At 59.7% G+C, this 57,671-nt stretch carries 51 protein-coding genes (1 of these 51 running past the window's edge); 31 read left to right on the forward strand and 20 right to left on the reverse strand.

Going from position 1 to position 57,671, the window contains the following annotated elements; translation table 11 throughout:
* Window positions 1-116 precede the first annotated feature (116 nt).
* Window positions 117-563, reverse strand: coding sequence for a homoprotocatechuate degradation operon regulator HpaR (gene hpaR, locus Q4577_RS02890; RefSeq protein ID WP_303468818.1), 447 nt, complete (start codon window positions 561-563; stop codon window positions 117-119).
* Window positions 564-669: 106 nt separating this feature from the next.
* Here hpaR and Q4577_RS02895 point away from each other — a divergent pair, with 106 nt between their 5' ends.
* The 10 genes from Q4577_RS02895 to Q4577_RS02940 all read left to right on the forward strand — a co-directional run bounded on the left by Q4577_RS02895 (window position 670) and on the right by Q4577_RS02940 (window position 11,953).
* The gene (locus Q4577_RS02895; protein ID WP_303468817.1) at window positions 670-1,059 is read left to right on the forward strand and encodes a 5-carboxymethyl-2-hydroxymuconate Delta-isomerase; all 390 of its coding nucleotides are present in this window, start codon (window positions 670-672) and stop codon (window positions 1,057-1,059) included.
* The gene (hpaE, locus tag Q4577_RS02900; protein WP_303468816.1) at window positions 1,056-2,579 is read left to right on the forward strand and encodes a 5-carboxymethyl-2-hydroxymuconate semialdehyde dehydrogenase; all 1,524 of its coding nucleotides are present in this window, start codon (window positions 1,056-1,058) and stop codon (window positions 2,577-2,579) included. Before Q4577_RS02895 ends, hpaE begins: the two co-directional genes overlap by 4 nt.
* Window positions 2,580-2,718: 139 nt before the next feature.
* A complete protein-coding gene (gene hpaD / locus Q4577_RS02905; protein ID WP_303468815.1) occupies window positions 2,719-3,702 on the forward strand; it encodes a 3,4-dihydroxyphenylacetate 2,3-dioxygenase in 984 nt (327 codons plus the stop codon).
* Window positions 3,703-3,826: 124 nt separating this feature from the next.
* Window positions 3,827-4,684, forward strand: a complete 858-nt coding sequence (locus tag Q4577_RS02910) for a fumarylacetoacetate hydrolase family protein (RefSeq protein ID WP_303468814.1) — start codon at window positions 3,827-3,829, stop codon at window positions 4,682-4,684.
* Window positions 4,681-5,481: a 2-oxo-hept-4-ene-1,7-dioate hydratase gene (gene hpaH, locus Q4577_RS02915; RefSeq protein WP_303468813.1), complete on the forward strand. Its 801-nt coding sequence runs from the start codon at window positions 4,681-4,683 to the stop codon at window positions 5,479-5,481. The genes Q4577_RS02910 and hpaH overlap by 4 nt, the downstream gene beginning before the upstream one ends.
* A 139-nt stretch (window positions 5,482-5,620) precedes the next feature.
* Window positions 5,621-7,246 carry a thiamine pyrophosphate-dependent enzyme gene (locus Q4577_RS02920; protein WP_303468812.1) on the forward strand — a complete coding sequence of 542 codons (1,626 nt, stop codon included), beginning with the start codon at window positions 5,621-5,623 and terminating at the stop codon, window positions 7,244-7,246.
* Between the two features lie 319 nt (window positions 7,247-7,565).
* On the forward strand, window positions 7,566-8,660 hold the full coding sequence (locus Q4577_RS02925) for an ABC transporter ATP-binding protein (RefSeq protein WP_244688953.1): 1,095 nt from the start codon (window positions 7,566-7,568) through the stop codon (window positions 8,658-8,660).
* A 57-nt stretch (window positions 8,661-8,717) separates the two neighbouring features.
* Window positions 8,718-9,761, forward strand: a complete 1,044-nt coding sequence (locus Q4577_RS02930; RefSeq protein ID WP_244688952.1) for an ABC transporter substrate-binding protein — start codon at window positions 8,718-8,720, stop codon at window positions 9,759-9,761.
* A gap of 98 nt (window positions 9,762-9,859) precedes the next feature.
* Window positions 9,860-11,101, forward strand: a complete 1,242-nt coding sequence (locus Q4577_RS02935) for an ABC transporter permease (protein WP_303468811.1) — start codon at window positions 9,860-9,862, stop codon at window positions 11,099-11,101.
* Between the two features lie 3 nt (window positions 11,102-11,104).
* Entirely contained in the window at window positions 11,105-11,953 is an 849-nt protein-coding gene (locus Q4577_RS02940; RefSeq protein WP_303468810.1) for an ABC transporter permease, read from the forward strand.
* 54 nt (window positions 11,954-12,007) lie between these two features.
* On the opposite strand, the gene nagA is transcribed toward Q4577_RS02940, so the two are convergent.
* The 6 genes from nagA to Q4577_RS02970 form a co-directional block, all read right to left on the reverse strand.
* Window positions 12,008-13,159 carry an N-acetylglucosamine-6-phosphate deacetylase gene (nagA, locus tag Q4577_RS02945; protein ID WP_303468809.1) on the reverse strand — a complete coding sequence of 384 codons (1,152 nt, stop codon included), beginning with the start codon at window positions 13,157-13,159 and terminating at the stop codon, window positions 12,008-12,010.
* 373 nt (window positions 13,160-13,532) lie between these two features.
* Window positions 13,533-14,555 (reverse strand): ABC transporter ATP-binding protein, encoded by a 1,023-nt coding sequence (locus Q4577_RS02950; RefSeq protein WP_303468808.1) that lies wholly within the window; start codon window positions 14,553-14,555, stop codon window positions 13,533-13,535.
* Window positions 14,552-15,634: an ABC transporter ATP-binding protein gene (locus Q4577_RS02955; protein WP_303468806.1), complete on the reverse strand. Its 1,083-nt coding sequence runs from the start codon at window positions 15,632-15,634 to the stop codon at window positions 14,552-14,554. The genes Q4577_RS02950 and Q4577_RS02955 overlap by 4 nt, the downstream gene beginning before the upstream one ends.
* A gap of 38 nt (window positions 15,635-15,672) precedes the next feature.
* The gene (locus Q4577_RS02960; RefSeq protein WP_244688947.1) at window positions 15,673-16,818 is read right to left on the reverse strand and encodes an ABC transporter permease; all 1,146 of its coding nucleotides are present in this window, start codon (window positions 16,816-16,818) and stop codon (window positions 15,673-15,675) included.
* Window positions 16,811-17,812, reverse strand: coding sequence for an ABC transporter permease (locus Q4577_RS02965; protein WP_303468805.1), 1,002 nt, complete (start codon window positions 17,810-17,812; stop codon window positions 16,811-16,813). Before Q4577_RS02965 ends, Q4577_RS02960 begins: the two co-directional genes overlap by 8 nt.
* A gap of 87 nt (window positions 17,813-17,899) precedes the next feature.
* Window positions 17,900-19,912: an ABC transporter substrate-binding protein gene (locus Q4577_RS02970; protein WP_303468803.1), complete on the reverse strand. Its 2,013-nt coding sequence runs from the start codon at window positions 19,910-19,912 to the stop codon at window positions 17,900-17,902.
* 283 nt (window positions 19,913-20,195) lie between these two features.
* Here Q4577_RS02970 and Q4577_RS02975 point away from each other — a divergent pair, with 283 nt between their 5' ends.
* From Q4577_RS02975 to Q4577_RS02985, 3 genes are all read left to right on the forward strand, one after another.
* Window positions 20,196-21,404, forward strand: a complete 1,209-nt coding sequence (locus Q4577_RS02975; RefSeq protein ID WP_303468802.1) for a mandelate racemase/muconate lactonizing enzyme family protein — start codon at window positions 20,196-20,198, stop codon at window positions 21,402-21,404.
* Between the two features lie 65 nt (window positions 21,405-21,469).
* Complete coding sequence (locus Q4577_RS02980) at window positions 21,470-22,129, forward strand: GntR family transcriptional regulator (protein WP_244689711.1); 660 nt, start codon at window positions 21,470-21,472, stop codon at window positions 22,127-22,129.
* Between the two features lie 36 nt (window positions 22,130-22,165).
* Window positions 22,166-23,134: a D-2-hydroxyacid dehydrogenase gene (locus Q4577_RS02985; protein WP_303468800.1), complete on the forward strand. Its 969-nt coding sequence runs from the start codon at window positions 22,166-22,168 to the stop codon at window positions 23,132-23,134.
* A 176-nt stretch (window positions 23,135-23,310) separates the two neighbouring features.
* On the opposite strand, the gene Q4577_RS02990 is transcribed toward Q4577_RS02985, so the two are convergent.
* The 3 genes from Q4577_RS02990 to Q4577_RS03000 form a co-directional block, all read right to left on the reverse strand.
* Window positions 23,311-23,964 (reverse strand): GntR family transcriptional regulator, encoded by a 654-nt coding sequence (locus tag Q4577_RS02990; RefSeq protein ID WP_244689707.1) that lies wholly within the window; start codon window positions 23,962-23,964, stop codon window positions 23,311-23,313.
* 107 nt (window positions 23,965-24,071) lie between these two features.
* Window positions 24,072-25,457: a sensor histidine kinase gene (locus Q4577_RS02995; RefSeq protein ID WP_303468799.1), complete on the reverse strand. Its 1,386-nt coding sequence runs from the start codon at window positions 25,455-25,457 to the stop codon at window positions 24,072-24,074.
* Entirely contained in the window at window positions 25,454-26,128 is a 675-nt protein-coding gene (locus Q4577_RS03000) for a response regulator transcription factor (protein ID WP_303468798.1), read from the reverse strand. Before Q4577_RS03000 ends, Q4577_RS02995 begins: the two co-directional genes overlap by 4 nt.
* Window positions 26,129-26,268: 140 nt before the next feature.
* Between Q4577_RS03000 and Q4577_RS03005 the strand changes: the two genes are divergently transcribed.
* From Q4577_RS03005 to Q4577_RS03025, 5 genes are all read left to right on the forward strand, one after another.
* Entirely contained in the window at window positions 26,269-27,378 is a 1,110-nt protein-coding gene (locus Q4577_RS03005; RefSeq protein ID WP_303468797.1) for a tricarboxylate transporter, read from the forward strand.
* A gap of 82 nt (window positions 27,379-27,460) precedes the next feature.
* Window positions 27,461-29,488 carry a tripartite tricarboxylate transporter permease gene (locus Q4577_RS03010; RefSeq protein WP_303468795.1) on the forward strand — a complete coding sequence of 676 codons (2,028 nt, stop codon included), beginning with the start codon at window positions 27,461-27,463 and terminating at the stop codon, window positions 29,486-29,488.
* 12 nt (window positions 29,489-29,500) lie between these two features.
* On the forward strand, window positions 29,501-30,592 hold the full coding sequence (locus Q4577_RS03015; protein WP_303468794.1) for a 4-oxalomesaconate tautomerase: 1,092 nt from the start codon (window positions 29,501-29,503) through the stop codon (window positions 30,590-30,592).
* A 64-nt stretch (window positions 30,593-30,656) separates the two neighbouring features.
* Entirely contained in the window at window positions 30,657-30,896 is a 240-nt protein-coding gene (locus Q4577_RS03020) for a hypothetical protein (RefSeq protein ID WP_303468793.1), read from the forward strand.
* A complete protein-coding gene (locus tag Q4577_RS03025; protein WP_303468792.1) occupies window positions 30,893-31,873 on the forward strand; it encodes a D-2-hydroxyacid dehydrogenase family protein in 981 nt (326 codons plus the stop codon). The genes Q4577_RS03020 and Q4577_RS03025 overlap by 4 nt, the downstream gene beginning before the upstream one ends.
* A gap of 64 nt (window positions 31,874-31,937) precedes the next feature.
* Here the strand turns inward: Q4577_RS03025 and Q4577_RS03030 are convergent, their stop codons facing one another.
* Window positions 31,938-32,615, reverse strand: coding sequence for a GntR family transcriptional regulator (locus tag Q4577_RS03030; protein WP_303468791.1), 678 nt, complete (start codon window positions 32,613-32,615; stop codon window positions 31,938-31,940).
* Window positions 32,616-32,726: 111 nt separating this feature from the next.
* Here Q4577_RS03030 and Q4577_RS03035 point away from each other — a divergent pair, with 111 nt between their 5' ends.
* From Q4577_RS03035 to Q4577_RS03080, 10 genes are all read left to right on the forward strand, one after another.
* Entirely contained in the window at window positions 32,727-34,064 is a 1,338-nt protein-coding gene (locus Q4577_RS03035; RefSeq protein WP_303468790.1) for an FAD-dependent oxidoreductase, read from the forward strand.
* 25 nt (window positions 34,065-34,089) lie between these two features.
* Window positions 34,090-34,842: an enoyl-CoA hydratase/isomerase family protein gene (locus Q4577_RS03040; protein ID WP_244689686.1), complete on the forward strand. Its 753-nt coding sequence runs from the start codon at window positions 34,090-34,092 to the stop codon at window positions 34,840-34,842.
* Window positions 34,839-36,440 carry an acyl CoA:acetate/3-ketoacid CoA transferase gene (locus Q4577_RS03045; RefSeq protein ID WP_303468789.1) on the forward strand — a complete coding sequence of 534 codons (1,602 nt, stop codon included), beginning with the start codon at window positions 34,839-34,841 and terminating at the stop codon, window positions 36,438-36,440. Before Q4577_RS03040 ends, Q4577_RS03045 begins: the two co-directional genes overlap by 4 nt.
* Entirely contained in the window at window positions 36,437-37,528 is a 1,092-nt protein-coding gene (locus Q4577_RS03050) for a dihydrodipicolinate synthase family protein (protein ID WP_303468788.1), read from the forward strand. Before Q4577_RS03045 ends, Q4577_RS03050 begins: the two co-directional genes overlap by 4 nt.
* Before the next feature lie 18 nt (window positions 37,529-37,546).
* A complete protein-coding gene (locus tag Q4577_RS03055) occupies window positions 37,547-38,593 on the forward strand; it encodes an NAD(P)-dependent oxidoreductase (RefSeq protein ID WP_303468787.1) in 1,047 nt (348 codons plus the stop codon).
* Window positions 38,594-38,596: 3 nt separating this feature from the next.
* Window positions 38,597-39,352: an ABC transporter permease gene (locus Q4577_RS03060; RefSeq protein WP_244689678.1), complete on the forward strand. Its 756-nt coding sequence runs from the start codon at window positions 38,597-38,599 to the stop codon at window positions 39,350-39,352.
* Window positions 39,349-40,113 carry an ABC transporter ATP-binding protein gene (locus Q4577_RS03065; protein WP_303468786.1) on the forward strand — a complete coding sequence of 255 codons (765 nt, stop codon included), beginning with the start codon at window positions 39,349-39,351 and terminating at the stop codon, window positions 40,111-40,113. The genes Q4577_RS03060 and Q4577_RS03065 overlap by 4 nt, the downstream gene beginning before the upstream one ends.
* A gap of 32 nt (window positions 40,114-40,145) precedes the next feature.
* On the forward strand, window positions 40,146-41,126 hold the full coding sequence (locus tag Q4577_RS03070) for an ABC transporter substrate-binding protein (protein WP_303468785.1): 981 nt from the start codon (window positions 40,146-40,148) through the stop codon (window positions 41,124-41,126).
* A 50-nt stretch (window positions 41,127-41,176) separates the two neighbouring features.
* The gene (locus Q4577_RS03075; protein ID WP_303468784.1) at window positions 41,177-42,592 is read left to right on the forward strand and encodes a mandelate racemase; all 1,416 of its coding nucleotides are present in this window, start codon (window positions 41,177-41,179) and stop codon (window positions 42,590-42,592) included.
* Window positions 42,593-42,794: 202 nt separating this feature from the next.
* Window positions 42,795-44,801, forward strand: coding sequence for a TonB-dependent receptor plug domain-containing protein (locus Q4577_RS03080; RefSeq protein WP_303468783.1), 2,007 nt, complete (start codon window positions 42,795-42,797; stop codon window positions 44,799-44,801).
* Between the two features lie 100 nt (window positions 44,802-44,901).
* On the opposite strand, the gene proC is transcribed toward Q4577_RS03080, so the two are convergent.
* The 9 genes from proC to Q4577_RS03125 are packed head-to-tail and all read right to left on the reverse strand — an operon-like array spanning window position 44,902 to window position 53,548.
* On the reverse strand, window positions 44,902-45,690 hold the full coding sequence (proC, locus tag Q4577_RS03085) for a pyrroline-5-carboxylate reductase (RefSeq protein WP_303468822.1): 789 nt from the start codon (window positions 45,688-45,690) through the stop codon (window positions 44,902-44,904).
* 20 nt (window positions 45,691-45,710) lie between these two features.
* Window positions 45,711-46,637, reverse strand: a complete 927-nt coding sequence (locus Q4577_RS03090) for an aminotransferase class IV (protein WP_303468782.1) — start codon at window positions 46,635-46,637, stop codon at window positions 45,711-45,713.
* 23 nt (window positions 46,638-46,660) lie between these two features.
* Window positions 46,661-47,587, reverse strand: coding sequence for an ornithine cyclodeaminase family protein (locus Q4577_RS03095; RefSeq protein ID WP_303468781.1), 927 nt, complete (start codon window positions 47,585-47,587; stop codon window positions 46,661-46,663).
* On the reverse strand, window positions 47,584-48,321 hold the full coding sequence (locus tag Q4577_RS03100; protein ID WP_303468780.1) for an amino acid ABC transporter ATP-binding protein: 738 nt from the start codon (window positions 48,319-48,321) through the stop codon (window positions 47,584-47,586). The genes Q4577_RS03095 and Q4577_RS03100 overlap by 4 nt, the downstream gene beginning before the upstream one ends.
* Window positions 48,314-49,393, reverse strand: coding sequence for an amino acid ABC transporter permease (locus Q4577_RS03105; RefSeq protein ID WP_303468778.1), 1,080 nt, complete (start codon window positions 49,391-49,393; stop codon window positions 48,314-48,316). The genes Q4577_RS03100 and Q4577_RS03105 overlap by 8 nt, the downstream gene beginning before the upstream one ends.
* Window position 49,394: 1 nt before the next feature.
* Window positions 49,395-50,531, reverse strand: coding sequence for an ABC transporter permease subunit (locus Q4577_RS03110; RefSeq protein WP_303468777.1), 1,137 nt, complete (start codon window positions 50,529-50,531; stop codon window positions 49,395-49,397).
* A gap of 57 nt (window positions 50,532-50,588) precedes the next feature.
* Window positions 50,589-51,623 carry a transporter substrate-binding domain-containing protein gene (locus Q4577_RS03115; protein ID WP_303468776.1) on the reverse strand — a complete coding sequence of 345 codons (1,035 nt, stop codon included), beginning with the start codon at window positions 51,621-51,623 and terminating at the stop codon, window positions 50,589-50,591.
* A 28-nt stretch (window positions 51,624-51,651) separates the two neighbouring features.
* Window positions 51,652-52,809, reverse strand: coding sequence for a mandelate racemase/muconate lactonizing enzyme family protein (locus Q4577_RS03120; RefSeq protein ID WP_303468774.1), 1,158 nt, complete (start codon window positions 52,807-52,809; stop codon window positions 51,652-51,654).
* A gap of 1 nt (window position 52,810) precedes the next feature.
* Window positions 52,811-53,548 carry a GntR family transcriptional regulator gene (locus Q4577_RS03125; RefSeq protein ID WP_303468773.1) on the reverse strand — a complete coding sequence of 246 codons (738 nt, stop codon included), beginning with the start codon at window positions 53,546-53,548 and terminating at the stop codon, window positions 52,811-52,813.
* Window positions 53,549-53,713: 165 nt separating this feature from the next.
* Between Q4577_RS03125 and Q4577_RS03130 the strand changes: the two genes are divergently transcribed.
* From Q4577_RS03130 to Q4577_RS03140, 3 genes are all read left to right on the forward strand, one after another.
* Window positions 53,714-55,390 carry an aconitase X gene (locus Q4577_RS03130; RefSeq protein WP_303468772.1) on the forward strand — a complete coding sequence of 559 codons (1,677 nt, stop codon included), beginning with the start codon at window positions 53,714-53,716 and terminating at the stop codon, window positions 55,388-55,390.
* 249 nt (window positions 55,391-55,639) lie between these two features.
* Window positions 55,640-57,163: an ABC transporter substrate-binding protein gene (locus Q4577_RS03135; protein WP_303468771.1), complete on the forward strand. Its 1,524-nt coding sequence runs from the start codon at window positions 55,640-55,642 to the stop codon at window positions 57,161-57,163.
* A 56-nt stretch (window positions 57,164-57,219) separates the two neighbouring features.
* Window positions 57,220-57,671 carry the 5' portion of an ABC transporter permease gene (locus Q4577_RS03140; protein WP_303468770.1) on the forward strand. 466 nt of this gene lie beyond the right edge of the window, so 452 of the gene's 918 nt are visible here — the first part of the coding sequence; it begins with the start codon at window positions 57,220-57,222; its stop codon lies off the right edge, out of view.

The following is a 57,671-nucleotide window of genomic DNA, read 5'->3' on the forward strand; positions in this document are numbered from 1 at the left end:
GTCAGGCTTTGCTTCCAGGCCCCACGGTGACACTTCTGCTTTGCAAACCCGGTGACATTTCAACTTGGTTGCAACAGGGTGCTGTTGCGCGCACCTTTGAAGTGCGATTTCGGGGCTCAGGTATCGCCGTTGGAATTGGCCGGGTCGAGCATCGCCAGAAGATCCAGCAACGTCTCATAGTTTTCCGGCCCAAGCCGGGATTTGAAGCCGACCACAATCCGGGCCGCTTCTTCGGAATGGTCGTCGATGATTTTCTTGCCGACCTCGGTGATTGCAACGATTTGTTTGCGGCGATCCACGGCGTCCCGCGTTTGGGTGACCAGCCCGCCCTTGTTCAACGTGGTCACAATGCGCGTCAGGCTGGGAAACAAAAGACTGGCCCGATCAGCAAGTGTTTTGGAATCCAGCGGCCCACATTCCGTCAGCACCCGCAGCACCCGCCATTGCTGTTCCGTGATGGATGTTTCGCTCAGCATTTCACGGATCGGCGACATCACACCCTCGCGGGCGCGCACCAGTGCGATGGGCAAAGATCTGGACGTTGAAGGCAGTTTGGTGGCCATGGCACGCTCGCGTCTTGTCGAAATCGTCTTTCCCTATGCCGAAAGATGCTTGACAGGCATAGCTGTATTTACTTAACTTCGCAATGATTAATAAGTTAAGGAAATCATGCCCCACTTTCATATCGAATATTCAGCCAACCTGGACGGCGCGGTCGACATGGCCGCATTGTGCGAAGCGATCCGGGCATGTGCGGCCGATACTGCCACCTTTCCAACGGCGGGCATACGCGTGCGTGCCACCCGCGTTGATCATGTGGCAATGGCCGATGGAAATCCGAACCATGGTTTCATCGACATGTCCATTCGGCTGCGAGAGGGGCGATCCGAGGCGGTCAAGGAGGATGCGGTCAATCGCATCTTTGCCTGCCTCAAGGATTTCTTGGCCCCGGCGATGGCGACCCGTTCCATCGCGCTCTCGGCCGAGATCAGAGACATCAACGCCGCGCTTTCGCCGAAATTCGGAAATGTCCGTGATCACCTGGAGGACACGCCATGAGCGTATTTGACGACAATCTTGCCAAGCTGGATGGATATCTGGCGCGGTTTCGCGACACGGGCATCCTTAATCGGGTGGGCGGACAGGACGTGGCGGGCAGCGGTGGCACATTCATAAACACCTCGCCTGTTGATACGTCGCTGATTTGCGATGTGGCCCATGGCACCGCCGCAGACATCGACGCGGCGGCGAATGCTGCGCATGATGCCTTTGCCGCGTGGCGCGACATGCCGGCGCTGGAGCGCAAGAAAATCCTGATCCGCATCGCCGAAGGGATCGAGGCCCGGGCCGAAGAAATCGCGCTGTGCGAATGCTGGGATACCGGGCAGGCCTATAAATTCATGTCCAAGGCGGCGCTGCGTGGGGCCGAGAACTTTCGCTATTTCGCCGATCAGGTGGTGCAGGCGCGCGATGGTCAGCACCTGAAATCCCCTACCCTGATGAACATCACGACGCGGGTGCCGATTGGACCGGTCGGGGTGATCACGCCCTGGAACACGCCCTTCATGCTGTCGACGTGGAAAATCGCGCCGGCGCTGGCGGCAGGTTGCACCGTGGTGCACAAACCGGCCGAGGCGTCGCCGCTGACCGCGCGGCTGTTGGTTGAAATTGCCGAAGAAGCGGGCCTGCCGCCCGGCGTGCTCAACACCGTCAACGGCTTTGGCGAAGATGCGGGCAAGGCGCTCTGCGAACATCCAAAGATCAAGGCCATCGCCTTTGTCGGGGAAAGCCGCACCGGCAGTCTGATCACCAAACAGGGCGCTGATACGCTGAAGCGCAATCATCTGGAACTGGGCGGCAAGAACCCGGTCATCGTCTTTGACGATGCTGATCTGGACCGTGCGCTGGATGCGGCGATTTTCATGATCTATTCGATCAATGGCGAGCGCTGCACCTCGTCCTCGCGCCTGTTGGTGCAGGACACGATCCGCCAGGAATTCGAGGCCAGGCTGATCGAACGGGTCAACAACATCAGGGTTGGTCACCCGCTGGACCCGACGACCGAAGTTGGCCCGCTTGTCACCGAGGAACACTTCAACAAGGTCACCAGCTATTTCGACATCGCCAAACAGGACGGCGCCACGATTGCCGCCGGTGGTGAGGCCGTTGATGGCAAGGGCTATTTCGTGCGCCCGACCCTGTTCACCGGCGCGCATAACGGCATGCGCATCGCACAAGAGGAAATTTTTGGCCCGGTGCTGACCTCGATCCCCTTCTCGACCGAAGAAGAGGCGTTGCAGATCGCCAATGATATTCCTTACGGCCTGACCGGCTATGTCTGGACCAATGATCTGACCCGCGCGCTGCGCTTTACCGACAGGCTCGAGGCTGGAATGATCTGGGTGAATTCGGAAAATGTCCGCCACCTTCCCACGCCATTTGGCGGGGTCAAGGCCAGCGGCATCGGGCGCGACGGCGGCAATTGGTCGTTTGATTTCTATATGGAACAGAAGCACATCGGTTTCGCCCTTGGACACCACAAGATCACGAAACTCGGCGCTCAAGCAGCGAAGCGATAGCGCAAATAGATACGCCGCGCTCAAGTAGCAAAGCGGTAGCGCAAATAGTCACGCCGCGCTCAAGTCGCAAAGCGGTAGCGCAAATAGTCACGCCGCGCTCAAGTAGCGAAGCGGTAGCGCAATTCATGGGAGCAACCTGATGCCTGTACCTGCACCGAACCTCTACCCTGATTTCAATACCATCCGGCTTAGCCATGTGTGCCTGAACGTCCGGGATCTTGCGGCGTCAAAGAGGTTTTACACCGAAATCCTTGGCCTGCAGCTGACGGATGAAAGCGACAGCCACATCTATCTGCGGGCGATGGAGGAGCGGGGGCATCATTGCATCATCCTGCAAAAATCCGATCAGCCCGGCACGGTCGAAGTCATGGGGTTCAAGACCTTTGACGACGCCGATCTGGATCGGGCCGAGGCCTATTTTGCCGCCAAGGGCCGCCCCACCGAATGGGTCGAGCGCCCCTATCAGGGGCGCACCCTGTTGACGTCGGACAACATGGGCATTCCGCTGGAATTCTATCACAAAATGGACCGGTTGGCGCCGATCCATCAGAAATATGCGCTATATCGCGGGGTAAAACCGCTGCGGATCGACCACTTCAACTGCTTCAGCCATGATGTTGATGCCTCGGTTGCGTTTTATTCCGACTTTGGCTTCCGGGTGACCGAATATACCGAGGATGAAGACAGCAAGAAGCTTTGGGCGGCATGGATGCATCGCAAGGGCGGCGTGCATGATATGGCCTTTACCAATGGCACCGGCCCGCGCATGCATCATGTGGCGTTCTGGGTTCCGACGCCGCTGAACATCATTGACCTGCTCGATCTGATGGCGACCAGCGGCTATGTTGATAATATCGAACGCGGGCCGGGGCGGCACGGTATTTCCAACGCGTTTTTCCTCTATATCCTTGACCCCGATGGCCACCGGATCGAAATCTATTGCTCGGATTATCAAACGGTTGATCCCGATCTGGAACCGATCAAATGGGATCTTCAGGATCCCCAACGCCAGACGCTCTGGGGGGCGCCCGCGCCAGAATCCTGGTTCAAACATGGTTCGAAATTCGTTGGCGTTGCGACCCGCGAGTCCGACATCGAAGCCAGCCCGATCATCGCACCATGAGGGGGCTGGACGTGCAGACCCCGTCGCGGTTGCGACCGGCGGTGCCTGCTGATCTGGCGCGCGAAGATAGTCCCGAGATCAAATTTATCTGCATGGGCGGGATCACCCCCGTCGAGGAGGCCGAATGACCCGCTTTGCAACCTACAGCGCCGGGGGTAAAACCCATTATGGTGCGGTGACGGACACCGGGATGATCGCCCTTGATGATACCTGTCCGCAGTGGCCGACCCTGTTTGATGCTGTTCAGGTCGGCGCGCTTGACCAACTGGCGCAGGCAGCGGACGGCAAGCCCGTCACCCACAAAGATTTCCAATATGAAATGGTCCTGCCCAACGCCCGCCGCATCCTCTGTGTCGGGGTGAATTTTCCCGATCGGAATGCGGAATACAAAGACGGATCGGAGCAGCCGAAATACATGTCGCTGTTTCCACGCTTTGCCAGCGGGTTCACCGGCCACGACCGGCCCCTGATCCGCCCACCGGAAAGCCCGCAGCTGGACTACGAAGGCGAGGTCGCGGTTGTCATCGGCAAAGGCGGCCGCCGCATCGCACAGGCCGATGCCTATGACCATATCGCCGCGCTGACGCTGTGCAACGAAGGCACCATTCGCGATTGGGTCCGGCATGCCAAATTCAACGTCACGCAGGGCAAGAATTGGGACAATTCCGGGTCTATGGGGCCTTGGCTGGTGCCTTTTACCGATGCCGCACAACTGGAGGATGCGCGTATCATCACGCGGGTCAACGGCGCGGTCCGGCAGGATGATGTCCTTGCCCGGATGATGCATCCAATCCGGCGCGAGATCGAATATATCTCGACTTTCATGACCTTGCAGCCCGGCGATATCATCGTCACAGGCACCCCCACCGGATCCGGTGCGCGGCTCGATCCGCCACAGTTTCTTGTCCCCGGTGACATTGTCGAGGTCGAGGTCAACGGCATCGGCACCCTGCGCAACACGGTTCAGGACGAAACACCATGACGCCCGAAGATCACACAGCGGCGGCGGCGGATCTGCTGGCGGCGGAAACGACAGGTCAGCAGATCGGTTTGCTGAGCCTGCGCCATCCCGAAATGAACATGGATGATGCCTATGCGGTGCAAAATGCCATCCATCAGGCCAAGACCGATGCCGGGCGTCGGGTGATCGGCTGGAAGATCGGGTTGACGTCCAAGGCCATGCAATATGCGCTGAACATCGACATTCCCGACAGCGGTATTTTGTTCGATGACATGCCCTTTGATCACGGGGCGGTTGTGCCCGCGGGGCGGTTCATCCAACCCCGGATCGAGGCCGAGATCGCCTTTGTGATGAAATCCGCGATTGGCGGTGCGGATGTGACCCGCGCGGATGTTCTGGCGGCAACCGATTACGTGGCGCCCTCGATTGAAATCCTCGACACCCGCATTCTGCGCGCCGATCCCGACACCGGCCAGACGCGCGTTGTGTTCGACACCATCGCCGACAATGCCGCCAATGCCGGGGTGGTTCTGGGGCCGCAGCGCCATGCGCCGGACGCCTTTGATCTGCGTTGGGTCGGGGCAATCACATCGCGCAACCATGTGGTCGAGGAAACAGGTCTGGGCGCGGGGGTGTTGAACGATCCGGTCGCAAGCGTGATCTGGTTGGCCCGTCGTATGGCGCAATACGGCCAGAGCATTGAACCCGGCCAGATCATCCTGTCCGGCAGTTTCATTCGCCCCATCGAATGCCCCCCCGGCACCGAGATCACCGCAGATTTCGGGCCTTTTGGCGATGTTGCCATCGCTTTTGCCTAGGGGCGTCCCATGCCCCCGAGTGCCGGGGCGGTGTCACATGATCCGGGCGCTGCGTCGGGTTTTGCAATGCGGGTCGGCACCAATATACTGATGCGATTGTGCCCGTGATCGCCAAACAATTCACGAAAGAGAACCAGATATGGCCAAGCTGACAACCGGTGAAGTGATCGCCAAATCCTTGACCGCAAATGGTGTCGATACGGTGTTCGGCATCCCCGGAGCGCATATGTATGATTTCAATGATGCGTTGGCACGACAGGACGGGATACGGTTCATCCATACTCGCCACGAACAGGGCGCGGGATATATGGCCTATGGCTATGCCCGTTCGTCGGGCAAGCCGGGGGTCTATACTGTGGTGCCGGGTCCGGGGCTGCTGAATTCTGGCGCGGCGCTGTGTACCGCATATGGGGCCAATTCGCCGGTCATGTGCATCACCGGCAACATCATGTCGCATCTGATCGGACAAGGGCGCGGGCAATTGCATGAACTTCCCGATCATCTTGGCACGCTGAAGGGGCTGACAAAATGGGCGGATCGGATAAACCACCCAACCGAGGCCGGGGCCACCATGGATGCCGGATTTCAGCGCATGTCATCCGGGCGGCCCGGTCCCGTCGGCATTGAAACGCCCTGGGATGTGTTTGGCATGGCCGCCGAGGTACCTGAGCCCGTCGCCAGCACCGCCGTTGCGGCCCCGACGCCCGACCCGGATGCCATCGCGGCCGCCGCCGACATGATTGCCAAGGCGAAAAACCCGATGATCATGGTTGGAAGTGGCGCCTGGGACGCGAGCGCAGAGGTGCGCGCATTGGCGCGCCTGTTGCAGGCCCCGGTCACCGCCCACCGTCAGGGCAAGGGTGTGATGTCCGAGGATGATGATCTCGCGTTGCTGCCGCCCGCCGCATGGAAATTCTGGCCGAAATGCGATCTTTTGATCGGCATCGGGTCGCGGTTGGAATTGCAGCACTTCCGCTGGCGCTGGTTCCCGGAAGGGTTGAAAACCCTTCGGATCGACATTGATCCCACTGAATTCGTGCGGCTCAAACCGGATCACGGCGTTGTTGCCGATGCGGGTGAGGCCACGCGCGCCCTGATCGACGCCCTGGGGGATCGCATTGACGGCCGGGCCAGTCGCAGCGCCGAATATCGCGCGCTGACGGTGGCCGCCGACGCGGATCTTGCCACGGTGCAACCGCAGCAGGGCTATCTCAAGGTTATTCGGGACGCCCTGCCCCGCGATGGTTTCTTTGTCGAAGAAGTCAGCCAGGTCGGCTTTACCGCGCGCATGTGTTTTCCGGTGTATGAACCGCGCCAATATGTGACCTGTGGCTATCAGGACAATCTGGGGTTCGGGTTCAATACCGCCCTGGGGGTCAAGGTCGCGAACCCGGACAAGGCGGTGATTTCGATCTCGGGCGATGGCGGGTTCATGTTCGGAGTGCAGGAACTGGCCACCGCCGCCCAGCATGGGATCAATGTGGTGGCGGTGGTGTTCAACAACGCGGCCTATGGCAATGTGCGCCGGGATCAGCAAACCGTGTATGACAATCGCCTGCTGGGCGCGGATCTGGAGAACCCGGATTTCGTGGCATTGGCGCAAAGCTTTGGCGTGCGCGGGATTCGGGCCACGGACCCTGCCGAGCTGAAACAGGCGTTGACCGAAGCGCTAAGCGCCGAGGCGCCGGTTGTGATCGAAGTGCCGGTTCCGCGCGGCGGTGACGCGTCCCCCTGGCCCTTTATTCATCCGGCGGCGCCAGAGTAACGGCACAACACATCCATTGGACAGAAAACGGCCCTGATCCCGACTGCAGGGCCGTTTTGCCCGTTTGTCTATTTAATCATCAAGATGGATTAAATCTTGGCGCAGGGTTCCTTTTCGACCGGCCGCGGCCGCAGCCAGCAAAACCCGGCCTTGAAACCCCCGCCGATTGCCGGCGTTCCGTTGCGGCGTGGGGTGTGCCGGATGCGCGCGGTGATCGCTTTTTGATCGCTGCCATCTCGGATGTCACAACATTCGCAACAGGTGATTGTCAAATGTCATTACACCTGATTAAGTCGCGTAAGAGGGTGGTGACGTAATGATGAAAGATCTGAATATCGATACCTTTCTGAAGTTTGACGACGTCAAGAAAAGCTACGACCAGAAGAATCTGGTGGTCAAAGGCTTTAACATGGACGTCCAAGAGGGCGAGTTCATAACGCTGCTCGGGCCATCGGGGTCGGGCAAGACAACGGTCCTGATGATGCTGGCCGGATTTGAAAGCGTCACATCGGGCGATATCGCCATCGCCGGAAAATCCATCAACCGCACGGCCCCCTATCGCCGCAATATCGGCATGGTCTTTCAGAACTATGCGCTGTTTCCCCATATGACGGTGGCGGAAAATCTGGCCTATCCATTGGCCGTGCGCAAAATGCCAAAGGACAAGATCAAGGCACAGGTGGCGGAATATCTGAACCTGGTGGAATTGTCGGCCTTCGGGGATCGTCGCCCCGGCCAGCTTTCGGGGGGTCAGCGCCAGCGTGTCGCCCTGGCCCGCGCGATGATCTTTGAACCGACCCTGATTTTGATGGATGAACCGCTGGGCGCGCTCGACAAGAATCTGCGCGAACAGATGCAGTATGAAATCACCCGCCTGCACAAGCAGATGGGGTTCACCGTGATCTATGTGACCCATGATCAGGCCGAGGCGCTGTCTATGTCGAGCCGGATCGCCGTGTTCAACGACGGTGTGGTCCAGCAATGCGCGCCCCCGGCCGAGCTTTATGAACGTCCGGCCAATGCGTTTGTTGCCGACTTTATCGGCGAAAACAATTTTGTCCCCGGCCGGGTCGAAAGCATCGACGGCGCAACCGCGAAAATCGTCACCGACGGCGGCACCATCGTTGCCCAGGCAACAGCGGATCTGACCGTCGGCGGTGCCTGTCGCGTGTCTGTGCGCCCGGAAAAGCTTTTCTTTCCGCCATCGACCCATGCGCATGACAACGCCCTGACCGTTCGGTTCGAAACCCGGATCTATGTCGGTGATTTCATTCGTTATTATTTCAAGCTGCCTGATGGCACCGACATCATTGTCAAAATCTTGAACGACCTTTCTGCGCCGGAATTTACCGATGGCGCGGAGGCCCAGCTGCTTTGGTTGGCATCCGATTGCATCGCTTTCCAGGCGGGCTAGGCGACACAGGGCAAAACCGGGGTCCTGATAAATACCCGGACTGACAAGGAGAAACCGATGAAGAAACATCTGACGTTACTTGCGACTGTCGCGCTGCTCGCCAGCCCCGCAGTGGCGCAAGATCTCACCGTGACGTCCTTTGGCGGTGCCTATGGTGCGGCCCAGAAGGAACACATGATCGACCCCTTCGTAGCCGAGACCGGCGTCAATATCCTGTTCGAGGATTACGGCGGCGGCGTTGCGGAAATGAAGGCCCAGGTCGAGGCCGGCAATATCCAGTGGGATGTCGTGGATATCGAGGTGATTGACCTCGAACGCGCCTGTGCCGAAGGCTATCTTGAGGTGCTGGACCAAAGCGTTCTGCCCGATGGTGACGATGGCACCGCCGCTGCGGATGACTTCATCCCCGATGCTTTGGCCAATGAATGTGGCGTCGGCAATATCGTGTGGTCGGTTGTCTTTGCGGTGAACACCGAAAACGGCCCCGGTCCCGAATCGATTGCGGATTTCTTTGACACCGAGGCCTTCCCCGGCAAACGTGGTCTGCGCAAGCGTCCGCAGGTCAACATGGAATGGGCTCTGATCGCGGATGGCGTTGCCCCCGAAGATGTCTATGCCACCCTGTCCACCGACGAAGGTCAGGCCCGCGCATTTGCCAAGCTCGACACCATCAAGGACGATATCGTCTGGTATGACAGCTGGTCTCAGGCCCCCGTTCTGTTGAATGACGGTGGCGCGCAGATGGTGCAATCGGCCAATGGCCGGATCTTTGCCGCAATCAAGGACGACGGCGCACCGTTCAGCATCGTCTGGGACAGCCATGTCTATGACCTTGATGTCTGGGCCATCATGAAAGGGTCGCCGAACCTGGAAACCGCGATGGAATTCGTGAAATCCGCGACCCGCACCGTGCCGCTTTCGGGGATGCAGGACGTGGCCTATGGCCCGACCCGTAAATCCGCTCAGGCGCTGCTGCCGGAAAGCGTGAAACAGGATCTGCCCACCGCCCACCTCGACGAGGGTCTGAAGGCGGATGGTATCTTCTGGGCTGACTATGGCGAAAGCCTTGGCGAGAAGTTCAACGAATGGCTGCTGCAATAAGCCGCTGATCGTCGATCATCCAATCCTGTCCCTCGCGCCGTGTCGTGGCGCGGGGGATATCCCCCCAGATCATGCCAACCCTTAACCATGAATGGCCCATGACCGCAGCAACGCCAAATCTTGATCGTGCCGATGCCCGCAACGCAGCGCGCGAGGCGCGCAAGCGCAAGCTTCAGGCATTCCTGTTTGTCGTGCCGCTCTTGGTCTTTATCATCTTCGCCTTTGTGGCGCCGATCACGACGATGCTCTATCGCAGCATCCACAACCCCACGGTGGCCAATCTGGTGCCCGAAACGCTGGCGGCTCTGGCGGAATGGTCCGGCGATGACATGCCCGACGATGCCGTCCTGATCCAGTTCGCCGCAGACATGAAGCGGATGGCGAATGATCGCACATCCGGCAAGCTGGCCGATGAAATCAACCGCGCCCTGCCCGGCATGTCGAGCGTGGTAAAATCCACCGCACGCGCCCTGCGCCGGGTCGATGACGCCGAGATTGCCAGCAATGGCGCGACCCTGCTGAAAGACGCAAATGACCGCTGGGCCGATCCCGCCACATGGCGCGCGCTCAAGGCCGCGGGCAAGCCTTATACAGACAGCTATTACCTGACCTCTGTCGATCTTGAACGCGACGCGGATCGCAGCATCGTGCAGCGCGACACCCAGATCTACGTCAAGCTTTACACCAAAACCCTGCGCATGGCGTTGATCATCACGCTTCTGACCGTCCTGCTTGGCTATCCGCTGGCGTTCTATATGGCGCATGCCTCTGACAAGATGGCGAATTTCCTGATGGTCTTTGTCCTGCTGCCGTTCTGGACCTCGCTTCTGGTGCGGACAACGGCCTGGATCGCGCTGTTGCAAACCAATGGTGTGGTCAATTCGACGCTCATGGCGCTTGGCCTTGCCGATGAACCGCTGGAAATGCTGTATACCCAGTTTTCAACCGTCATCGCGATGACCCATATCCTGCTGCCGTTCATGGTGCTGCCGCTTTATTCGGTGATGCGTGGCATCGACCAAAGTTATATGCGCGCCGCCCTGTCGATGGGCAGCAAACCCTTGGGCGCGTGGTACAAGATCTATCTCCCGATGAGCCTGCCTGGCCTGTCCGCCGGGGCGCTTTTGGTGTTCATCATTTCGGTGGGCTATTACATCACGCCTGCGCTGGTTGGCGGCACCGACGGGCAGATGATTTCCAACATCATCGCCTTCCACATGCAAACCTCCAACAACTGGGAACTGGCCGCTGCGCTGGGTTCGCTTTTGCTGGTGATCATTTTGCTGCTGTACTGGCTGTTCGACCGGTTTGTCGGCGCAAGCAACATCAAGTTGGGATAAGGCATGAAACGCTTCCCCGAATATTTCACCTTTTGGCATATCGCGGGCCACTACGGGTTGCGGGTGTTCGCCTTTTTGGTGCTCTTGTTCCTGATGCTGCCGATCCTGGTGATCATGCCGCTTTCGTTCAACGCCGAGCCGTTTTTTACCTTTACCGAGGGCATGTTGGCGCTGGATGCCGAGGCCTATTCCATCCGTTGGTATCAGGAAATCCTTGACGATCAGAAATGGCTGCTGGCCATTCGCAACAGTTTTGTCGTTGGCTTTGCCGCCGCGACCATCGCCACGGTGCTTGGCACGGTGGCCGCTGTTGGCCTGTCGTCGCCCTGGATGCCCTATAAACGGATCATCACGGCGCTGTTGCTGTCGCCGATGATTGTGCCGCTGATCATCATCGCGGCGGGGATGTTTTTCTTTTACACCCAGTTCAATCTGGTCGGCACCTATGGCGGGTTGATCATTGCCCATGCCGCGCTGGGGGTGCCCTTTGTGATCATTACCGTGACCGCCACGCTCAGCGGCTTTGACCGGTCGTTGTTTGTCGCGGGGCTCAGCCTGGGGGCCTCTCCGGTCAAGGTGTTCTGGGACGTGGTCATTCCGCTGATCCGGCCGGGCGTGATTTCCGGTGGGCTTTTCGCCTTTGTCACCTCGTTTGACGAGGTGGTGCTGGTGCTGTTTCTGGCCGGCCCGGAACAACGCACCATTCCGCGCCAAATGTTTTCCGGGCTGCGCGAACAGATCAATCCAACCATCCTTGCGGTTGCGACCCTGCTTGTCGTGCTCTCGGCGGCGCTGCTGTTCACATTGGAAGCGCTGCGCAGACGTTCCGCAGCGATGAGCGGATCTGCCTGAAGCACAAGGGTGGTCCGCGTCGGGTCAATCCGGCCCCGGGCGCGCGGGCCAGTCTTAGTCCGCGCTGCCGCCGTATAGCACCGATTGGACATTCAAATCCTGATCCAGAAGCGTGAAACCGGCACGTTTTCCGATCTCGATCGTGCCGATCTCATGGTCCAGCCCAATCGCCCGCGCCGGGGTTTGCGTCGCCATCTGGATCGCCGTGCTCAGATCGCAGGCTGTCAGCCGTATCAGGGTGCGCACCGCGTCGATCATCGAAATATCCGCCCCGGCCAGCACGCCGGCGTCACTCATCAATCGGCCATCCTTGCGATGGATGCGGCGGCCCAACAGGTCAAATTCGGTCATCTGCGTGCCAAGCGGCATCATCGCGTCGCTGACCAGAAACAGCCGCTCTGGTCCGGCCATTGCAAGCGCGCTGCGCAGGTTTGCAGGATGCACATGGATGCCATCGGCAATTACGCCGGCAAACAAGGCCGGACAGTCGAACACCGCCCCGACAAGACCGGGTTCCCGGTTTGCCATTTGGCTCATCGCGTTGAACAGATGCGTCGCGCCACGCAGGCCAGATTTCTGGGCTTGGACGATTGTGTCGTATCGCGCCTCGCTATGTCCGGCAAACAGCCGCACGCCGCTGGCGGTCAATCGCTGCAAACGCGCCATTTCCGTTTCTTCCGGGGCAAGTGTCAGCAGGATTCGGACAGAGGCCTCGGTGATCAGCCGCTCGTCCGCGTCGTCGATCTTGCGAATGGCGGCGGGCGGATGAATGCCGGGGCGCGCAGGCGACAGAAACGGGCCTTCAAGGTGCAGACCAATGACGCCGATACAATGCGGGCTGGCCGCTTCGACCGCCGCGATCGCCCGCTGATAGCTGCGCCCCGCGTCGGTGATGAAGGTCGGAAGGAACCAGGCCGTGCCGCCGATCTGCGCCGCTTTGGCCATACAGTCCAGGGTGTCGCGCGTCGGGTCGTCATTGAACTGTCGCCCGCCTGCCCCGTTCAGTTGCAGATCGACCAGCCCCGGCACAAGAATGTCCGTCGCGATCCCGCTGGCCTCGTTTCCTCCGGCCACCTGCGGGGCTTTTGCTGCTGGCAGCACATCAAGGATCTCCGCCCCGCGAAACACCACGGCATGGTCGGGCAATGGCGCGCCGCCATCCCCCACATATAATTTCCGCGCCTTGATAACCTGAAGCCTATCCAAAACGTACCCCGTTGATGACTATGGCCAAGGTCAGGGCCCGGCTGTGCAAGCCAAGGTCGGCACCGGGAGTGTGCCCCCGGAAATGCGCGTTTTTGCCAATGCCCAACACGTGCCGATCCATACCTTCCCGCGCCGCGATGCCGTGGTTGTATCACAGCGCTGTTGCTTCGGGTTCGAAGCAACGTTTTATGGAATATGCGTCGTGTTGGGCGCGATGTTCAAGTGAGCAAAAGCCGGATCTGGCGTGGCATGGCGATTGGGTTCCGACGAAGGGACATGGTGGCCATGCCCCGTTCGGAAACCTTTATCCCGGATTTTCCCAATCTGTTGTTTTTCATACGTTTCTCCAGACATTCAATCCTGTGTGCAGGGGTCAGGTGACCGCGCCAACCAACGAAAGCTCTTGCGCGCGGTGACAGGCGACGTGATGACCGGGATTGATTTCCTGCCATTGCGGCGGGGTTTTGGTGCAGATGTCCTGCGCATGGGCGCAGCGATCCGCAAAGGGGCATCCGGCGCTGGTTCTGGTGGGATCGGGGGGATCCCCGCGCAAGGAGATGCGCGGCGATCTGGTGTCCGGGTCGGGGTTCGGGATCGCCGAAAGCAGCGCCTCGGTATAGGGATGTTTGGGCGCAGAGAACAATTCGTCGGTTGTGCCCAGTTCGACCAGCTGGCCCAGATACATGACCGCCACCCGATGCGAAATGTAGCGCACAACAGACAGGTCATGCGACACAAACAGATAGGCGATGCCGTATTCCTTTTGCAGATCCGACAGAAGGTTCAGGATCTGTGCCTTGACCGAAACATCCAGCGCCGAAACCGCCTCGTCACAGACCATGAGCCGGGGATTTGTGGCCAGGGCCCGCGCGATGCAGATCCTTTGCCGCTGTCCGCCACTAAAGGCATGTGGGTAACGGTTCAGGTAGCCGGTGTTCAGCCCGACAATGGTCATCAGTTCCGCCACCCGCGCCTTCATCTGTGACCGGCTCATCTCGCCTGCGACGCGCAGCGGTTCGGACACCAGTTCGAAAATCGTCATGCGCGGGTCAAGCGATCCATAGGGATCCTGAAACACCATCTGAAGTTCGGGGCGAATGGCGCGCAGGCTCTTGGCGTCCAGGGTGCGCAAATCCAGTTTGCCCCTGGAACTGGCGAATTGGATGCTGCCGCCACTGGGTTCAATCGCCCGCAACACACAGCGCCCCAGCGTGGTCTTTCCGCAGCCGCTTTCCCCGACAAGCCCCAGCGTTTCGCCAAAGCCGAGTTCGAATGAAACGCCGCGCAGCGCCTTGACCGGATTTCCCGCAGGTTTCAGGAAACCGCCCTTTACGCCAAAGGATTTCTCAAGATCATGAACTTCCAGAACCGCGTCCTGGGGGCCTGCATCCTTCATGTTCGTCCTCCCGAAAACAATGAACGCCGCGCGCGGGGGGCCGGGGCCTGCGGCAATGGGGGTTCTTTGGTGTCGCTGTTGTGGAAACACCGCACCATGTGGCCGTCTTCCACCGGGGTCATGGCGGGCACGCTTGTGTCGCATTTTCCGTCGATGGCCACCGGGCAGCGGCTGCGAAATCCGCATTGCCACGGCAGGCCGATTGGCACCGGAACGTTGCCCGGAATGGCCTGAAGCCGCTCTTGCCGCGCGCCTGACAGTTTTGGAAAGCTGTCGATCAGACCCTTGGTATAGGGATGGCAGGGATTTTTCAGCACCTGGCGCGTTGTGCCTGTTTCGACGATACGGCCCAGATACATCACCGCGATCCGTTGGGTGACTTCGGCGACAACCCCCAGATCATGGGTGATATAGAGGATCGACATCCCCATTTCTTCGCGCAGACCTTCCAGCAGTTCGAGGATCTGTGACTGCACCGTGACGTCCAGCGCGGTTGTCGGCTCATCCGCGATCAGCAGATCAGGATCACAGGCCAGCCCCATCGCGATCATCACCCTTTGTCGCATCCCGCCAGAGAGGTTGAACGGGTATTCTCGGAACCTTTGCTGCGGGTTGGTGATCTGCATCCGCTCAAGATAGTGCAGCGCGATGTCGCGCGCTTCGGCCTTGTCGCGGGTGCGGTGCAGCATGACCGCTTCGACGATCTGATCGCCGATCCGATGCACCGGTGACAGGCTGGTCATCGGCTCTTGAAAGATCATGGCAATCCGGCCGCCGCGGATCTTGCGGATCAGCCCGCCCCGCGTGTTGATCCGGGCCAGATCCACCCCACCGTCAGACCCCTGTTCGGCACCGCCCGGCGCGTTCAACATGATCGAACCGTTCACGATATTGCCGGGGTTGGGCACAATCCGCATGATCGCCTGGGCGGTGACGCTTTTGCCCGACCCGCTTTCCCCGACAATTCCAAACGACTCTCCTGCGTTGAGCGAAAGATTGACCCCGTTGACGGCATTCAGGGTCGCACGCCCAAGGTCGAATTCGACGCGAAGGTCCTTGATGCTCAAAAGTTCCTGCATTGGTCTTCCCGTTTTAGTGGCGTTTGCATCCATGACGATCACCGATAGGGGTCAACGGCATCGCGCAGACCGTCACCGACAAAGTTGAAGCAGATGACCGTCAGCACGACAAAGGCACCGGGGATCAAAAGCCAGGGGCTTTGCGACAGGGCATTCGGGCTTTGTGCCGCTTGCAAGAGCACGCCCCAGCTGACCGCCGGTGGTTTGATACCGATCTGAAGAAAGCTCAGCGCCGTTTCGGCAATGATCATCGCCGGCACGCCCAGCGTGATGCTGACAATCAGATAGCTGGCAAAGGAGGGCAGGATATGACGCCGGATGATCTGCATCGTCGGCACCCCCATCAGGCGCGCCGCCATGACGAAATCAGCCTCGCGGATTTCAAGCGTCTTGCCGCGCACCACCCTTGCCAGATTGGCCCAGCCGACAACCGACAGCACAATGGTGATCCCGAAAAACACCTGGGTGCTCGACCATTCCTGGGGCATTGCGGCGGCCAACGCCATCCAGAGCGGAATGCTGGGAATGCTCAGCACGAATTCGATCAACCGTTGAATGGCAATGTCGATGGTGCCGCCGAAATAGCCCGACAACCCGCCCATGAAACTGCCGATCAGGAAGCTCAGCATCACACCGGCAATGCCGATGAACAGGGAAATCTGCGACGCGGCAATGGTGCGCGAAAAAAGACATCGGCCAAATTCATCGGTGCCAAAGGGAAACCAGACCCCCGGCGCCTCGACCCCAACCAGATGCCGGCCCAGCGTCAGCGCCCCCCAGAGGTTTTCATTCTCGCGCTGGGGAAAGAACCGGATCGGGTGGCGCACGGCCTCGTCCCGGACATAGGTTTTTTCCCATGTCTCATCGTCGATTTCCTGGCGCACGCCATAGACAAAGGGCCGCAGCGAGAAATTACCCGCAGCATCGACAAAGTGAATGCCCTGCGGCGGCATCAGGATGTAATCGGTGTGGGTTTCGTTATGGGTGTTGACCGAAAAGAAACCGGGAAACAGCGCCAGCGTGTAAAGCACCGCCAAGATGGTCAGCCCCGCCATGGCAAGCCTGTGTTTCTTGAACTTGAACCTGATCAGGCTCCATTGCGAGGCGGCGAAATAATCGTCTGCCGCCTTGGTCGAAGTGTCGTTGGACGCAGTGTCGTCGTTGAGGGTCAGGTTGTCAGCCACGGATTTCCGACCTTTCTAGCTTGATCCTTGGGTCAACAAGGACGAGCAGCAAATCTGCGATTGTGCTGCCGATGATCACGAGGAATGAGAGGAACATCAGGATGGTCGCCGACAGGAAGGTGTCCTGGCTGATCAACGCGCGCAGCAGCATCGGCCCCGCAGTCGGCAGTCCCAGCACGACGGCGGTCACGGTGGCGGCCGAAATCGTCGCGGGCAGCACCATCGCCATTTCACTGATGATCGGGTTCAATGCCAGCCGCACAGGATATTTGAACAGCAACTTGCGTTCACCCACGCCCTTGGCGCGTGCGGTCACAACGTATTGTTTGCGCAACTCGTCCAACAGCGATGCCCGCATCACCCGGACCACGCCGGCGGCCATATAGGTGCTGACAATCAGGATCTGCGTCGGCAAGTGCCAAAGCATGTCGACAAACTTGGCCAGGCTCCAGGGCGCCAGCAGGAATTCGTCGGAATTCAGGCCCGTCAGGTCGATGCCGAACCATGTCGTCGCGATATAAAGCGTCACCAGCGCCAGCAGGAAACTTGGCGTCGCCAGCCCCAGCAGGCTCAGGAAGGTGACGGTGTGATCGCCGACCGAATATTGATGCGTGGCCGAATAGACCGCGATCGGAATGGCGATGGCATAGGTCACCAGAACGATCAGGACGGCAATAAAGGCATCCAGGATCAAAGGTTCCACAACCAGATCGCTGACCGGGCGGTTCCATTCAAAGGAATAGCCGAAATCACCCACCAAAAAGCCAGAGATCCAGCGGAAATATCGAAGATAGCTCGGCAGATCGAGACCGTATTGCTGTCGCAACGCCTCCAGCTGCTCGACAGATACCTTTGAACCGGATTGTTCCAGCGCGGCCACCACCGACGTCAGATAGTCGCCAGGCGGCAGTTCGATGACCAGGAAAGAAACGATCGAAATCAGCCACAGCAGGATCAGGGCGTATATCAATCGTTTGAGGATGTATTTTGCCATTTTGGGGCCTCATGCTTGCGGATCGGGGCCGCATAGGTCCACGGAGGGGGATGGCCGCCCCGGATGTGGGGCGGCCAAGTTTGACGGCTATTGGCTGGCTTCGGTGTCGAACCAGAACTGCTCTGGGAGGAACTGAGTCCATTGGTGGAACACCGAGTCCCAAACATCGCCGTCTTTGGGGCCGTTGCGTGCCTGCTTGGAAATCAGCAGGGGTTGCGGCGGCAGACCAACGGTGCCGATGGCATACATGCCTTCCAGCTGGGCGGTGAACACAGCTTTGGCGGCCTCGTCGAATGCGGGATCATCCGGCGTCACCTGAAGGAATTTCTGGAAATCCTCTGCGGCTGTCTGCACCTCCAGCGGCGGTTCCGTGCCGGTTTCACCATTGCTGTCGAGCCAGGCCGCCCATTCCAGCGCGCCATAGCCATAATGCGGGGCATATTGGCTCATGTTTGCGGCGGCGCCCGACCACATGCCCGCCAGGTGAACCGAATAGGCCCATGCGGGGACATCCAACTGGCCGGCATTGCGTTGCTGTTGGAACAAACCGAATTCCACCAGTTTGGCACGGGTCCGCACGCCAACGGCATTCCAATCTTCGGTCACAAGCTCGACGATCTTGGCCCAGGCCGGTTCTGGCGGCGCTTGCACCATCTGCACGGTAAAGGGTTCGCCATCGGGGCCAAGCCGGTAACCGTCGCTGTCGCGTTCGGTCAGACCCATTTCATCCAACAGCTTGTTGGCCAGATCGCGGTCGAATTGGGCGTAATGTTCCCCCATCCAATCCTCGTAATAGGGATCTTGTGGCACCGGCGCGGCCTGACGCGCTGTGGCGCGACCGAAATACACCAGTTTGTTGATCCGCTCGCGGTCAATCGCAACCGACATCGCCTGACGGAACCGCAGATCGCCAAACACTTCGCGCTTGATCGGTTCTGGATGGTTCACGTTGAACGAAAAGACGAATTCGTTGCCGCGGTAATAGGTCACCAACTTGGTTTCATATCCGCCGACGTCTTCGTTTTTCTTGTAGGTGGTGTAATTGGCCAGCGATCCCCAGCCATAATGGGTGTAGCGCCCGGCGATTCCGCCCAGATCCTGCGCTTCGAGATTGGTCACCAACAGACGCTTCAGATCATCGACATAAGGCAGTTGGTTGCCCTCGGAATCCACCTTGAAGAAATAGGGATTGCGGGTGAATGTCTTGTTGCCGGCGCTGTCAACCGAAGAGAAGACATGGGTGCCGATTGTCGGCTGACCGGGCACCAGATCGCCGTCAAAATACCAATAGTTGCCATAGACCAGCATCTGGTTTTGCAGGTTCGTCACCCAGCTTTCAAAACCCGCCTCTTCGGCCAGCTTGTCAGCGTCGGGATTGATGGCGATGTCGAACTGGCCGATGTAATGTTTCGGCACCAGCCCCGACAAAACCGCCGCATTGGCCAGTTTCATCACAAAGGACGGGTTCGGAGCGGCAAATTCCCACTGGAAGGTGTAATTGTCGACCCGGTTGAATTTGACCAATTCACCGCCCGCAAACCAGCGCCGGTCGGGCGACGGCGTGACATCGGGATTGGTCAGGATGCGTTGATAGAAATATTCGACATCATCAACCGTCAGCGGCGTGCCGTCCGACCATTTCATGCCTTCGCGCAGTGTGATCGTCAGAACCTTGCCATCGTCGCTGAGCGAAAAGGATTCCGCCACATTGGGCACAACAGTCCGTAGATCGGTGTCGAACTTGAACAGCGTTTCAAGCCGCATCAACAGCGTGTCCCACCCGCGTGAGTTCGGCACCGTCGCAGGCGACACCATCGCGCCGCCGTATTTCCCGATCGAATCGGCCGGTACGATCACCGCCGGATTCTTGGGCAGACGTTCGGCCAGCGGTGGCAATTTGCCCGCCGCAACCATTTCGGCAAGCTCGGGCGCCTCGCTATAACCCGTCACCGACATGCCGGTGCTTTCAGAGAAAAACTCGGGCGTGGCATATTGCTCTGCCATGCCGCTTTCTGTCTGGGCGATGGCCGCATTTGATAGCAAAGCCGCCATGACAAATCCCGTGGCCAGCGATCCGCGGGCCAATGACTTAATCTTCATGTCGAAAAACTCCTCTCCTGTTTCTCGCGCCTATTTTGCAATCCGGGCTGATTGGCCGGACCACAATATTGACGCGACCAAGCCCTCCTCCCGGGCTTATTCGGCGTCCTGTTCGGACGTATCGGCACATGATTTGTCGTCTTGTGCGCTAGCTTTGTAACACAGTTTTTTCCAAATCGTCGACTATTTTCTTAGATCGTCGATTATTTTTGTGATAGCGTCGACGAAGAAAGCGAAATTGTCGTCGCGATACGACAGGACACAGAACAAGGAAAAGCTGTATATGACTTTGAATTCTCGGGAAAAAACATCCGCCGGCGCCACCAGTTCGGCCTCTGGTCACAAGATACGCTCTGTTCTGCCCCGGATTGCGCCCAGTGGCCGGCGCCCGCAATTGCTGGTGCGGGTCGAAACCGAGAACGGTCTTGTCGGTTGGGGGGAATGCGGGCTTGCGGGCCGGGAAAAGGCGGTGATGGGCGCCATCGAACATTTCACGTCCTTGTTGGTTGGGCGCAATGCGATGGATATCGGTGCGATTTGGCAAAGACTATATCGCAGCCAGTATTATGAAGGTGGCCGGGTTCTACAGGCGGCGATATCCGGGCTCGACATTGCGCTGCATGATCTCAAGGGCAAGGCCCTGAATGTGCCGGTTCATCAGCTTTTGGGCGGACGGCAACGCGACCGCATTCCGGTTTTTGCGTCGATTCCGTCCATGCATTTTGACACTGCGCGCGAAACGGCCAATGCCTTTTATCGTGATGGATGGCGCTGCATCCGGCTGTTTCCCGATTTCAGCAATCTGGAATATTTCGAGCCCCGCGAAGAAATCGCAAGAACCGCAGAGCTGTGCCGCAACGTGCGCGCCGACCTTGGCGAAGATGTGGTGTTGGGAATTGACTGGCACCATCGGCTGAGCGTGGCCGAAGCGGCGTCATTCTGTCATAAACTGCCCACTGGAACGCTGGATTTTCTGGAAGAGCCGATCCGCGACGAATCGCCGGGGGCCTATGAAGCCCTGCGACAGATGACCGACATCCCCTTTGCCATTGGGGAAGAGTTTTCCAGCAAATGGCAGTTCCAGCCCTATATTGAACGCGACATTCATCAGTTCAATCGCGTTGATGTCTGCAATGTCGGCGGCCTGACCGAAGCGATGAAAATCGCCGCGATGAGCGAGAGCCATTATATCGACATCATGCCGCATAATCCCATGGGGCCAATCTGTGCCGCGGCGACAATTCATTTCTGCGCCGCGATTTCCAATATGGCCTGGATGGAATTTGCCCTGCTGCCGGACGGCTACAACCCGAGCGACAAACCACCATCCCCCTATTTGCGCGAACCGGTTTTGAACGGAACCAGCTTTGATGTGCCCGAAGGTTGCGGCCTGGGGATCGAGATCGACGAAAGCCTGTTGCTCGATGACATGCCCGAACTTTGGCAATGTCCGATGTTGCAGCGCGCGGACGGCAGCCTGACCAATTTCTGATTTCACCTCCATGACGTGATGGCAGCAGCCCCGCGCGCTTTGGACCCCACACAGGACGGAGACAAATGGCCTCTGACAATGATCCAAATGCCGGGGTTGCGACCCTTTACGACACGGTCCTTGACGAGATCGCCACAGGACAGCTTCTTGGGGGGCAGCGGTTGAAGGTTTCTGAACTTGCGGCGCGGTTCGGCATAAGCGCCAGCCCGGTTCGCGAAATGCTGCGCCAGATGCACGGCGAAGGTTTTGTTGAAATCAACCCGAACCGGGGCGCGACGGTCAAGGCCTCGGATCCCGGTCGGGTCCAGAACATATTCGAGGTTCTGCAACTGTTGGAGCCCTACGCAGTCAAATGGTTCGCCGAAGACGCCCCCGTCGATGCGATTGATCGGATGCAGGCGATTCAGGATCAGATAAAGGCGGCCCCGCCCGACGACGCGCTGGGGTTTACCCGGCTGGATACCCAATTTCATGCCATCGTCTTTGCCGATCACTATAATGATGTTGCGACCGAAACCTGGAAAAAGCTGCGGGTTGCCTTGTCCGTGCATTCCGCACCGCTTCGGATCAGCATGTCACGACGGCGCAACATCATCGAAGAACATGACATGTTGATCGCCGCTTTCCGCGACCGGAATGCGCCACGGGCCGAACAGGTGATTCAGCAGCATCTTCATGGGGCATATGTCCAAATGTCCCGACAAATCCGCGCGATTGACACCTGACGCGGCCAGAAACGCACTTACAAAGGAAATAATGCAATGCATTTGATAGTGGTTGAACCAATGCTGTCCGACGTCATGACCGACAAGGATCAGGAACGGCAATGGTGGGCACGGCTAGAGGCGGCGGCGCCGGATCTGACCGTCGAATATCTGACCAATCAGACAGATCTCTGTGAAAGGATCGCCTTTGCCGATGCTGTCGCCGGGTTCATTTCCGAACCCGCACTTGCGCGGGCGGGCGACCGGTTGCAATGGGTGCATTCCTTTGCCGCGGGACCGCAGAACCAGCTTTACCCGGCCTTCCTTGCCCGCAAGCTCAGGCTGACCTGTAGCAAGGGCAACGGAGCCGTGCCGCTGGCCGAACATGCGATGATGTCGATGCTGGTGCTTGCGCGCAATCTGCCGGCATATTTTCAAAGCCAACAAAACGCCAAATGGGCCCAGCATCTCAACCTTGAATTGGCGGGCAAGACCTGTGCCATTCTGGGTGCGGGCAATTCCGCCAAGGAGCTGGCCAAGCGCGCCCGGGCCTTCGGGATGCGGGTGCATGCGCTGAAACGGCGGCCGCAGGATCTGCCGGATTTTGATCGTGTCATTGGATCGGATGATTTGCGCGGGTTCCTTGAGGGGGCAGATTTTCTCGTCAACACCCTGCCGCTGACCCCCGTCACCGCCAACCTGATTGGCGCAGAGCAGCTGGGCTGGATGAAGCCGACGGCCTTCTATGTCTGTGTGTCGCGCGGCGGCATTGTCAATGATGAGGCGCTGATCGCCGCGCTTCGCCAGGGTCGGCTGGCCGGTGCCGCGCTGGACGCGCATTCACAGGAACCTTTGCCCGAAGACAGCCCCTTCTGGACCCTGCCCAACACCATCATTACGCCGCACGACGCCGCCCATTGCGTCGGCACGCATGAGCGTGGGGTGGAAATCCTGATTGAGAACGTGATGCGCTCGCACAACGGGCAGGACCTGGTGAATGTTGTCGATCTCAGCGCGGGGTACTAGGGGAAGCCCCCAATAATCTTACGTCTTTGGCGCCAAATCCACGAAATGAAACTGCCTGTCTCGCACCATGCGGGACCGGCTAGGCGGCGCATATTCGAACCCGCCCGCCAGAGGCGTTGATCGACCCGTTCGGCCATATGGATGCGCCACGGGCGCCAACCGCACGCTGTGTGGTGCTAAATCCCCAAAGCGCGGATTTGTTGTGACATTTGCACAAACGACCCGTCCACATGTTTGCGCACGATCATATCGGCACGTGCGGTATCATTGGCACGAAAGGCCGCAATAAGCGCATCGTGTTCTTCTTTGATGGTTTCAAACCGGGTGGGCGAAATCCGAAGTCGCGCCGCCTGAACATTCAATGATGTTCTGAGGTTGCGCCAGATCTCGGCCGCGGTCTGATTGTAATGCCCGCGGCAGAACACCTCGTGAAACTGCAAATCGAGTTTTCTGAAAGCCCGCTGTTCGAAATGCGAGGTTTGCTTGATCTTGGCTTGAATATCCTCCAGCTCGTCCAGCAATTCCATTGGCGCGTAATCTGCGAACCAGGTCACGAAATAGGGTTCCAGCATCTGCAAGACTTCAAAGATATTCTGAATCGATCCGGCATCTGTGGCTTTGACCATCGCGCCGCGATTGGGGTGGATCTCTACAAATCCTTCGCCCTGCATTCGGCGCAAGACTTCGCGCACCGGACTGGTGCTGACACCAAAACGCGCGGCCAATTCCGACACTTTCAGACGCTGCCCGCCGATAAGGCGACCCTCATAGATGTCATCGAGGATTGCATCATAAAGCGGGACTTCCGCAATGTCGGCGTCAGTTTTCATAATAGCCAAATTCTCTTTTGATCAAACTCTATTATAACGTCAGGTTCCGGCGGAAACCAGTGCAGCGGGTTTGCCGGGCAAATGGCGCCTTGGCGCAAGGACAGCGCCTATTCGTTGGGCAGCGCATCATTGGACAGCAATGGCAGGGTCACGACGATCAATGCCCCCTCTGGCGGGTCCATGATGTCCAGAAAACCTGCGTGATTTTTCATGACCCGCGCGGCAATCGGAAGCCCAAGCCCGCTTCCCGGTCCATCGTTCACCTGACTGAACCGGCTGATCGCCTCGACATGTTTGTCGGCTGGAATGCCAATGCCATCATCCTGAATGGACAAGATGGCCCCGCCCCGATTGGTTTTCAGGTCGAGCTTGATGTGCCGCATGTTGGCCCCGCCATGCACCACCGCGTTGCGCAAGAGGTTCAAAATCGCCTCTTGCAACATCACCGCATTGCCCGGAACGATCACCGCCCCGCGGGGCAAGGCGACCTGTACGTCGATGGGGTGATCCATGTTTTGCTGGCGAAACGTATGGACCACCTGATCGACCAGCGCCCCGAAATCCAATGGCACATGCGACGCGCCGTCATCGGATCCACCGGCACGCTCAAATGACAGCAGCTGATTGGTGAGATTGCTGGCCTCGCGCGCGGCCTGAACCAGCGCGCCACAGCGTTCCTTGACCGCCTCGGGGGTGCGCGCATTCTGAACCGCTTCGGCAAGCGCGATGACACCGGCCACCGGATTTCGCAATTGATGGGCGGCATTTGCAATGAATTCATCCTTGGAACTGATCCGACGGGACACGCGATCCAACAGGTCATTCAACGTATTCACAAGACCGCGCGCCTCGACCGGCACCGGGCGCATGATGGGGTCCAGCTCGCTTGGGCTTCGCAGCGCGATCGCCTGTTCAAGATCCAGAAGCGGGCGCAACCCCCGCGCGACACCGAACCAGACAACAAAGGCAACAGAGGCCACAAGCAGCACGATCACCGCAAACGACCGCGACACCACCTCGCGGACAAAATTGCTGCGCACATCGGCGTTTTGCCACACGGTAATGTTGAATACACCGGTGATGCCGCTGACGGTTGTGCCATCCTGAAACCGCAGAACGCGCACGTCCTCGCCCTGGTAGCGGGCGTTGTAATAAAACGGTTCGGTCGAGTCCTCTGGCGCCGATTTTGGCAGCACCGGCGGCGTGGAATAGCCGGTCACAAATACCCCGTCCGGGGCGTAGACATGATAAAACAACACCCCGCCGGAGGTGTCATTGATCAACCGCCGGGTCGCGGGGCTGAGCGCGTCACCATCCGACACGGCAATATCACGTGAAATCGCCAGCGCCGCCGACAAAAGCCCACGGTCAAAGATGCTTTCTGCACTTCTGGTGGTATTGCGAAACTGCCAGACGCCGGCCACCAGCGCGATCACCATCAGCGGCGTCAGGATGATCAGGATCAGCCGCCCCCGCAGCGAATAAGACGTCACCTGTCCCACTCGATCAGCAATTGATAGCCCAGACCGCGCTGGGCCTTGATCTGAATCCCAAAGGGGCTGAGCCTGCGGCGAAGCCGCGACACATAGACTTCGACCACCGTGTCCGCCACATCCGCCCCAACACCATAGGCATGGTCCAACACCGTGCCCTTTGGCACAAGACGGCCATTGGCCGCAAAAAGACATTCAAACACCGACATTTCCCGTCGCGGCAGGTCGATCTCTGTGTCGCCGTCAAAAAGCTGGCGGGTGACGGGGTCATATTTCAACCCGCCAACATCCTGTAGCTGCTGCTGCGGGATCGTGCGCCGCCGCAAAAGCGCCCGCACCCGTGCCTCCAATTCCGCCATTTCGAACGGTTTGATCAGGTAATCATCCGCGCCGGCATCCAGCCCGATCACCCGATGCTCGGTCTCTGCCCGTGCGGTCAAAAGGATCACCGGGCGCATGTCGCCGCGTTTTCGCATCTGTTTGAGCAGGGTCAAACCGTCGATGCCGGGCAGGTTGATGTCAAGAATGATCAGATCCGCACCATCCTGCACCAGATACCTTTCGGCCTCTGCCCCGTCGTCGATCCAATCCACGGCATGGCCCTCGTCCTCCAGACGATAGCTTATGCCCTTGGCGAGGCTGGCATTGTCTTCGACCAATGTGATGCGCATGGCAGATTGTTTCACTTGTGCAAGTTTCGCGCAAGGTTGGCAGGTCACAAGCAATTCATCAACCGGGGGCGGACACCCCCACGCGATTCGATTTTTTCGGTGATTTCAAAAATGAAGCGCCGAACTAAAGGGAGGAATATATGTCCATTTTCAAAACCACGCGTCGCGTGGCCGGCGGTCTTGTCGCCGCTGCCGCAGCAACATTCGCCGTTCAGACCCAGGCGGGCGGCCATGGCATCGACTTGACCGGGAAGACCGTTGAATGGATCATTCCGTTTTCGGAAACCGGCGGCTCTGCCAAATGGGCCAATTTCTATGCCCCGCTGCTGTCCGAAGCTCTGCCGGGGGAGCCGACCGTTGTCGTGAAATTCATGCCCGGCGCCGGTTCGACCAAGGGCGCGAACTATTTCCAGAGCCAGAAATTTGAGGATGGCACCACGATTTTCGGGTCCAGCGGGTCCACACAATTCCCGTTCCTGCTTGGCGATCCGCGTGTGCGCTTTGACTATGCCGATTGGAATGTGGTGCTTGCCTCTGGCACCGGCGGCGTTGCCTATCTGCCGCCGGAACTGGCGGCCAAGATGGACGGGTTGGATGCCAGCGGCCTTCAGGACGTTGATTTCATCTATGGCAATCAGGGCGCCACGCGTCTTGACCTTGTGCCGACGCTGGCCTGGGAAATGCTGGGTCTGAATGTCGAAAGCGTGATGGGCGTCAAGGGTCGGGGCGATGGCCGTTTGATGTTCGAACGCGGCGAAGCCAATATCGACTATCAAACCTCGTCGTCGTATCTGTCGGGCGTGACCCCATTGGTCGAGGCAGGAACAGCCGTACCCATGATGACATGGGGCGCTTTGGATGACGATGGCAACATCGTGCGCGACCCCACATTCCCCGACATCCCGACCTTCAAGGAACTGTGCGAAGCAACCGAGGGCTGCGCCACCTCTGGCGAGGCCTGGGACGCATGGAAAGCCTTCTTTATCGCGGGTTTCCCGGCGCAAAAGATGGTCTTCCTGCCAAACGGGGCGTCCGATGATGCGATTGCGACCTATACAGCCGCATTCGAAGCCGTAAAAGCCCGCCCTGATTTCGCCGAGATTTCCGAAGCGCGACTGGGCGTATACCCCCAGATGACCGGCGCGGCCGCGAATGCCGCATTGGCAAGCGCCACCAAGGTGTCGCCCGAAGCCAAGGCGTTCATCGTGAACTGGCTGCAAGAAAAGTACGGCGTTTCGCTGAACAACTGATCCTTGCTTTTTGAACGCCCTGCCCGTGCGGCGGGGCGTTTTCAAAAGCACGGACATTTCCAAAAAATTCGGGAGCGAGAGCATGGACGTCATCATGGAGGCGCTGCCAGCGTTGGGCAGCGCGTGGGGTCTTATATTACAGCCAATTGTCTTGGGGTATTTGATACTTGGCGTTGTCATGGGGCTGTGCATCGGGGTCTTTCCCGGCCTTGGCGGCATTGCCGGGCTGTCGCTGCTGTTGCCGTTCATGTTCGGAATGGACCCGATCCTTGGGCTGGCGCTGATGGTGGGCATGGTTGCCGTCGTGCCGACATCGGACACCTTTGCATCGGTTCTGATGGGCATTCCCGGATCGTCGGCCAGTCAGGCAACCGTTCTTGACGGCTTTCCCATGGCCAAACGTGGCCAGGCCGCGCGGGCATTGTCGGCGGCCTTTGCCTCGTCCCTGTTTGGCGGTTTGGTTGGGGCGGCTTTTCTCACGGTCTTTATCCTGATTGCGCGGCCCATCGTGTTGGAATTCCGCACGCCAGAGCTTTTGATGATCACCATCTTTGGCCTGTCGATGGTTGGCATCCTTGCCGGGCGTGTTGCGATCAAGGGCATTGTCGCGGCCGGTCTTGGCATGTTGGTCGGCACCATCGGCGAAGGCGCGTCTTCGGGTGATTTGCGCATGGCGTCTTATGATTACCCTTATATGACCGACGGGCTGAAGCTGGTGATTGTCGGTCTTGGCATCTTTGCCATCCCGGAAATCATATCGCTGCTGCGTCAGGACCGCGCAATTTCGCAAGAACCGCAGATCGGCGGCGGCTGGATTGACGGCGTGCGGGATTGGTTTGCCAATATCTGGCTGTCGGTGCGCTGTTCGATCATCGGGGTGATTGTCGGGGTGATCCCCGGTCTTGGCGGGTCGGTTGTGGATTGGATCGCCTATGGCCATGCGGTGCAGACCACCAAGGACAAATCGCAGTTCGGCAAAGGCGAAGTGCGCGGCGTGATCGGGCCGGAGTCGTCCAACAATGCCAAAGAGGGCGGCGGTCTGGTGCCGACATTGCTGTTTGGCATTCCCGGTTCGGGCTCGATGGCGATCTTTATCGGCGCGATTGCCCTGCTTGGATCAGGTCAGATCGAAGTCGGCCCGGCGATGCTGAAAAACAATCTCGACATCACCTATTCCATCGTCTGGTTGCTGGCATTGGCCAATGTGGTCGGCACGGTGATCTGTATCGCCGCCTCTGGTGGTATTGCCAAGCTGACAACCATCCGCTTTGCCCTGCTGGCGCCGTTCCTGTTCATGATCATCAGCTTTGCCGCCTTTCAATCAGGTCAGAACCTGATGGATCTGGTGGCGTTGTTGGGCATCGGGTTCCTGGGGCTTATGCTGCGCCGATTTGATTGGTCGCGCCCGGCATTCCTGATCGGTTTCGTGCTGTCGACGCCGGCGGAAACCTATGCCAACCAAGCGGTGCAAATCGCCCAGAGCCAGTTCCGCAAAAGCTTTGGTGAGGGGCTTGATTACATCTTCTCGCCCATCGTCATTGTCCTTGTGGTGATCACGGTCTTTTCCGTGGTGCTTGGCCTGCGGCAGGCCAAGACCATCCTGGCCGAAGGTGATGTGCAATCCGGCTCGAAACGCGCACCGATGGTCATGCTTTTGGCTGTCACGGCCTATATCGCCTATGCGTTTTATGATGCGGCCTCGATCCCCAGCTACAGCCGCGACCGGGTCTTTCCGATGTTTGTTGGCGGTGTGAGCCTTGTTGGCTGTGCCATCCTGATCATCCGCATGATGTTGAAACCGGAAAGCGACACGGTCTTTGCCGACCGCGAAGTGAACGGCGAAGAAGCCAGTGCGGCGCATGGGCTTTGGCCGACCCTGGCGTGGTTCGCGGGGTTGCTGATCCTGACCGCGCTCTTGGGGTTCATCCTTGCGCTTGGCCTGTTCCTGTTTGCCTTCATGCGGTATCGCGCCGGCGTCAGCACCACCTTTGCGGCGGTCTATACGGCGGCGGGCATTGCCTTCATGTGTGGCATGGCGTGGCTGTTGAACCGTGATTTCCCACCGGGGCTTTTGCAGGACTATGTCACCCTGCCATGGCCGCTGGGCTGAGGGGGGCATCACATGAAACAAACAGCAATCCCCTTTCTGTTCATGCGTGGCGGGACATCGCGCGGGCCTTATCTGAACCGCGCCGATCTGCCCGAAGATCTGGATCAACTTGCCAAGGTTCTGGTTGCGATGATCGGGTCGGGGCATCCGTTGAACATCAACGGCATTGGCGGCGGCGCAGCGGTCACGACCAAGGTCGCAATGCTGTCGCGCGCAAATGACAATTGGGCCGATGTCGATTATTTCTTTGCGCAGGTCGGCGTCGAAGACCAGCTTGTCGATTTCAAACCCACCTGCGGCAATATCATGTCGGGCGTTGGCCCTGCCGCCATTGAAATGGGTCTGGTCGCGGCGCAGGACGGCGAAACCATTGTGAACATTCACGCGGTCAATACCGGCGCCAAGGCCACCGCCGTGGTCCAGACCCCCGGCGGCATCGTCAGCTATGATGGCCCGGCCCGGATCGACGGCGTGCCGGGCACCTCTGCCCCGGTGGCCCTGCAATTCATGGAAACGGTTGGCGGCATTACAGGGGCGTTCCTGCCCACCGGCAATCTGATCGACACCTTTGATGGCGTCGATGTCACCTGCATGGATGTGGCAATGCCGATGGTGATCGCCACGGCCGAAAGCTTTGGCTTGACCGGCTATGAAAGTGCGGCCGAACTGGACGAAAATGCCGATTTTTATACGAGGATGGAGGCCATTCGCCGTCTGGCCGGGGCAAAAATGGGTATGGGCGATGTGTCCAAATCCGTGACCCCGAAATTCGGGTTGCTGGCCCCGGCCAATCAGGGCGGGACCATCGCGACACGGTATTTCATGCCGTGGAAATGCCATCCGACCATGGCGGTGACCGGCGCGCAATGCCTTGCCTCCTGTGTTCTGACCCCCGGCACCGTCGCTGATGGGCTGGCGGCCAGGCCAAACGAGTCCCCCGCCAGGATCACGCTGGAACATGCCTCGGGTCTGATTGATGTGCTGGTCGACTTTAGCGATAGCAACGACGGGTTTGCGATCAATTCCGCTGGTCTGGTGCGCACGGCCCGGAAAATTGCGGCGGGCGAAACCTTTGTCCCGGCTTCGGTCTGGGAAAGGAATTGACCTGTCGCGAATACGGTATACTATGGCATACATAAAGCGAAGATAGCACATCAGGGGGCGAAACATGTCGGAAGGCTATGAGGAATGTCTGATCATCGCGCGGTCGGAATTGGCAACAGCGCGTCGGCGCCTGAATGCCGAAATCGCGCTTTATCCGACGCCGATTTCGGGATGCGACGCACAGTTCAACCATCTCTTGGCCAAACGCGGGAACGTGCAACAGGCGTTGCAATCGCTGGACCGGGTGATCTTTGTGCCGACACCGCGTTCCCCGACATCACACAACATGGTTGAAAGCCGATGAAAGTTCACATTCTGGACGATTGGTTCGACACACTGAAAACGCTGCCCTGCTTCGACCGGCTGGCCGATCATGACGTGACCATCTGGACTGATCATCAACCCGACCCTGTGGCGCTGGCCAAGCGGGTGCAGGAGGCAGAGGCGCTGGTGCTGTTCCGCGAACGGACCAGAATTGGCGCCGATCTTCTGGGCCGTTTGCCAAAGCTGAAACTGATCTCGCAACGCAGTGTCTATCCGCATGTGGATGTTGACGCCTGCACGGCAAATGGCGTGCTGCTTTGTTCGAACATGCACAGTGGCACCCCGTCTTATGCGGCGGCGGAACATACGCTGGCCCTGATCCTGGCCAGCTATCGCCAGATCCCGCAACAATCCGCGTCGCTAAAGGCAGGCGAATGGCAATCCGGGGTTGGGCGGACCCTGCGGGGCCGGACGCTTGGGCTTTATGGGTATGGGCGGATTGGCCGTGCGGTGGCCGAATATGCCCGCGCACTGGGTATGAAGGTGCAATGGTGGGCGTCCGAGGCCGGTCGCGCCCGGGCGTTGGCCGATGGTGAAACCCTTGCCCCGTCGCGCAAGGCGTTCTTTGCCACATCCGACATTGTCAGCCTGCATTTGCGGCTGAAACCCGCAACCAAGGCCATCGTCACCGCAGAGGATCTGGCCGCGATGTCGCCGCGCGCCTTGCTGGTGAATACCTCGCGCTCTGGTCTGTTGGCCCCCGGCACGCTGGAGGCAGAGCTGTCAAAGGGGCGGATTCATGCGGCGGTGGATGTGTTTGATCAAGAGCCAATGACCGACAAGAACAACATCTTGCTGACCCATCCCAATGTGATCGCCACCCCCCATATCGGCTATGTCACCGAAGACGAATTTGACCTTCAGTTTGCCGACATCTTTGATCAGATCAATGCCTACGCCGATGGCCAGCCGATCCATATGATCAACCCGGGCGTCCGCGACCAGACGCAGGATTAATCGGGCCTGACCGGAGGCTCTGACATTGAAACCTGTGCCGTGTTCGGGCGCAGGTGGGCGACACTCATTTATTCAATCGGCCCAGAATGGCAAGCTTGGACACTTCTTCAAGCAAATCCAGCAAGGCCCGCGCCTCTTGCACCGCCATGTCGGGTTCGCCGTTTGAAATCGCCCGCAGCACCCGGGCGTGATGCACCGCCGCTTTTGAAAAGCGGTCGGTTTCGGTGATGAAGGAATACCAAAACCGGCGCGACAACCCGTGCACCATCTGGATATGGGCGGCCAGATACCGGTTGCCCGCCGCCGCTGCCTCGATCCGGTGGATGTCGCTGTTGATTTCCAGATAACGGCCCCGGTCCTTCTCGGCGATGGCCGCCTCCAGATCATCCGCCAGACGCAACATTTCCGCGCGCTGGGATTCATCGGCGCGTGTCGCGGCAAGGGACACCATCATCTCTTCCAGCGGTCGCCGCGTTTCCAGCAATTCCAGTTGCCGGTTCACGTCCACCGGCGTGACCATGATCCCGCGTCGCGGCAGCACATCGACAAAACCCTCAAATTTCAGACGCTGCAGCGCCTCGCGCACCGGCGTGCGCCCACAGCCGATCCGACGGGCCAGATCGTTTTCCGACAATAGCGCATAGGCTTCGATTTCGCCGGTGACGATCCGGCGTTGGATCTCGGAATACGCCTGCTCAGCGGTCGAAATCTCGGCCTTCGGGTTTTCAGTGCTGGCGTTCATGACGGCCCCTTCGGTTTCCCGCCATCATAAGTCTTGACTCGCTGATAAGCAAGAACTAGACATCTGATCAACAACTGATATGTCAGTACCGAATTCAGGGAGGAGACGGTTTTGACCCAACCAACAGATGTCCGCGATGTGGACAGGCTTGATACCGATCTGGTGATTGTGGGCGGCGGTGCCGCCGGCGTGGCCACCGCGCTCACCGCGGCGCGCAACGGATTGCGCGTGGTTGTCGTTGAGCGTCATGGCTTTTGCGGCGGTGGCGCGGTGGCGGGACATTCCGGCACGATCTGCGGCCTGTACGAGGCGTCAGAAACGCACCCCAACGGCCCGGTGCAATCGGTCTTTGGCTTTGCCGATGAATTTGTAAAAGCGCTTGAGGCGCGCGGCGGGCTGGACCGGCCTGTGCGCTATGGCAAGACCTTTACCCGGGTGCACGATCCCATTGTCTGGCGCGAGACTGCCGATGATCTGCTCGCAGCGGCGGGGGTCACCGTGATCTATCACGCCGTGGCCACCCGCGTCCTGACCGAGGGCGACAGGATCGAGGGGGTCGAGCTTTGGACCAAGCAAGGCCCGCTGCGGGTGATGGCGCGGTTGACGGTGGATGCCTCTGGCGATGCTGATCTTGTGGCGATGGCCGGATTGCCGAATTTTGTCGGTGACAATGGCCGGGTGCAGAACCCGACCATGATCTTTCGCCTGATGGGGGTCGATGTGGCACAGTTTCGCGCGGCCTATGGCGATGACACGATCATGCCGCCGGAAGTGTCGGACATGATTGTTGCCGCCAATACGGCCGGCACCTACGCCCTGCCCCGCGCCAAGATCTGGCTGTTCACAACCACGCGGCCGGGTGAATTGCTGTGCAATTGCACCCGCATTCTGGGCGAAAACGGTCGCGAGCTGAACCCGTTGTTCTGGCGTGATTTTGCCGAGGCGGAGACCCAGGGCCGCAGGCAGGCCCGCGAATATGCGCGTTTCTTCCGTGACACATTGGCTGGATGCGCGGAATCCTTCGTGAATGACATGGCGGTGCAGGTGGGCGTGCGCCAGACCCGCCAGATCACCGGCGTTGCGCGGCTGAGCAATGCCGATGTGGTGTCTGGCGCCAAATTCGCCGGCGGCATCGCCCGTTCGCCCTGGCCTATCGAGCTGCATGCCGGCGCACGCCCACGTGTCGAATGGTTGCTCAACGATGTCTACGAAGTGCCCTATTCCTGTTTCGTGCCCCAGCGTGGCGAGGGCCTTTTGGCGGTCGGCCGCTGTCTTTCAGCAGAGCACGAGGCCGTGGCCTCGGCGCGGGTGACGGCACAGTGCTTTGGCTACGGCCACGCCATCGGACATGCCGCAACAATCGCCGTCCGGGATGGTGTCGCCCCGCGCGACATCGACGGGGCCGATCTGCGCATCCTTCTGAACCGCGACGGCGCCCAACTGGACTGACCAAAAGAATTGAAAGGACCGCCTCATGACCGAACAGGTAGTGATCGAATTACGTGACGGATATGCCGTTGTCACCATGAACAAACCCAAGCGGCGCAACGCGCTTGGCACCGAGAGCGTTCGCGGTCTGTTGGCGGCATTGTCCCAGCTGGCACAGGACGACCGGTGCCGCGCCGTGGTGCTGACCGGTGCCGCGCCGGCATTTTGTGCGGGCAGCGACCTCAAGGAATTGGGGGGCCTGTCGATCCCCGACATGTGCGCCCACGAGGAAGAGACCGCCGCCATGGCCCGCCGCATTGCGCATCTGCCGGTGCCGGTGATCGCCGCGGTCGAGGGGTTTGCCCTTGGCGGCGGGTTCATCCTGGCCACTTCCTGTGATGTGGTGATCACGGCGCGCGATGCCAAATGGGCCCTGCCCGAGGTGCGCAATGGCTGGCTGCCGCCCTGGGGGTTGCAGAGCCTTCTGGCGCGTGTCGGCCCGGTCAAGGCGCAGCAGATCACATGGGGGTTCCTTGACATGGACGGGGTCGAGGCACATCGCCTTGGCGTCGCTGACGGGCTGGCCGAAAATGGCAAAACGCTGGACATGGCCTGTGACTGGGCGGCGCGCATTGCCGACCTGCCGCCCGAAGCGGTGCGGTCGACCAAACGCTATTGCGCGGCCACAATCGCCGCCGATGCCGAACGGCAAGACGCCGAGGCCAGTCGCCTTTTTGCCGCCGATTGCCAGGGGGCTGCGGCCAAGGCGACACTTGCCAAGTTCACGGTGACAGCATGACCAAGATCGTCACCGCCGAAGAGGCCGTCGCCGCCATCCCCGACGGGGCCACAGTGGCCAGCGCCGGGGTCATTGGCTGGGTCACCCCCGACAAGGTTCTGGGCGCTTTGGGGCGCCGCTTTCGGGACACGGCCCAGCCCCGCGATCTGACATTCTATTTCCCCTGCGGCACCGGCGATGCCATGGGCATCAAGGGGATGGATCATGTGGCCCAGGACGGGCTGATGAAACGCATCGTGTCGGGCAGCTATATCAACCCGGTCGACCCCGCGACGGGCAAACGCCCCGAGCTGATGCGCCTGATCGCGGAAAACCGGATCGAGGCCTATTCCTGGCCCATCGGCGCCAGCATGCATTGGCTGCGGGAAGTGGCGCGCAAGAGTCCCGGCTATATCACCCGCGTGGGTCTTGGCACCTATGCCGATCCGCGACAGGGCGGCGGAAAATTCACCGACCGGGCCAGCGACGATCTGATCCGCGTGATCGAGATCGACGGCGAAGAGCTGCTTTATTATCCGACATGGCCGCTGGACGTGGCAATTCTGCGCGCGGCATCCGCCGATGCACAGGGCAACCTCAGCTGGGAGGACGAGCCGCTGACCACGGCCAACGTGGCGCTTGCATTGGCGGTCAAGGCCAGCGGCGGGCGGGTGATCGCCCAGGTGCGCCGCGTGGTCGACACCAACGACCGACCGGCCAGCATGGTGCAATTACCCGGCATCTACGTCGATCAGGTTGTTGTCGATCCCGACATGATGATGACCACCAATGTGCCTTATGATGCGGCCTATTTCTCTGGTCCGCGAAAGGATATCGCAACGCTCAGCCCGCCCCCCTTTTCGGCGGACCGCATTATCGCCAACCGTATTGTGCCCGAGGTCCGCAAGCACGAGCTGTCGATCTTCGGCTTTGGCGCGGCCACGGATGTGCCGTTGGTGATGGCGGAACAGGGGCTGTTCGACGATGGTGCGCTGGCCGATTACCCCGGCACCACCGAACACGGCGCCTATGGCGGAGTGGTGATGCCGGGCTGGCAATTTTCAGCCAATATCAACCCCGATGCGATCCTGGATGGTGTCACACAATTTGATGCCATCGACGGTGGGCTTTGCCGCTTTGCCGCCCTCAGCTTTGCCGAGTTCGATGCGCAGGGCGTTGTCAACGTGTCGAAATTTGGCCGGGCCAACCCCGGCGCGGGCGGTTTTATCGACATCGCCCAGAACGCAGAGCGATTGATTTTTGCCGGCACTTTCACCACTGGTGGTCTTCAGGCCGATGTGGTCGACGGCCAATTGGTGATCGAACGCGAAGGCAAGGTGCGCAAATTCGTGACGCAGGCGGCCTCGATCACCTATCACGTGGCTGATGGCGTCCGCGACCGCAGCCAACAGGCCCTGATCGTCACCGAACGCGCGGTGTTCAGGGTGGCCTCCGATGGGCTGGAGCTGATCGAGATCGCGCCGGGGGTCGATCTGCAAACCCAGGTGCTGGACCTGATGGATTTTGCCCCGGTGCGCATCGCCGATCCGCTGCCCTGCATGGACGCACGGCATTTCATCCGCCTGACAGAAAAAGAACCCGCAAAGGTGACCGCATGAACCTACAGGACCTTCCCCCATCCGCACTTGCGTTGTTTCGCAAAGGCACCGCATTGCCCGCGCATGCGCTGGCATTGACCGCCGACCGCAGGCTTGACCCGATGCGCCAACGCGCCATGACGCGATATTATATGGACGCCGGCGCCGGGGGCGTTGCGGTTGGGGTCCATACCACGCAATTTGCCATTCGGGATGTCGGCCTGTTTGAGCCGGTGCTGCGCATGGCGGCGGACACCGTACAGGATTGGGCCGAGGATACGCGTCTTTTGATCGCGGGTGTCACCGGGCAAACCGCACAGGCGGTGCAGGAGGCACAACTGGCCCGCAGCCTTGGCTATCACTTCGTGTTGCTCAACCTCGCCCGTCTGAAAGGTGCCTCGGAAGACGAGCTGCTGACCCATTGCCGCACCGTAGCGGCCGAAATGCCGGTGATCGGATTTTCGCTTTTGCCAGAGGTCGGCGGCTTTCACCTGTCCTATGATTTCTGGCGTCGCTTTGCCGAGATCGAGAATGTCGCAGGCATCAAGATGGCGCCGTTCGACCGCTACCGCACGCTGGAAATCGTGCGCGCCGTTCAGGATGCGGGCGCAACGGACCGGGTGACGCTGTACACCGGCAACGACGATCACATCGTGCTGGACCTGTTGCAACCCTTCACCGTGCGGTCCGAGGATGGAAAATCCGAGACCCGCCTGCGCATTCGCGGCGGATTGCTGGGCCATTGGTCAGTCTGGACCAAAACAGCGGTGGAGCTGCTCGACCGTATCCATGCCTTGCCCGATGGGGCGGATATGCCCGAAGATTTGCTGGCGCTCGACAGTATTGTCACCGATTGCAACCTTGCGATCTATGACGCGCTGAACGATTTGCGCGGCTGTATTCCCGGCTGTCTGGAAGTGATGCGGCGGCAGGGGCTTTTGGCGGGAACCTGGTGTCTTGATCCGAACGAGGTGCTGAGCCCCGGACAAGAGGCGCAGATCGACCGCGTCTATCGGCAATATCCCGAAATGAACGATGACGCCTTTGTGCGTGCCAACCTTGATCGCTGGCTGAGTGATGCCGGCAAGACCCGGCCGCTGGTGGCCTGAGGCAAGACAGGAATGACCATGACAGATATATTGAGCCCCGCGCTCTTTCCCGAACATTTCCGCGACGTTGCACATCTGGAAGACTTCATGTCGATCCCGACCCAGGGTGTGATCGACGATCTGAACGCGCTTGAGGGCGACATCATGATCCTTGGTGTCGGCGGCAAGATTGGCGTCACCATGGCACGCATGGCCAAGAAAGCCGCCCCTGACAAGCGGGTGATCGGCGTGTCGCGGTTTTCAGAGGCGGGCGTCGAAGATCGGCTGAATGCCTGGGGGATCGAAACGATCCGCTGTGATCTGCTGGACCGCGATGCCGTGAACGCCCTGCCCAAGGTGGCGAATGTGATTTACATGGCAGGGCTGAAATTCGATGCCGCCGGACGCGAGGATTTCCTGTGGGCGATGAACACCATCGCGCCGCAGATCACCGCCGAGGCCTTTCGCGACAGCCGGATCGTGTCCTTCTCGACCATCCACGTCTATCCCTGGTCGAACCCGCTGCATGGCGGCGTGACAGAGACATGCCCGCCCCACGCCCGCCCCGGCGAATACGCCAATTCCGTGGTCGGGCGCGAACGGACGTTTCAGTATTTCTCGCGCAAATATGACACGCCGGGCCGCATCATGCGCTTCGTCTATGCCATTGATCCGCGTTACGGCGTGATGCAGGAAGTTGCGCAATGGGTAAAGGACGGCACGCCGATCCCGCTGGACACCGGTCACGTCAACATCATGTGGCAAGGCGACGCCAACGCGCAGTTCCTCCGCACGCTGGCCCATTGCGACACCCCCGCCAGCGCCATCAACATCGGCGGGCCGGAAACGGTCTCGGTGCGGTATCTCGCCAATCGTTTTGGCGCGGCCTTGGGCATCGAGCCGGTGTTTGAAGGCGCAGAAGCCGACAATTGCCTGCTGGTCAATTGCGACAAGGCAAACGGCATTTTCGGCAATCCGGTGGTGCCGATGGACGCGATGATCGGTTGGGTCGCCGAATGGGTGAAATCCGGCAAACCCGTCCACGGCAAACCTTCAAAGTTCCAGGTCCGCACAGGGAGTTTCTGAACCATGACACTCTTGTCACGTTATATCTGGGCCGCGGCGGGCCTGTCCGGTTTCATCATCGCCTGGTGGCTGGCCACGGTGCTGACCGATCTTCCGGCCTATATCCTGCCCAGCCCCGGCGCCGCCTTTGCCGAGATCTGGGAGCCGTCCTACAATTGGGGCACCCATATCTGGGCCACCACGCAGGAAATCTTTGGCGGCTATCTTCTGGCTGTGATCATCGGTGTCGCGCTGGCGGTGCTGTTCAGCTGGCTGCCCGCCCTCAACGCGGCGCTGATGCCGCTGCTGGTGTTGTTGAACATGGTGCCCAAGGTCGCGATGGCACCGTTGTTCATCGTCTGGCTGGGCTATGGCATCGTGCCGAACATGGTGATCGCCTTCACCATCTGCTTCTTTCCGATCATGTTGACCACCTATCGCGGTCTGCAAGAGGTCGAACCGGACCTGTTGAACCTGGTGAAATCACTGAAGGCCAATCGCTGGCAGATCTTTCTCAAGATCCAATTGCCCGGCTCGCTGCCCTTCCTGTTTTCGGGGATGAAGGTCGCCGCGGTGCTGGCCGTGGCCGGGGCCATCGTGGGCGAATTCATCGCCTCGCAAAAGGGTCTCGGCTACTTCCTGTTGGCCCAGCAGAACGCGCTCAACACCTCGGCGATGATGATGGCGCTGGCGTTCATCACCATGATCGGCGTGGCGCTTTATGGGGTGGTCATCGCGCTCGAATATTTCTTCATCACACGCAAGGGGATCAACCAATGACCGAACCGTTCGTGCGCCTCGTCGGCGTGACCAAGACGTTCAAGGTCGGCAGCAAGGAATTCCTGGCGGTCAAGGATGTGACCATCGACGTCGAAGAAGGAGAGTTGGTGTCCATCGTCGGCCCGTCGGGATGTGGCAAGTCGACAGTCCTGTCGATCCTTGCCGATCTGCACGAGGCATCTGGCGGTACAGTCGATGTCGGCAACCCCGAAAGCCCCTTCACCCCGGGTCGTGACATCGGCATGGTGTTTCAAAAGGCGCTGCTGCTGAAATGGCGCAGTATCGTCGACAACGTGATGCTGCCGGCCGAAATCCTTGGCCTGCCGCGCAAGGAAAGCCGTGAGCGCGCGCTGGATTTGCTGGAAATGGTGGGGCTGTCGAAATTCGCCACCGCCTATCCCCAGCAATTGTCGGGCGGGATGCAGCAACGGGCCTCGATTGCGCGGGCGCTGGTGCATAACCCAAAGCTGATCCTGATGGATGAACCTTTTGGTGCCCTGGACGCGCTGACGCGGGAACGGATGAACCTTGAGCTGCTGCGCATCTGGCGCGAAAGCAGCAAGACGATCCTGTTTGTCACCCATGGCATTCAAGAGGCGGTGTTCCTGGGCAGCAAGGTCGCGGTGATGACCGCAGGCCCGGCACGCATGGCAGCGCATTTCCCCATTGATCTGCCAGAGCCGCGCACGCTCGACATCAAGACGACCGAGAAATTCGGCGAATACACCCGCGAAATCTATCAGCTGCTGGGCATGCACTGACCCGGCGTTCAAAAATCAATTGGGAGGAAAAAATGATCAATACCAAGACAACCGCCGTGGCCTGTGCCGCGCTTCTGGCCGGTTCTGCCGTTATGGCCGAAGATCTGAGCCTGCAACTGAACTGGACCGCCGGGGGCGATCACGCGCCGGTCTATTATGCGCAGCAACAAGGCTGGTATGCCGATGCCGGGGTCGCGCTGGAAATTCGCCAGGGCACCGGATCGGGGGCCGCTGCCACCGCGCTTGAGGTTGGCCAAGCCGATATCGCCATCATCGACACGCCCACCGCGCTGCAATTTCTGGCCAAGGGCGCGCCGTTTACCGGTGTCTTTGTCGCCTATAACGACAACGCCGCCGGGCTTTACTGGAAGAAAAGCTCTGGCATCGAAACGGTAAAGGATTTCACCGGCAAGAAGATCGGCGCACCGGCATTTGATGCCACCCGCCAGATGTGGCAACCAGCCTCGCGCGCCCTGGGGATTGATCCGGACGCGGTGGAATGGGTCAACCTGCAACCCACCGGCAAGCTCGCGGCGCTGCAATCGGGGGCGGTGGATGTCACGACGCATTTCTACTCTGTGCATTTCATCTATGAAGACATCTTTGGTGATGATCTGGGCTTTGCCCTGCTGCGCGACAACGGCATGAACACCTATAGCCTGGCCTATTACGCCGCCGACGCGGTGCTGGCCGAAAAAGCCGAAGCCGTGAAACAGGTGGTGCAGGTCACGCAAAAGGCCTTTGCCTTCTGTCTGGAAACGCCGAAACCCTGCACCGATGCGCTGTCCAGTTCGGTGTCGATGAAGGCGTCGGATGCAGAACGTCAATTCGAATATGCCGCGCGTGTGATGCCGGGATCGGGATCTGATTTGCCGATCGGTGCCTGGGATATGGACAGGGTGGCCAATGATTATGTCGTGGTGCAAGAGGCTTATGGCCTGCCCGACATGGAGATCACGACAAAATTCTCCAATGATTTCATTGATGACAACCTGGCCTATCCGGCAAAGTAAGCCCGTCTGACACGGGTCTTGGCGCGGCGGAGAAGTCTGCCGCGCCTTGCATGTCCAGCACAAAGGTATCCGATACCATGATCGACACCGCGCCGCGTTTTTGCGTTACCGAGATTACATTTGACGAACGCCCCGTGGGGCTTCGGATTCCGTTTCGCTACGGCGCGGTCACCCTGCGGCAGGCCGTTCAGGCGGTGGCGCGCGTCACCCTGACCTTTGCCGACGGGCGCATGGCCACCGGCACGGCGGCGGAACTGATGGCGCCCAAATGGTTCGACAAATCGCCGGAACTGACCAATGACCAGAATGTCGAACAGTTGCGCCGGGCGCTGGCCCTGACCCGGCAACGCTACCTGCGTCACGGCGCGGAAATGACCGCCTTTGGCCTGCATGCCGCGCATGATGCCGCCCAGCGGGCAGAGGCCGCGACAGAGGGGTTGAATGCCCTCGTGGCGGGCTTTGGCATGGCGTTGCTCGACAAGGCGGTGATCGCCGCGCTCTGCACCCATTGTGCCCTGCCCTTTGCCACGCTTGTGCGTGACAATCTGTTCGGACTGACCCCGGCCACGGCACCGGATCTGTCACAAGACCAGATCACCGCAACCCTTGCCAAGCTGCGCCCCGCGCCGACATTGCGCGCCCGCCATACCATCGGCCAGATCGACCCCCTGACAGAAGCCGACCTGCCGGCAGAGCGTCGGGTGAACGACGGCCTGCCCGAAACGCTGCAAGCTGCAATTGCCACCTGGGGGCTGAGCGCCTTCAAACTGAAACTCTCTGGCGACGGGGATTTCGATCACAACCGGCTGGTGGCGATTGCGGCGATCCTTGACGGTATTCCCGACCTCACAGTGACGCTGGATGGAAACGAGCAATTTCCCGATGGCGCGACCTTTGCCGCGTTTTGGCACCGCATCACGGCAGATCCGCGACTGGCGCGGCTGGTCGCGGCGGCAGGCTTTGTCGAACAGCCGATTGCCCGCGCGACGGCATTGTCGACGCCGCTTGGCCCCGAATTGGGGGACCTGGCGGTAGAAATCGACGAATCCGACGACAGCCCCGATGCGTTCCTCAAAGCACGCGACATGGGGTATCGCGGGATATCGTCCAAATCCTGCAAAGGCGTGTACCGCGCCCTGTTGAACCGTGTCCGCGTGGCGGTCTGGAACGACACTGCGGGGGATGCGCGATACTTCATGTCGGCCGAGGACCTGTCGACCCCGCCGGGGCTGGCGCTGCAACAGGATCTGAGCCTAGCCGCCACATTGGGTGTCGGGCACATCGAACGCAACGGACATTTTTATGGCGATGGCACCACCGGGCTGGACCCGCAGGAAACGCAGGATCGGATCGCCGCCTTTCCAAATCTGTACTGTCTTGACCGGGGGCGGATGATGCTGCGGATCGCAAAAGGCACCATTGACCTGACGGATCTGACCGCCGCCGCCGAAGGCTATATCCGCTAGACGCCACTAGGGCGCAGGACAGCCGACCTGTGCCCGCACATTCGCTTGCCAAACCGGGATTGTTGCACAGCGGTCACACCGGGATTGCGGCCAGCGGCCCGGCAAATTGACATGGCACAAGCGGCATGGTCTTGCACCGCAATCAGGCCGCCAGCATATCGTCGCAAGCTACCTTTTCCTCAATCAATGAAAAGGCGCGCGGATGATGAAATCCAAAGCTCTCATGTCCATTCTGGCGGGAACGACGATCGTCGGATTCTCGTCAGCCACTGTGGTTTCTGCGGAAGACGCGTTCCTTGGAACGATTGTTCTGGCCCCGCCTCAGTTCAATCCCATCTCCGCCGGCGAGGAAGGTCTGTCGGACCTGGCCACGGGAGAGGTCGATGTGACAAGCGCCGGAATTGCGCTCAGCAATCCCGCCGATCTGTCAGAATTGTTTGTGGCAGAGCCGACCATCGCGGTCGGCAGCTCTATTCCGATGTCGCAGAAGGTCTATGTGCAGGGGATCGAAGAAAACAACCTTGCAATCTCGATCGACGGGGCGCGGCAAAACAACAAGATTTTCCATCACAACACGACCACGCTGATTGATCCGGCCCTGCTGAAAGCGGTGCGGATTGATCCCGGTGTGGCCCCGGCCGATGCCGGCCCCGGCGCGCTTGGCGGGTCATTGGCCTATGAAACCAAAGACGCGGCTGATCTTTTGGATGCGGACAAATCCATGGGCGGGCGTTACAAGCTCGAATACGACAGCAACGGCGGAATTCTGTCCAACAGCCTGTCGGTCTATGGCATGGAAGGCGGGTTTGAATACCTTGGGTTTGCCAAATATGCCGAGGGCGACAATCGCATTGACGGCGACGGCGATGACATTGTGGGCTCTGGCACGGATGTTCTGAGCGGCCTTGCCAAATTCGCCTATGAAACCGAAAGCGGCAGTCGGTTGGAATTTTCGATGGAGCGGGTCAAGGATGACAATGCCCGGCCTTATCGTGCCAACATCGGGGCCATTATCGGCGGCAGACCGGTGCCGGACACCCGCCCCTATGATCTTGACCGCACGAATTATGTGCTGACCTATACCGAAACGGCGCCTGACGGCTGGTGGGATCCCAAGATCCAGCTGGCCTATAGTGTCACCGACCTGCGGATCACGGAACCGGATCAGCAGATCAATGGATCAACCGATAGCCTGAGTGGCGTCATTCAGAACCGGTTCAATCTGGCCAATGGGTCGATCACGGCGGGGATCGATTTTTATTCTGACGAGGCAGAGTCGGATTATTTCTATCTGCCGGATGCCGCATGGGATGAAGCCGCCGAAGAGCAACTGCGCAATTTCGGGATCTTTGCGCAGGCGCGGCTTGAACCAACGGCCAGCACACGTGTGTCGCTGGGGGGGCGTGTCGATTTTCAGGAATTCGAAGGTGTTGACGGCTCGACGCAATCGGCCTCTGGCCTGTCCGGCAATATCTCTGGCGAATGGGACGTGACGCAGGCGCTGACGTTAAGCGCGGGCTATGCCCATGTCTGGGGCGGGATCGAGCTGGCCGAGAACTTTATCATGAACCCGTCCTGGACCTATGCGGATGATATCAAAGAGGTCACATCGGACAGTTTCTATGTCGCGGCGGCCTATCAAACCGGCAATTGGACCCTGGACGGCAAGGTGTTTTCCACCGCGCTCGACAATGCACGGGCGGCAAGTTACGGAGCCGGTCCGGCGCTTTCGGCGGATGTTCTGTCACAGGGGTATGAGCTGGGCATTGGCTATGCCTGGATGAATGGTTTTGCCCGTGTCGGTTATGCCAAACTGGACACCGAGGTGAACGGGCGGACCGCAGATTCCTATACCGGCAATTACCTGACCATGCCGATGGGCGAGTTCATCACGCTGCACACCGCGCATCGGTTCGAAAATGGCTTGCTGATTGGCGGCGATGCGCAAATCGCGCTGGATTCTGAAAACACCTATGACACCGCCACCGGGGGCGATGGGCCGACCTTGCCGGGGTATGCCGTTGCCAATGCCTTTGTCGAATATACCCCCGCCAGTTTCGGCAGCCTGACGCTGCGCGCCGAGATCAACAATCTGTTTGACGAAGATTATGCGGCGCGCGCCACCTATGGTCAGGAATTCGTCGACGCGGTGGTGCCGTTGAACGAACCCGGTCGGTCCTTCCGGCTGAGCGCTGAAATGCGGTTCTGACGCCCTCGGGATCGGGACCGACAACAAGGAAAAGGCCGACGATCACGTCGGCCTTTTTGAATTTCGGGGGGTATCTGGTCTTGATAGCCTGGGACAGAGGCTAGGGTTGGCTCAACGCGATGCTTCGGTCGCGGGACGCACAGGCGGCCGTTTCCATCAGATCGAACAAACCGGTTTTCGGGGCCAGCAGATGTGCCAAGGCTTCGGCGGTTGTGCCGCCTTTTGACGTCACAGCCCGGCGCAAGTCACCGGCATCGGTGCCGGTTTCGCGCATCATCTCGCCCGCCCCGGCGACGGTGTGCACCGCAAGTGTGGTGGCCAGATCACGCGGCAATCCCATTGCCTCGCCCGCCTTGGTCATGGCTTCGGCCATGGCAAAGACATAGGCCGGACCGGACCCCGAAATGCCGGTCACGGCGTGCAATTGCGCCTCGTCTTCCAGTTCGACCGCCGCACCAACCGCGCCAAAAAGCGCGCTGGCCAGGGCGCGCTGTGCATCGCTCACATTGGCATTGCTGGCAAACACGGTGATCCCGGCCCCGACGGCGGCCGGTAGGTTGGGCATCGCCCGAACCACCGGCGTTTTCGCGCCAAAGACAGCTTCATAATAGGCCAGTGGCGCGCCGGTCGCGATGGTCACCACAATGGTGTCACCATCGCCAAAAGTGGCAAGCGGCGGCAGGACATCCCCCAGAACCTGCGGCTTGGTCGCAATGACCAGAACCGCCGGATTGTCAGGCAGCGCTTGGTTCAGATGGAACCCGGTTTGCGCCTTGAGCCAGTCCGAGGGAGCCGGATCCTGCACATGGATCGCCCCCGGCGTGACGCCGCTGGACAGCCACCCCTCCAACAACGCCTTGCCCATGAAGCCGCAGCCGATCACCACCATGCCGCGGTCGTTGATCGCCTTCACAATGTTGCCCCTGTGTCGGCCCGGATCAGATCCTTGTACAGCGCCTGAATGCGTTCCATCACGGGGCGCTGGCCATTGCCGATTGCCTTGCCGTCGATGGTGCCAACCGGGGTCTGCGCACCAAAGGTGCCGGTCATGAAGGCCTCATCCGCGCTATAGGTTTCATACAGCGAATAATTGCGTTCATAGACCGGAATGTCATTGGCCTTGCACAGGTCGATCACCTTTTGGCGGGTGACACCGGCCATGCAATAATCCCCGGTCGAGGTCCACACCGCGCCCTTGCGCACAATAAAGAAGTTGCAGGCGTTGGTGGTGTTCACGAAACCATGCGGATCAAGCATCAGCGCCTCATCTGCACCCACCTGTTGCGCCTGAATACAGGCCAGCACGCAGTTCAGCTTTGAATGGCTGTTGTATTTGGCATCCTGGCTCATCGGCAAGCCACGCACCTGCGGGACGGTTGCCAGGGAAATGCCACGCGTCTGCAAGGCGGCAGAGGGCTTGGAATGTTCCATGATGATCACCAGCGTCGGGCCAGAGCGGCTCAACGACGGGTGTTGATACGGCTTGGCCTTTTTGCCGCGGGTCAGCATCAGGCGGCAATGGGCATTGTCGGTCATGCCGTTGGCCGCAGCTGTGCGGGTCAGCGCGTCAAGAATGCCGGCGCGGTCCATGCCCACATCCAGCGATACAGCGTGGCAGGAGCCGAAAAAGCGGTCCATATGCTCCTCGAAAAAGGCCCATTTGCCGTTGTACAGGCGCATGCCTTCCCACATGCCATCACCCAGCATGAAACCACTGTCATAGACCGATACCTTGGCCTCGTCCCGATGCACGATCTCGCCGTTGACATAAACCTTGGTGTCAAGGTTCCGGGGATCTTCTTCGGCATCATGCGAGGTCTGTTTTTCATCCAACATGGATTTTATCCTTATTCAGCAAATTATTGGTCGACGTCGCCAAGGATGGCAAAGGCGGTCATCAGATCCAGATGCGCCCCACCGCCATTCTTGAAAACGGTGATGTCGTCGGGACCGGTGCGCCCGACCTGACCCTGGCTCAACTGGTAAAGATCGGCCAAAACATCGGTTTCGGCGATTGCCCCGCTGGCCAGGGGAATTTTCAGCTCGCCGATGTGGTGCATGGTGGTGTCGCGGCTGTCGACAAAGATCCGGGCCTTTTGCAACAGCGCATCGTCAGCCTCGCGCATTTCTGCCCGAAACGCCCCGATCAGATCGACATGGGTGCCGGGGGTGATCCACTCGCCACGAAGCACCGGGTCGCTCGACATGGTGGCGGTGACAACGATATCGGCCTGACCGGCCGCATCGGCAAGATCGGTCACGGCCTCGACCGGCAAACCGCTGGTCACCAGATCCGCCGCCAAGGCACGCGCTTTGTCCGCCGTGCGGTTCCAGATCATGATACGCTCAAGACCGGGCAAGATCTGGCGATAGGCGGCGGCGACATTACGCGCGACCTGTCCTGCGCCAAGGATCAGCAATGTCTTGCTGTCCTTGCGGGCCAGATAACGTGCGCCAAGCGCGCTGTCGGATGCGGTTTTCAAATCCGTGACCAATGGGCTGTCGATGGTGGCAATCAACGCCCCGGCGCGGTCTTCGAATACCAACATCGCACCCTGAACCGTGGGCAGGCCACGGGTCGGGTTTTCTGCCATGACAGTGACGCTTTTGACGCCATATCCCAAACCCTCGATCCAGGCTGCGCGGCTTAGCAGCGTGCGCCCCGGCGGGCCGAGAAAGACATCCTCGATATGGGCGGGTGGCATCCGGTGTCCGGCGTCAATGGCATCCACGATCATGGCCCAGTCAATTTGATCGCCAAACGATTGGCGTGTCACTATTTTCATCGCTGTACAGCCTTCATGAAGTCACGGGTGATTTGATGGGTCGGCGCGGTGAACATCTGTTCTGCCGTGCCTTCTTCGACGATGCGGCCTTCGGCCATCAGGATCACACGGTCGGCCACGGCGCGGGCAAACCCCATTTCATGGGTGACACAGATGATGGTCATATCTTCGCGCGCGAGGGCCTGCATGACATCCAGCACCTCGGAAATCATTTCCGGGTCAAGCGCCGAGGTCGGTTCGTCAAACAGCATGATCTTCGGCTTCAGACACAGGGCACGGGCCAGCGCCACCCGCTGTTGTTGGCCGCCAGACAGCTGATCCGGGTATTTCTCGGCGTGGATGTCCACCTGCATCCGAGCCAGTTGCGTGCGGGCCTCCTCGGTTGCGGCGGCGCGGTCCTTGCCGATGGCGCGGATCTGCGGCAGCACACAGTTTTCCAGGATTGTCAGATGCGGAAACAGGTTGAAGTGTTGAAACACCATACCGACCTGTTTGCGCACCAGATTGCACAGATGCCGGTCATCCCCGACCGCAAGGCCCAGAACCTCGACCGAGCCAGAGGCATAGGTTTCCAACCCGTTGATGCAACGGATCAGCGTGGATTTGCCAGACCCGGACGGGCCGCAGATCACCAGCGTCTGGCCGTCCGGCACATCAAGGCTGACGTCGCGCAGCGCGTGATAATCGCCATAATATTTGTCGACGGATTGAATGTGGATTGCGGGATCAGCCATGTCCGAGCCTCATGCGGGTTTCAAGCCACGCGCCATAACGCGACAGACCAAAGACGAAGATGAAGTAGATAAAGGCGAGGAAGACGTAGACCTCGACATATTGATTGCCCCATTCGCCGGTGCCTATGGCGGCATTGCCCGAGGCCATCAGCTCGAAAAAGCCGACGAAGGTGACAATCGAGGTTTCCTTGAAGGTAATGACCGCCTGATTGATGGTCGAAGGCAGCGTATTGCGGAACGCCTGTGGCAACAGGATATCCACCACCAGGGACCAATAGGGCATGCCCAATGCGATGGCGGCTTCTTCCTGACCGGCAGAGGTGGATTGCATCCCGGCACGGATGATTTCGGCCTGATAGGCGGCAAAGAACACCGCAAAAGCCACAACCACGCGCATCAGCTTGTTGCCTTGCAATGCCTCTGGTGCGATCAGCGGCACCACCACGGCGGCGGCAAACAGAATGGTAAGAAGCGGCAGCGAGCGGACGAAATCAATGATCAGGCCAAAGGATTTGGCAATCACCGGCAAATCGGATCGCCGCGCCAACGCAAAGAGCACCGCCAGCGGCATGCCGATCACAAACACCGCCGAAAAGATGAACAGCGTCAGCGCCAAGCCACCCCATTGTTCGGATGTGACCAGCGGCATGTTCCAGAACCCGCCGCGCATCAACAGCACAAACACCGTGAACCCGCCGACCCACAGGGCCGGCAAACGCCGCACCGACCAGAACAGAGGCACACAAGACAGCACCATTGTCGTAATGATGACGAAACAGGCCAGAGTGGACCGCCATTGTTCGGCATAGGGGTAAAGGCCGAACATGATCAGCCGCCCGCGGCTTTCAATCACCGCCCAGCAGGCGCCGGCCTCATAGGTGCATTGATCCCGGTTCTCCAGCCGGAAAATCGCGTCAAGGATCGCCCAATCGACGACGCCCATCACAAACCAGATGATCAGCGCCCCGAACACCAGGGAAATGACCGCGTCCAATTTGGTGGCAAAGAAATGTTTGCGCAGGGCTGCAACAAACCCGGTCGGGTTGTCTGGATTGCTGAGTGTCAGGCTCATCTCAACTTCTCCCCTTGATCTTGATGCGGTCGTTGATCGCGTTCATCACGAAGGCGATGGAATAGTTCAGCACAATGAACCCGCCCATCAGCAACGCCAGAAGCTCCAGCGTTTGACCGCTTTGGTTGATGGATGTTGAAATCACCGCGAAATAGTCGGGAAAACCCACGGCAAGACCCACGGTCGTGGCCTTCATGAGCCAGACATATTGGTTGGTCAGCGACGGCAGCGAGGCGCGCAGTGCCAGCGGCACAAGGATCAGCCGGTTGATCTGAAACGTGCTCAGCCCCAGCGAACGACCTGCCTCCAGTTTGCCCCGGTCGACCGAGATCAGGCCACCGCGAATGATTTCGCCGATATAGGCCGCCCCGAACAACACCAAACCAATCACCAGCGCGGTCATTTCCGGTTTCAGCGTGACACCCCCGGCAATGCGCAGACCTTTGAGCTCAGGCAACGAAAGGATCGGCGTGCCCGCCTCATGGCCCAGCACCGCAAGAATGACAAAGATCACCCCGACCCCGCCCAAAGCGCCGCCAAACCGGACCACCGCAGACAGCCGTTCACGGCTCAGCCAAAGCCACAGGCCCGCAGCCACAATCGCCAGGGCCAGATATACAAGACCCCCGTCAACCAGCGGAATACCGGGCAGCACGATCCCCCGGTTGGAGAGCATCGCAATATCCCAAAGATTGTAGGCCTGTTTCGGCCCCGGCAGATGGGTCAGTACGGCATACCAAAAGAAGACCTGCAAAACGACGGGCACATTGCGAAACACCTCGACATAGGTCGTGCCAACGATCTTCATCAGCGTATTGCTGGACACCCGGAACAGCGCCAGAAGGATACCCAGGATGGACGCGAAAAACAGCGTGAGAAAGCCGACCAGCATGGTGTTCAGCAGCCCGGCAAATATGATCCGGCTATAGGTCGATCTTGCGCTGACCTCGATGACCGAAAAATTGATCGGCCACCCGGTTGTGCGCTCCAGAAAGCCAAAGCCTGTGGCGATCCCCTGGGCGACGATGTTGCGTTGGCTGGTGACAACGAGGCCATACACCACGAGCACCACAAGAAGGATAAAAGAAGTCTGTATCGCCGCCCGTCTGAAGCGGCGAGATGCAAGTAACTGGCGCATGTTTGCTTTTCCGGCTTGGGGAAGAGCCGCCCAGAAAGGGCGACCCTTCTGCTGGGATTAGTCCAGAACCAGCGGGTAAAGGACGCCGCCGTTATTCCAAAGATTGTTCAGCCCACGCGGGAGTTTGTACCGCGAACCTTCGCCAACGGTGCGATCATAAATCTCGCCGTAATTGCCGACCGCCTTGATCACGTTGTAGGCCCAATCGTCGCTCAGCCCCATGCGTTCGCCGACGCCGGGGGTCACACCCAACAGACGCTCGATTGTTGGCGAGGGCGGGTTGGCCTTCATCTCGTCGACATTGGCCATGGTGATCCCGCTTTCTTCGGCCATCAGCAATGCGCTGACCATCCAGTTGATCACGTCAAGAAAGTCTTCCTGACCCTGGCGCACCACGATGCCTTCGGGTTCAAGCTTCATCACATCGCCAAGGATGGTAAAGGCGTCGGGGTCCGGCGCATTGACGCGGGTGGCGGACAGGAACGGACCAAAGCCCGCGATCGCATCACAGCGGCCGTTATAGAACGCGGCGCGCAGCTCTTCGCCTTTTTCAAATGCCAGCGGCTCATAAGAAACACCGTTGGTTTCCATGTAATCCGCCAGAACACGTTCCACAGTGGTGCCCGCATTGACGCAGAACACGCCGCCATCCAGATCCGCGATGCTTTCGGCGCCCAGCTCTGTCTTGGCCATGGTGTAGAAGGGGCCAATGAAATAGGGGCGCGAAAATTGCAGGCCAAGGTCGGTGTCGCGCGATTGGGTCCAGCCGGTGACCTTGATGATCACATCGACGTCACCCGATTGCAGCGCCGGGAACCGCTGGGCGAAGCTGACCGGAATAACCTGCAGCTTGTCCGGGCTGCCAAGGATCGCGGTGGCCAACGCCTTGCAGAATTCAATGTCGAACCCCTGCCATGCGCCTTCGCCGTCGACTTCGGCAAACCCAAGATAGCTGCCGTTGTGGCCGGTGCAGAGCAGGCTGTCGCGTTCCTTGATCGTGTCGAGCAGGTTCGCTTCCTGTGCGCTGGACGCGGTCGCGCCCGAAAGGGCAAGCGCCGCCGCCCCTGCAAGTTTGATAATGGAATTGGTCATCGGTTTCTCCGTCTGTTGAACTTGAATGTCATGGCCGCTTTTGCGGTTCTTCGAACGCGGTTGGGGCGTTCTTTGTATTGGCTGCTGTTGTGATGTCCTCCGGCAGCGAAACGCCAATGCCGGGGAGGTTCGGCAAGGCGAAATCTTTCGGCGCGCACCCCAGCGGGTCCAATCCGAATTGCTTGAAAAAGACCTGGTGCACGGTGTGATATTCCACATGCGCCACAAGGTTTTCGGCGGCTGCGATGTGACAGGCGGCCATCAACGCCACGCCGGTGGAAGACACCTCCAGCGACAGGCGGGTCTGGCTGCCGGCACATAAATTCGCCAGCGCCCGCACGCCGGCCACACCGCCACTGGCGACCGGGGCCGTTTGCAAAAAGGCGATTTTCGCCGTGTTGACCAAAAGCGCATGCACTTCGCGGCGGTATTCGGCCTCAAGCGCCATCACCGGCACACCGGCGCGCGACAGGCGCGCCATGCCGTCGATGTCATAAGCCTTGGTCGGGGACTGGAACGCTTCGATCCGGCCCTCTGGCAAGGCACGGTAAATCGCCAGCGCGTCCTGGGCCGTATAGGAATAGACCCCGTCGATGATCAATTTGGCCTCGGGCGGCAAGACGGACAAAACCGCCCTGACCCGGCACAGATCGTCCTCGATCGACAGCCCGCCGATCTTCATTTTGCTTAATCCGAACCCCTGCGCGGCAAAGCCGGCCATTTCGGCAACCAGATCGTCGGTGGTTTTGCCCTGACCATAAAGCCCGCCACTGGCATAAAGATCCGCCGTGCCGCGCCCCGCGGGGTTCAGACATTGCCACAGCGGCACGCCGTCCCGGCGGCTGCGCAAATCCCAAATCGCCAGATCAATCCCCGACACCGCAGAGGTCAGGATGCCATGCCGCGCGGTCAAGGTCGCCCGGTCGATCAAGCCCGCCGTGATGCCGCCCACTTCGTTTAGGTCGGCCCCGTCAAAATGCGGCAGAACCTCTGTGCGCAGAAACGCCAGCAATGCGTCGGGCGCGGTATCAAAGCACCAGCATTCGCCAAGCCCCCGATTGCCGGCATCATCCTCTATCATCACGAAAACAGCGTGCTTCAGGGTCCATCGGATTGCCGGGTTCCACAGCTTTCCGCCAAGATCATTGGCGTGCGTGGCGAGCGTGATGCGGGCGATCCGGCTCAACTTAGGACTCCTGCGTTTTCGGCATCGCGGGCGGATCGCCGATCTTGAAACTTTCGTCCGGCTCGTGGCGCAGGGCAGCTAGAAACCGGTCGTGGAATTGCATCGAATGGGCGTGGGCGATGGCATCCGCCGCCGTGACGTCCTGTGCCTCGATCGCGTCGACAAAATCATGGTGCTGGTCGCGCATGACGTGCTTGCGGTTTGCGGCGTCCAGATACCGAACATGAATATGCAGCAGCCTGCGCGCTTCGGACAGCAGCACACGATATTGCCGGATGACATACGGGTTGCGCCCGGCCTCGGCCACGCCGACGTGAAAGGCGAAATTCGACTGCATGATCTTCAGCGCGTTGGAATCATGGACAAACAAGTTGAAATCATCCGCCAGCGCCCGCAGCCGAACGATGTCTTCTTCTGTGCGGTTCTGCGCGGCAAGCCGGGTTGCCAGACGCTGCTGAACATCAAGCGCAAGAATGAATTCAGGAAAATGTTTAAGATCAACCGGCGCCACAATTGTCGAACGATTGGGCAGGCGCTGCGCAAGTCTGGATGACGTCAGACGATAGAGCGCCTCGCGGATTGGCGACCGTGACACGGCAAACCGTTTCGACAGCCCGACCTCGTCCAGCGGCGCGCCGGGTTCCAGCGTCAGCGTCAAAATCTCATCCCGCAGGATGTCGTGAATTTCCGAAGCGGCAAGACCGCGCTGATAGGGTTTGGCCGTGTCATCAGTGGTCATTTTGGGGCCTCTGAAATTCTGATGAGCCTGAGCGACTCACCTTGCTTTCCATTGTGTACAACATGTATGCAAGACGCGGCAAGGGCGGATTTTCGGATCTCGACCGGTTGGAAATGGCACTTTGGACGCTGTCGGCGGGGCAAAACACGCCGACAAGGGGGTTAGATGGATCAGATAATTGTGGCGCATGACGTTGGCGGCCCTGTCCTGCAATGTTCGGAAGGGCTGAGTTTTTGGGGCGGTGTGAATGCCGCGACCGGCGTGGTGCAGGACGCCCACCATCCCCAGGCCGGCGCCACGCTTGCCGGGGCCATCGTGATGATGCCGACCAGTCGCGGTTCCTGTTCCGGTAGCGGCGTGTTGCTGGAACTGGCTCTCAACGGCCATGCCCCCGCCGCTTTGGTGTTTCATGAACCCGAAGACATCCTGACGCTGGGGGCCTTTATTGCCGGGCGCATGTTTGATCGTCCGGTCGCCGTGCTGCGCCTGTCACGCGAAAGCTATGATCGCCTGGCAGAACACCCCAGCGCAACAATCCAAGGGGACAGTATCATCGCCGGGGATCTGACGCTGGCATTGACGCCGCTGGACGGCAGCGCGCTGTGTATGTCGGACGCGGACAAGGCCATGCTGGCGGGCGACAAGGGCGAGGCAGTCAAGCTTGCGATGGAGGCGATTTTCACCATGGGCGTGGTGCAAGGGGCGGCACGATTGACCGATATCACCCGCGCCCATATTGACGGCTGCATCTATGCCGGGCGCGCCAACCTCGTCTTTGCCGAAAAGATCCGCGATATGGGCGCGCGGGTCACCGTTCCGACAACCATGAATGCCATCTCTGTGGATCAGGACAATTGGCAATCGCAGGGCGTGCCGCCCATTTTCGGCGAACCCGCCAGCAGGCTGGCCTCGGCCTATGTCACGATGGGCGCCAGCCCGACGTTTACCTGTGCCCCCTACCTTGCCGATGATCGCCCGCGCGAAGGCGAGGACATCGGATGGTCGGAATCCAACGCCGTGATCTATGCCAATAGCGTGTTGGGCGCGCGAAGTGTCAAACATCCTGATTTCTTTGATCTCTTTGTGGCCATGACCGGCCGCGCGCCAATGTCGGGGGTCTATCTCGCTGAGAACCGCCAAGCGCAGCTGCGCATTCATATCGACCTGCCGGAACACTACAGCGAAGCGATCTGGCCGTTGATCGGCTGGGTTGTGGGCCAAGCCGCGCCGGATCGGATTCCCGTAATCGAGGGGCTGGAAGATGCCGAGATCGGGACCGATGACCTCAAGGCGCTGTGCGCCGCTTTCGGAACGACATCCGCAATGCCGATCCTGCATATTCGGGGCGTGACGCCCGAGGGGAACCTACCGGCACGGGAGGATGCCGAACACCGCACATTGACGTCAGAGGCGCTTGGCCGGGCCTGGGCACAGCTGAACAGCGGCCCGACACAGATCGACCTTGTGGCGCTTGGCAGCCCGCATTTCTCGCTTGATGAGACCCGCCGACTGACCGAATTGATGCGGGGCCGCAGATGCACGCCCGCGACCGCAATGATCGTGACGCTCAGCCGCGAAACCTATGCCCAAGCCACAACAGAGGGGCTTCTACCCGTGCTGGAGGCCGCCGGCGTTCAGATTGTCAAAGATCTGTGCTGGTGTTCGATCTCGGAACCTGTCTTTCCGCCAAACGCCCGCAATCTGATGACCAATTCCGGCAAATACGCCCATTACGCGCCGGGGCTTTCTGGTCGAACGGTACGTTTCGGCAGTTTGGAAGATTGCGCCAAAGCGGCCGAAAGCGGCCATATGTCAAAGGAAGTGCCGGCCTGGTTGATGTGAGGCGCGCGCCTTGATGGTTTGCACATACGCGGCCCGGACCGGCGCATGACCCTGACAGGGGCATTCCCTCATCCAATGCCGCGCGATGCATCACCATTGCTGCAACATCAGGCACCCCGCCCCCAAGGTTGCGTTTCAGGAAACAATTGCCCGCGAATTCGCAATTTTTGAAACCTCGATCCTGCGATACTCTTCCCGATATGAACGCGCCCCTAGTCTATAACGAGGCGCAATTGGGAGGAGAAAATTATGCAATTTCAAAAGATCTTGCGCCGCGCGGTCCTGTCTGCTGCGGTGCTTGGGGCATCTTCGGCCGCTTTCGCGGGGTCCGAAGATGACACCCTGCGGGTTGCCATGGCCGAAGAGATCCTGAATCTCGACTACAATTATACCACCAAACGCGAATATATCATTCTGGCACAGCTGACTGATGCCAAGTTGTTCGAATTTGATCCCGAAACCCAGGACGTCCTGCCATCCGTCGCCACCAGCTATGAATGGGTGGACGACACCACGCTCGACGTGGTTTTGCGGAGTGACGTCCAGTTCCACGACGCCAGCCCGCTGACCGCCAAGGATGTCGCCTATAGCTATAACTGGCTGCGCAGCGCAGAAAGTGAATCCAACGCCACCGGCGTGGTCGAACGCTGGTTGGAAAATGCCGAAGTGATCGCGCCGGACCGGGTTCGGTTCCATATGACGGCGGTTTACCCGCTTGTGCTGCGCGACATGTCCAGCCGCATCATGCTGCGCAAAGAGGGCACTTATGACGACGGTGGTGAAATCAACCGTGATGCCATGGCCAGCGATCTGATCAGCACCGGACCCTATCGGGTCGAAAGCTTTGAGCCGGGCACCGAATTGGTACTGAAACGGTTTGACGGCTATTTCGGTGTCGCCCCGGCGATCGAGACGATCGTGGTGCGCAATATCCCCGACATTGGCACGCAACAGGCGGAAATGATGTCCGGCGGCATCGATTGGGTGTTCAAGGTGCCCGAAGATGTGGCCACCGCCGCCGATGCCCACCCGGATGTCAACTTCCTCAGCGGGCCTGACCTGCGCATCGGCTTTCTTGTGCTGGATGCCGGCGGCTGGAGCGACCCCGAAGGCCCGATGACCAAGGTCAAAGTCCGCCAGGCCGTCAATCACGCGCTGAACACCGAAGAGATTGCCCAATACCTGATGGGCGGCTCGTCCCAGGCCATTCACACCGCATGTCATCCGGCGCAATTCGGCTGTGATCAAAGCGTGACGCGCTATGGCTATGATCCCGAACGGGCCAAGGCGTTGCTGGCCGAGGCCGGTTATCCCGACGGCTTCCCGCTGGATCTTTGGGCCTATCGCGACAAACCGGTGTCCGAGGCGATTGCCGCCAACCTCACCGCCGTCGGGATCGACGTCAACCTGCGTTATGTCAAGCTGGAGAGCCTGAATCAGGCGCGTGCGGCCCGCGACATTCCCGTCTATTTCGGGACATGGGGATCGGGCGGCACCGCCGATACCGCGGCCATCGCCCGAATTCACTTTGCCGACGGCGACCGCAATCTGTCGCGCGACGCCGAGCTGACGGAAATGATCCTCGCCGCCGAACAGACCGCCGACCCGGACAAGCGCAGAGCGCTGTACACCAAGGCCCTGGGCCGCATCGCCGATCAGGCCTATTGGGCGCCGCTGATGTCATACACGGCAAACTATCTTGTGGCTTCGGATCTCGACTTTCCGCTTAGCCCCGATGGGTTGCCGCGTTTGCAAAACGCACGCTGGAAGTGATCTTTTATCGGCGGCCAGATCCCTGACCGCCGACCTTCTACAGGACCCCAAAACACATGTTGAAATATATCGCACTCAAGGGCTTGTTGGCGATTCTTGTCGCCTTCACCGTGTCCTTGGCCGCCTTCCTTTTGCTGAACGTCGCCTCTGATCCGGCCCAGGCCATCGCAGGCGAAGACGCCACCCCCGACGTCGTGGAAACCATCCGCATTCGCTATGGTCTCGACCGACCGGTTTACGAAAGATACCTCTCCTGGTTGGCCGGCGTGGCGACCGGGGATTTCGGCGAAAGCTATTACTGGCACAAACCCGTGGCAGAGCTGGTCGCCGACCGCGCGGACGAGACCCTGACACTTGCGCTTTCGGCGCTGTTCGTCACCATCCTGATTGCGGTTCCGCTGGGCGCGCTTGCCGGTCTGAACCCGAATTCCTGGATCGACCGGGCGGCGCTGGGGGTTGCGGTTTCGGCCCAGGCCATTCCCAATTTCTGGCTGGGGTTGATCATGAT

It is taken from the genome of Marinovum sp. 2_MG-2023 (assembly GCF_030548265.1).
Classification (GTDB): domain Bacteria; phylum Pseudomonadota; class Alphaproteobacteria; order Rhodobacterales; family Rhodobacteraceae; genus Marinovum.

What these genes read in the sequence shown, in the direction of transcription:
- hpaR (WP_303468818.1), bottom strand. Translation starts at nt 563, where the DNA reads ATGGCCACCAAACTGCCTTCAACGTCCAGATCTTTGCCCATCGCACTG.
- Q4577_RS02895 (WP_303468817.1), top strand. Translation starts at nt 670, where the DNA reads ATGCCCCACTTTCATATCGAATATTCAGCCAACCTGGACGGCGCGGTC.
- hpaE (WP_303468816.1), top strand. Translation starts at nt 1,056, where the DNA reads ATGAGCGTATTTGACGACAATCTTGCCAAGCTGGATGGATATCTGGCG.
- hpaD (WP_303468815.1), top strand. Translation starts at nt 2,719, where the DNA reads ATGCCTGTACCTGCACCGAACCTCTACCCTGATTTCAATACCATCCGG.
- Q4577_RS02910 (WP_303468814.1), top strand. Translation starts at nt 3,827, where the DNA reads ATGACCCGCTTTGCAACCTACAGCGCCGGGGGTAAAACCCATTATGGT.
- hpaH (WP_303468813.1), top strand. Translation starts at nt 4,681, where the DNA reads ATGACGCCCGAAGATCACACAGCGGCGGCGGCGGATCTGCTGGCGGCG.
- Q4577_RS02920 (WP_303468812.1), top strand. Translation starts at nt 5,621, where the DNA reads ATGGCCAAGCTGACAACCGGTGAAGTGATCGCCAAATCCTTGACCGCA.
- Q4577_RS02925 (WP_244688953.1), top strand. Translation starts at nt 7,566, where the DNA reads ATGAAAGATCTGAATATCGATACCTTTCTGAAGTTTGACGACGTCAAG.
- Q4577_RS02930 (WP_244688952.1), top strand. Translation starts at nt 8,718, where the DNA reads ATGAAGAAACATCTGACGTTACTTGCGACTGTCGCGCTGCTCGCCAGC.
- Q4577_RS02935 (WP_303468811.1), top strand. Translation starts at nt 9,860, where the DNA reads ATGACCGCAGCAACGCCAAATCTTGATCGTGCCGATGCCCGCAACGCA.
- Q4577_RS02940 (WP_303468810.1), top strand. Translation starts at nt 11,105, where the DNA reads ATGAAACGCTTCCCCGAATATTTCACCTTTTGGCATATCGCGGGCCAC.
- Q4577_RS02950 (WP_303468808.1), bottom strand. Translation starts at nt 14,555, where the DNA reads ATGAAGGATGCAGGCCCCCAGGACGCGGTTCTGGAAGTTCATGATCTT.
- Q4577_RS02955 (WP_303468806.1), bottom strand. Translation starts at nt 15,634, where the DNA reads ATGCAGGAACTTTTGAGCATCAAGGACCTTCGCGTCGAATTCGACCTT.
- Q4577_RS02965 (WP_303468805.1), bottom strand. Translation starts at nt 17,812, where the DNA reads ATGGCAAAATACATCCTCAAACGATTGATATACGCCCTGATCCTGCTG.
- Q4577_RS02970 (WP_303468803.1), bottom strand. Translation starts at nt 19,912, where the DNA reads ATGAAGATTAAGTCATTGGCCCGCGGATCGCTGGCCACGGGATTTGTC.
- Q4577_RS02975 (WP_303468802.1), top strand. Translation starts at nt 20,196, where the DNA reads ATGACTTTGAATTCTCGGGAAAAAACATCCGCCGGCGCCACCAGTTCG.
- Q4577_RS02980 (WP_244689711.1), top strand. Translation starts at nt 21,470, where the DNA reads ATGGCCTCTGACAATGATCCAAATGCCGGGGTTGCGACCCTTTACGAC.
- Q4577_RS02985 (WP_303468800.1), top strand. Translation starts at nt 22,166, where the DNA reads ATGCATTTGATAGTGGTTGAACCAATGCTGTCCGACGTCATGACCGAC.
- Q4577_RS02990 (WP_244689707.1), bottom strand. Translation starts at nt 23,964, where the DNA reads ATGAAAACTGACGCCGACATTGCGGAAGTCCCGCTTTATGATGCAATC.
- Q4577_RS03000 (WP_303468798.1), bottom strand. Translation starts at nt 26,128, where the DNA reads ATGCGCATCACATTGGTCGAAGACAATGCCAGCCTCGCCAAGGGCATA.
- Q4577_RS03005 (WP_303468797.1), top strand. Translation starts at nt 26,269, where the DNA reads ATGTCCATTTTCAAAACCACGCGTCGCGTGGCCGGCGGTCTTGTCGCC.
- Q4577_RS03010 (WP_303468795.1), top strand. Translation starts at nt 27,461, where the DNA reads ATGGACGTCATCATGGAGGCGCTGCCAGCGTTGGGCAGCGCGTGGGGT.
- Q4577_RS03015 (WP_303468794.1), top strand. Translation starts at nt 29,501, where the DNA reads ATGAAACAAACAGCAATCCCCTTTCTGTTCATGCGTGGCGGGACATCG.
- Q4577_RS03020 (WP_303468793.1), top strand. Translation starts at nt 30,657, where the DNA reads ATGTCGGAAGGCTATGAGGAATGTCTGATCATCGCGCGGTCGGAATTG.
- Q4577_RS03025 (WP_303468792.1), top strand. Translation starts at nt 30,893, where the DNA reads ATGAAAGTTCACATTCTGGACGATTGGTTCGACACACTGAAAACGCTG.
- Q4577_RS03030 (WP_303468791.1), bottom strand. Translation starts at nt 32,615, where the DNA reads ATGAACGCCAGCACTGAAAACCCGAAGGCCGAGATTTCGACCGCTGAG.
- Q4577_RS03040 (WP_244689686.1), top strand. Translation starts at nt 34,090, where the DNA reads ATGACCGAACAGGTAGTGATCGAATTACGTGACGGATATGCCGTTGTC.
- Q4577_RS03045 (WP_303468789.1), top strand. Translation starts at nt 34,839, where the DNA reads ATGACCAAGATCGTCACCGCCGAAGAGGCCGTCGCCGCCATCCCCGAC.
- Q4577_RS03050 (WP_303468788.1), top strand. Translation starts at nt 36,437, where the DNA reads ATGAACCTACAGGACCTTCCCCCATCCGCACTTGCGTTGTTTCGCAAA.
- Q4577_RS03055 (WP_303468787.1), top strand. Translation starts at nt 37,547, where the DNA reads ATGACAGATATATTGAGCCCCGCGCTCTTTCCCGAACATTTCCGCGAC.
- Q4577_RS03060 (WP_244689678.1), top strand. Translation starts at nt 38,597, where the DNA reads ATGACACTCTTGTCACGTTATATCTGGGCCGCGGCGGGCCTGTCCGGT.
- Q4577_RS03065 (WP_303468786.1), top strand. Translation starts at nt 39,349, where the DNA reads ATGACCGAACCGTTCGTGCGCCTCGTCGGCGTGACCAAGACGTTCAAG.
- Q4577_RS03070 (WP_303468785.1), top strand. Translation starts at nt 40,146, where the DNA reads ATGATCAATACCAAGACAACCGCCGTGGCCTGTGCCGCGCTTCTGGCC.
- Q4577_RS03075 (WP_303468784.1), top strand. Translation starts at nt 41,177, where the DNA reads ATGTCCAGCACAAAGGTATCCGATACCATGATCGACACCGCGCCGCGT.
- Q4577_RS03080 (WP_303468783.1), top strand. Translation starts at nt 42,795, where the DNA reads ATGATGAAATCCAAAGCTCTCATGTCCATTCTGGCGGGAACGACGATC.
- proC (WP_303468822.1), bottom strand. Translation starts at nt 45,690, where the DNA reads ATGGTGGTGATCGGCTGCGGCTTCATGGGCAAGGCGTTGTTGGAGGGG.
- Q4577_RS03090 (WP_303468782.1), bottom strand. Translation starts at nt 46,637, where the DNA reads ATGTTGGATGAAAAACAGACCTCGCATGATGCCGAAGAAGATCCCCGG.
- Q4577_RS03095 (WP_303468781.1), bottom strand. Translation starts at nt 47,587, where the DNA reads ATGAAAATAGTGACACGCCAATCGTTTGGCGATCAAATTGACTGGGCC.
- Q4577_RS03100 (WP_303468780.1), bottom strand. Translation starts at nt 48,321, where the DNA reads ATGGCTGATCCCGCAATCCACATTCAATCCGTCGACAAATATTATGGC.
- Q4577_RS03105 (WP_303468778.1), bottom strand. Translation starts at nt 49,393, where the DNA reads ATGAGCCTGACACTCAGCAATCCAGACAACCCGACCGGGTTTGTTGCA.
- Q4577_RS03110 (WP_303468777.1), bottom strand. Translation starts at nt 50,531, where the DNA reads ATGCGCCAGTTACTTGCATCTCGCCGCTTCAGACGGGCGGCGATACAG.
- Q4577_RS03115 (WP_303468776.1), bottom strand. Translation starts at nt 51,623, where the DNA reads ATGACCAATTCCATTATCAAACTTGCAGGGGCGGCGGCGCTTGCCCTT.
- Q4577_RS03125 (WP_303468773.1), bottom strand. Translation starts at nt 53,548, where the DNA reads ATGACCACTGATGACACGGCCAAACCCTATCAGCGCGGTCTTGCCGCT.
- Q4577_RS03130 (WP_303468772.1), top strand. Translation starts at nt 53,714, where the DNA reads ATGGATCAGATAATTGTGGCGCATGACGTTGGCGGCCCTGTCCTGCAA.
- Q4577_RS03135 (WP_303468771.1), top strand. Translation starts at nt 55,640, where the DNA reads ATGCAATTTCAAAAGATCTTGCGCCGCGCGGTCCTGTCTGCTGCGGTG.